Annotated in this window: 53 protein-coding genes and 4 pseudogenes (1 of these 57 cut by a window edge); 31 read left to right on the top strand and 26 right to left on the bottom strand. The window is 58.9% G+C overall.

Annotation, left to right across the window (positions count from 1 at the left end; translation table 11 throughout):
* The 7 genes from ACIQV9_RS18410 to ACIQV9_RS18380 all read right to left on the bottom strand — a co-directional run.
* Positions 1–62: the 5' end (the start) of a TusE/DsrC/DsvC family sulfur relay protein gene (locus tag ACIQV9_RS18410; RefSeq protein WP_403104271.1), read on the bottom strand. The gene continues 274 nt to the left of window position 1, outside the view; only the first 62 of its 336 coding nucleotides appear in the window; the start codon lies at positions 60–62; its stop codon lies beyond the left edge, outside the window.
* Positions 59–352, bottom strand: a complete 294-nt coding sequence (gene tusB / locus ACIQV9_RS18405; RefSeq protein WP_403104269.1) for a sulfurtransferase complex subunit TusB — start codon at positions 350–352, stop codon at positions 59–61. The genes ACIQV9_RS18410 and tusB overlap by 4 nt, the downstream gene beginning before the upstream one ends.
* Complete coding sequence (gene tusC, locus ACIQV9_RS18400; protein WP_403104266.1) at positions 352–714, bottom strand: sulfurtransferase complex subunit TusC; 363 nt, start codon at positions 712–714, stop codon at positions 352–354. Before tusC ends, tusB begins: the two co-directional genes overlap by 1 nt.
* Before the next feature lies 1 nt (position 715).
* The gene (gene tusD, locus ACIQV9_RS18395) at positions 716–1,108 is read right to left on the bottom strand and encodes a sulfurtransferase complex subunit TusD (protein WP_403104312.1); all 393 of its coding nucleotides are present in this window, start codon (positions 1,106–1,108) and stop codon (positions 716–718) included.
* Positions 1,109–1,287: 179 nt separating this feature from the next.
* Positions 1,288–1,992, bottom strand: a complete 705-nt coding sequence (locus ACIQV9_RS18390; protein WP_403104263.1) for a YoaK family protein — start codon at positions 1,990–1,992, stop codon at positions 1,288–1,290.
* 35 nt (positions 1,993–2,027) lie between these two features.
* Positions 2,028–2,357, bottom strand: coding sequence for a DUF6388 family protein (locus ACIQV9_RS18385; RefSeq protein WP_403104260.1), 330 nt, complete (start codon positions 2,355–2,357; stop codon positions 2,028–2,030).
* 21 nt (positions 2,358–2,378) lie between these two features.
* A complete protein-coding gene (locus ACIQV9_RS18380; protein ID WP_008154823.1) occupies positions 2,379–2,627 on the bottom strand; it encodes a hypothetical protein in 249 nt (82 codons plus the stop codon).
* A gap of 162 nt (positions 2,628–2,789) precedes the next feature.
* Here ACIQV9_RS18380 and ACIQV9_RS18375 point away from each other — a divergent pair, with 162 nt between their 5' ends.
* Positions 2,790–3,140, top strand: coding sequence for a hypothetical protein (locus ACIQV9_RS18375; protein WP_094468019.1), 351 nt, complete (start codon positions 2,790–2,792; stop codon positions 3,138–3,140).
* 130 nt (positions 3,141–3,270) lie between these two features.
* On the opposite strand, the gene ACIQV9_RS18370 is transcribed toward ACIQV9_RS18375, so the two are convergent.
* A complete protein-coding gene (locus tag ACIQV9_RS18370; RefSeq protein WP_403104257.1) occupies positions 3,271–3,696 on the bottom strand; it encodes a GNAT family N-acetyltransferase in 426 nt (141 codons plus the stop codon).
* 151 nt (positions 3,697–3,847) lie between these two features.
* Here ACIQV9_RS18370 and ACIQV9_RS18365 point away from each other — a divergent pair, with 151 nt between their 5' ends.
* From ACIQV9_RS18365 to ACIQV9_RS18350, 4 genes and pseudogenes are all read left to right on the top strand, one after another.
* On the top strand, positions 3,848–4,285 hold the full coding sequence (locus tag ACIQV9_RS18365; protein ID WP_403104255.1) for a hemerythrin domain-containing protein: 438 nt from the start codon (positions 3,848–3,850) through the stop codon (positions 4,283–4,285).
* Positions 4,286–4,506: 221 nt separating this feature from the next.
* Positions 4,507–5,142 carry a lytic polysaccharide monooxygenase auxiliary activity family 9 protein gene (locus ACIQV9_RS18360; RefSeq protein WP_403104253.1) on the top strand — a complete coding sequence of 212 codons (636 nt, stop codon included), beginning with the start codon at positions 4,507–4,509 and terminating at the stop codon, positions 5,140–5,142.
* A 41-nt stretch (positions 5,143–5,183) separates the two neighbouring features.
* Positions 5,184–6,185 (top strand): annotated as a pseudogene (locus ACIQV9_RS18355) (chitinase); the annotation flags it as partial.
* Positions 6,186–6,328: 143 nt separating this feature from the next.
* Complete coding sequence (locus ACIQV9_RS18350; protein WP_403104251.1) at positions 6,329–6,916, top strand: NUDIX domain-containing protein; 588 nt, start codon at positions 6,329–6,331, stop codon at positions 6,914–6,916.
* A gap of 184 nt (positions 6,917–7,100) precedes the next feature.
* On the opposite strand, the gene ACIQV9_RS18345 is transcribed toward ACIQV9_RS18350, so the two are convergent.
* Entirely contained in the window at positions 7,101–7,616 is a 516-nt protein-coding gene (locus ACIQV9_RS18345; protein ID WP_403104248.1) for a methylated-DNA--[protein]-cysteine S-methyltransferase, read from the bottom strand.
* A gap of 135 nt (positions 7,617–7,751) precedes the next feature.
* On the opposite strand from ACIQV9_RS18345, the gene ggt reads away from it, so the two are divergent.
* Both ggt and ACIQV9_RS18335 read left to right on the top strand, forming a co-directional pair.
* Entirely contained in the window at positions 7,752–9,479 is a 1,728-nt protein-coding gene (gene ggt / locus ACIQV9_RS18340) for a gamma-glutamyltransferase (RefSeq protein ID WP_403104245.1), read from the top strand.
* Positions 9,480–9,547: 68 nt separating this feature from the next.
* The gene (locus tag ACIQV9_RS18335) at positions 9,548–10,087 is read left to right on the top strand and encodes a cysteine hydrolase family protein (RefSeq protein WP_403104243.1); all 540 of its coding nucleotides are present in this window, start codon (positions 9,548–9,550) and stop codon (positions 10,085–10,087) included.
* Here the strand turns inward: ACIQV9_RS18335 and ACIQV9_RS18330 are convergent.
* Positions 10,077–10,976: a LysR family transcriptional regulator gene (locus ACIQV9_RS18330; RefSeq protein WP_403104240.1), complete on the bottom strand. Its 900-nt coding sequence runs from the start codon at positions 10,974–10,976 to the stop codon at positions 10,077–10,079. The two genes, ACIQV9_RS18335 and ACIQV9_RS18330, sit on opposite strands and share 11 nt — an antisense overlap.
* 148 nt (positions 10,977–11,124) lie before the next feature.
* On the opposite strand from ACIQV9_RS18330, the gene ACIQV9_RS18325 reads away from it, so the two are divergent.
* The 4 genes from ACIQV9_RS18325 (at position 11,125) to ACIQV9_RS18310 (ending at position 16,196) form a co-directional block, all read left to right on the top strand.
* Positions 11,125–12,624 carry a purine-cytosine permease family protein gene (locus ACIQV9_RS18325; protein ID WP_403104238.1) on the top strand — a complete coding sequence of 500 codons (1,500 nt, stop codon included), beginning with the start codon at positions 11,125–11,127 and terminating at the stop codon, positions 12,622–12,624.
* The gene (locus ACIQV9_RS18320; RefSeq protein ID WP_403104236.1) at positions 12,621–13,460 is read left to right on the top strand and encodes a nitrilase family protein; all 840 of its coding nucleotides are present in this window, start codon (positions 12,621–12,623) and stop codon (positions 13,458–13,460) included. The genes ACIQV9_RS18325 and ACIQV9_RS18320 overlap by 4 nt, the downstream gene beginning before the upstream one ends.
* Before the next feature lie 421 nt (positions 13,461–13,881).
* Complete coding sequence (locus ACIQV9_RS18315) at positions 13,882–15,492, top strand: RNA-directed DNA polymerase (protein WP_403104234.1); 1,611 nt, start codon at positions 13,882–13,884, stop codon at positions 15,490–15,492.
* Entirely contained in the window at positions 15,489–16,196 is a 708-nt protein-coding gene (locus ACIQV9_RS18310) for a hypothetical protein (RefSeq protein ID WP_403104232.1), read from the top strand. Before ACIQV9_RS18315 ends, ACIQV9_RS18310 begins: the two co-directional genes overlap by 4 nt.
* A 120-nt stretch (positions 16,197–16,316) precedes the next feature.
* Here the strand turns inward: ACIQV9_RS18310 and ACIQV9_RS18305 are convergent, their stop codons facing one another.
* Positions 16,317–17,039 (bottom strand): hypothetical protein, encoded by a 723-nt coding sequence (locus ACIQV9_RS18305; protein ID WP_403104229.1) that lies wholly within the window; start codon positions 17,037–17,039, stop codon positions 16,317–16,319.
* Between the two features lie 1,032 nt (positions 17,040–18,071).
* Between ACIQV9_RS18305 and ACIQV9_RS18300 the strand changes: the two genes are divergently transcribed.
* Entirely contained in the window at positions 18,072–18,431 is a 360-nt protein-coding gene (locus ACIQV9_RS18300) for a DUF6124 family protein (RefSeq protein ID WP_403104227.1), read from the top strand.
* 177 nt (positions 18,432–18,608) lie between these two features.
* Here the strand turns inward: ACIQV9_RS18300 and ACIQV9_RS18295 are convergent, their stop codons facing one another.
* The 4 genes from ACIQV9_RS18295 to ACIQV9_RS18280 all read right to left on the bottom strand — a co-directional run bounded on the left by ACIQV9_RS18295 (position 18,609) and on the right by ACIQV9_RS18280 (position 24,240).
* Positions 18,609–20,174: an amino acid permease gene (locus tag ACIQV9_RS18295; RefSeq protein ID WP_403104224.1), complete on the bottom strand. Its 1,566-nt coding sequence runs from the start codon at positions 20,172–20,174 to the stop codon at positions 18,609–18,611.
* A gap of 126 nt (positions 20,175–20,300) precedes the next feature.
* Positions 20,301–21,461, bottom strand: a complete 1,161-nt coding sequence (locus ACIQV9_RS18290) for an iron-containing alcohol dehydrogenase (RefSeq protein WP_403104221.1) — start codon at positions 21,459–21,461, stop codon at positions 20,301–20,303.
* A gap of 3 nt (positions 21,462–21,464) precedes the next feature.
* A complete protein-coding gene (locus ACIQV9_RS18285; protein WP_403104218.1) occupies positions 21,465–22,856 on the bottom strand; it encodes an aldehyde dehydrogenase family protein in 1,392 nt (463 codons plus the stop codon).
* A 10-nt stretch (positions 22,857–22,866) separates the two neighbouring features.
* Entirely contained in the window at positions 22,867–24,240 is a 1,374-nt protein-coding gene (locus tag ACIQV9_RS18280; RefSeq protein WP_403104214.1) for a glutamine synthetase family protein, read from the bottom strand.
* A 391-nt stretch (positions 24,241–24,631) separates the two neighbouring features.
* Here ACIQV9_RS18280 and ACIQV9_RS18275 point away from each other — a divergent pair, with 391 nt between their 5' ends.
* The 6 genes from ACIQV9_RS18275 to ACIQV9_RS18250 all read left to right on the top strand — a co-directional run bounded on the left by ACIQV9_RS18275 (position 24,632) and on the right by ACIQV9_RS18250 (position 32,832).
* On the top strand, positions 24,632–26,533 hold the full coding sequence (locus ACIQV9_RS18275) for a potassium transporter Kup (protein ID WP_403104212.1): 1,902 nt from the start codon (positions 24,632–24,634) through the stop codon (positions 26,531–26,533).
* A gap of 178 nt (positions 26,534–26,711) precedes the next feature.
* Positions 26,712–27,716, top strand: a complete 1,005-nt coding sequence (locus ACIQV9_RS18270; protein WP_403104210.1) for a helix-turn-helix transcriptional regulator — start codon at positions 26,712–26,714, stop codon at positions 27,714–27,716.
* A 329-nt stretch (positions 27,717–28,045) separates the two neighbouring features.
* Positions 28,046–29,908, top strand: coding sequence for an amidohydrolase (locus ACIQV9_RS18265; protein ID WP_403104207.1), 1,863 nt, complete (start codon positions 28,046–28,048; stop codon positions 29,906–29,908).
* Positions 29,909–30,141: 233 nt separating this feature from the next.
* Positions 30,142–31,539 (top strand): purine-cytosine permease family protein, encoded by a 1,398-nt coding sequence (locus tag ACIQV9_RS18260; RefSeq protein WP_403104205.1) that lies wholly within the window; start codon positions 30,142–30,144, stop codon positions 31,537–31,539.
* A 160-nt stretch (positions 31,540–31,699) separates the two neighbouring features.
* Positions 31,700–32,353 (top strand): peroxiredoxin, encoded by a 654-nt coding sequence (locus tag ACIQV9_RS18255; RefSeq protein WP_403104202.1) that lies wholly within the window; start codon positions 31,700–31,702, stop codon positions 32,351–32,353.
* A 20-nt stretch (positions 32,354–32,373) separates the two neighbouring features.
* Positions 32,374–32,832 carry a GNAT family N-acetyltransferase gene (locus ACIQV9_RS18250; RefSeq protein ID WP_403104199.1) on the top strand — a complete coding sequence of 153 codons (459 nt, stop codon included), beginning with the start codon at positions 32,374–32,376 and terminating at the stop codon, positions 32,830–32,832.
* Positions 32,833–33,085: 253 nt separating this feature from the next.
* Here ACIQV9_RS18250 and ACIQV9_RS18245 read toward each other — a convergent pair whose 3' ends face one another.
* The 5 genes and pseudogenes from ACIQV9_RS18245 to ACIQV9_RS18225 all read right to left on the bottom strand — a co-directional run bounded on the left by ACIQV9_RS18245 (position 33,086) and on the right by ACIQV9_RS18225 (position 37,650).
* Positions 33,086–34,570, bottom strand: a complete 1,485-nt coding sequence (locus tag ACIQV9_RS18245) for a M15 family metallopeptidase (protein WP_403104196.1) — start codon at positions 34,568–34,570, stop codon at positions 33,086–33,088.
* Positions 34,571–34,715: 145 nt separating this feature from the next.
* A pseudogene (locus ACIQV9_RS18240) lies at positions 34,716–34,874 on the bottom strand (NAD(P)/FAD-dependent oxidoreductase); the annotation flags it as partial.
* Positions 34,864–35,457, bottom strand: a pseudogene (locus ACIQV9_RS18235) (TIGR00730 family Rossman fold protein); the annotation flags it as partial. The pseudogenes ACIQV9_RS18240 and ACIQV9_RS18235, both read right to left, overlap by 11 nt.
* 101 nt (positions 35,458–35,558) lie before the next feature.
* Positions 35,559–36,971 (bottom strand): PLP-dependent aminotransferase family protein, encoded by a 1,413-nt coding sequence (locus ACIQV9_RS18230; protein WP_403104193.1) that lies wholly within the window; start codon positions 36,969–36,971, stop codon positions 35,559–35,561.
* Between the two features lie 73 nt (positions 36,972–37,044).
* Positions 37,045–37,650, bottom strand: a complete 606-nt coding sequence (locus ACIQV9_RS18225; protein ID WP_403104191.1) for an FMN-dependent NADH-azoreductase — start codon at positions 37,648–37,650, stop codon at positions 37,045–37,047.
* A gap of 214 nt (positions 37,651–37,864) precedes the next feature.
* On the opposite strand from ACIQV9_RS18225, the gene ACIQV9_RS18220 reads away from it, so the two are divergent.
* From ACIQV9_RS18220 to ACIQV9_RS18210, 3 genes are all read left to right on the top strand, one after another.
* Positions 37,865–38,320, top strand: a complete 456-nt coding sequence (locus ACIQV9_RS18220) for a carboxymuconolactone decarboxylase family protein (protein ID WP_403104188.1) — start codon at positions 37,865–37,867, stop codon at positions 38,318–38,320.
* A 65-nt stretch (positions 38,321–38,385) separates the two neighbouring features.
* Positions 38,386–38,706 (top strand): DMT family transporter, encoded by a 321-nt coding sequence (locus tag ACIQV9_RS18215; protein WP_403104185.1) that lies wholly within the window; start codon positions 38,386–38,388, stop codon positions 38,704–38,706.
* Between the two features lie 114 nt (positions 38,707–38,820).
* A complete protein-coding gene (locus tag ACIQV9_RS18210; RefSeq protein WP_403104182.1) occupies positions 38,821–39,156 on the top strand; it encodes a hypothetical protein in 336 nt (111 codons plus the stop codon).
* A 202-nt stretch (positions 39,157–39,358) separates the two neighbouring features.
* Here the strand turns inward: ACIQV9_RS18210 and ACIQV9_RS18205 are convergent, their stop codons facing one another.
* From ACIQV9_RS18205 to glcD, 4 genes are read right to left on the bottom strand one after another with little or no spacing between them, the layout of a single operon-like run.
* Positions 39,359–39,760 (bottom strand): heme-binding protein, encoded by a 402-nt coding sequence (locus ACIQV9_RS18205; protein WP_403104179.1) that lies wholly within the window; start codon positions 39,758–39,760, stop codon positions 39,359–39,361.
* On the bottom strand, positions 39,757–40,998 hold the full coding sequence (gene glcF / locus ACIQV9_RS18200) for a glycolate oxidase subunit GlcF (RefSeq protein WP_403104176.1): 1,242 nt from the start codon (positions 40,996–40,998) through the stop codon (positions 39,757–39,759). Before glcF ends, ACIQV9_RS18205 begins: the two co-directional genes overlap by 4 nt.
* 3 nt (positions 40,999–41,001) lie before the next feature.
* Positions 41,002–42,066, bottom strand: a complete 1,065-nt coding sequence (gene glcE / locus ACIQV9_RS18195) for a glycolate oxidase subunit GlcE (protein WP_403104173.1) — start codon at positions 42,064–42,066, stop codon at positions 41,002–41,004.
* On the bottom strand, positions 42,066–43,565 hold the full coding sequence (gene glcD / locus ACIQV9_RS18190; protein WP_403104170.1) for a glycolate oxidase subunit GlcD: 1,500 nt from the start codon (positions 43,563–43,565) through the stop codon (positions 42,066–42,068). Before glcD ends, glcE begins: the two co-directional genes overlap by 1 nt.
* Positions 43,566–43,800: 235 nt before the next feature.
* Here glcD and glcC point away from each other — a divergent pair, with 235 nt between their 5' ends.
* The 6 genes from glcC to ACIQV9_RS18160 all read left to right on the top strand — a co-directional run bounded on the left by glcC (position 43,801) and on the right by ACIQV9_RS18160 (position 50,167).
* Complete coding sequence (gene glcC / locus ACIQV9_RS18185) at positions 43,801–44,568, top strand: transcriptional regulator GlcC (RefSeq protein ID WP_403104167.1); 768 nt, start codon at positions 43,801–43,803, stop codon at positions 44,566–44,568.
* Positions 44,569–44,749: 181 nt separating this feature from the next.
* Complete coding sequence (locus ACIQV9_RS18180; protein WP_403104165.1) at positions 44,750–46,753, top strand: aminotransferase class I/II-fold pyridoxal phosphate-dependent enzyme; 2,004 nt, start codon at positions 44,750–44,752, stop codon at positions 46,751–46,753.
* Positions 46,754–46,781: 28 nt separating this feature from the next.
* A complete protein-coding gene (locus ACIQV9_RS18175) occupies positions 46,782–47,570 on the top strand; it encodes a transporter substrate-binding domain-containing protein (protein ID WP_403104162.1) in 789 nt (262 codons plus the stop codon).
* Positions 47,571–47,741: 171 nt separating this feature from the next.
* A complete protein-coding gene (locus ACIQV9_RS18170; RefSeq protein WP_403104159.1) occupies positions 47,742–48,455 on the top strand; it encodes an ABC transporter permease in 714 nt (237 codons plus the stop codon).
* A gap of 5 nt (positions 48,456–48,460) precedes the next feature.
* Positions 48,461–49,159, top strand: coding sequence for an ABC transporter permease (locus tag ACIQV9_RS18165; protein WP_219097633.1), 699 nt, complete (start codon positions 48,461–48,463; stop codon positions 49,157–49,159).
* Positions 49,160–50,167, top strand: coding sequence for a DMT family transporter (locus ACIQV9_RS18160; RefSeq protein WP_403104157.1), 1,008 nt, complete (start codon positions 49,160–49,162; stop codon positions 50,165–50,167). It abuts the gene before it with no gap.
* Here the strand turns inward: ACIQV9_RS18160 and ACIQV9_RS18155 are convergent.
* Positions 50,123–50,608, bottom strand: a pseudogene (locus ACIQV9_RS18155) (TetR family transcriptional regulator C-terminal domain-containing protein); the annotation flags it as partial. The gene ACIQV9_RS18160 and the pseudogene ACIQV9_RS18155 sit on opposite strands and share 45 nt — an antisense overlap.
* Positions 50,609–50,778: 170 nt before the next feature.
* Between ACIQV9_RS18155 and ACIQV9_RS18150 the strand changes: the two are divergent.
* Positions 50,779–51,795 (top strand): succinylglutamate desuccinylase/aspartoacylase family protein, encoded by a 1,017-nt coding sequence (locus tag ACIQV9_RS18150; protein ID WP_403104154.1) that lies wholly within the window; start codon positions 50,779–50,781, stop codon positions 51,793–51,795.
* Between the two features lie 52 nt (positions 51,796–51,847).
* Here ACIQV9_RS18150 and ACIQV9_RS18145 read toward each other — a convergent pair whose 3' ends face one another.
* Complete coding sequence (locus tag ACIQV9_RS18145; protein WP_403104151.1) at positions 51,848–52,003, bottom strand: hypothetical protein; 156 nt, start codon at positions 52,001–52,003, stop codon at positions 51,848–51,850.
* A gap of 162 nt (positions 52,004–52,165) precedes the next feature.
* On the opposite strand from ACIQV9_RS18145, the gene ACIQV9_RS18140 reads away from it, so the two are divergent.
* The 3 genes from ACIQV9_RS18140 (at position 52,166) to ACIQV9_RS18130 (ending at position 55,545) form a co-directional block, all read left to right on the top strand.
* Positions 52,166–52,546, top strand: coding sequence for a RidA family protein (locus ACIQV9_RS18140; RefSeq protein WP_109632739.1), 381 nt, complete (start codon positions 52,166–52,168; stop codon positions 52,544–52,546).
* A 184-nt stretch (positions 52,547–52,730) separates the two neighbouring features.
* The gene (locus ACIQV9_RS18135; protein WP_403104148.1) at positions 52,731–54,080 is read left to right on the top strand and encodes a gluconate:H+ symporter; all 1,350 of its coding nucleotides are present in this window, start codon (positions 52,731–52,733) and stop codon (positions 54,078–54,080) included.
* A gap of 139 nt (positions 54,081–54,219) precedes the next feature.
* Entirely contained in the window at positions 54,220–55,545 is a 1,326-nt protein-coding gene (locus tag ACIQV9_RS18130) for an OprD family porin (protein WP_403104145.1), read from the top strand.
* The last annotated feature ends 282 nt before the right edge of the window (positions 55,546–55,827 follow it).

Below are 55,827 nucleotides of genomic sequence, written 5' to 3'. Positions count from 1 at the left end.
TCGACCAGGAAACCGTCCTTGTCCAACTCGATGGCGCGTGCGCCGACGGTCAGGGAATTCATAGCCAACTGTTCACCTTGTCGTAGTGAATCGACAGCTCGACGAAGGCGGGGTAATCGATGGCTTTGGCCGCGTCAGGAATCGCCAGCGCACGAGCCTGGGCGTCTTCGGCCAGTACGAACAGTTTCAACGGGCGAGCATTCAGCGCGTTGAACGGCGCGGTGCCCGGTTGCAACGCATAGACGGCGTCGCCGGTCAGCAACAACGCATCGTTGGTGCCGATCACGCGCAGGCAACTGGTCAGGCGGTCATCGCCGAAAGGGGAATGAGACAACACATGCAAAGTCGACATCAGAGGGTGATCACCTGGTCGTAACGGTCAATAAGCGCAGTGATTTCCTGGGCGGCCAGTACCCGGGCTTCTTCAAGCGACCGACCGTTGAGGTCCAGGCCCCGTTCGGCAGCGCTGTCGCCACAGACAAACAGGTCGTCCACACCGAACATTGGCAACGCTTGCAGGTTGGCGCTCAGGTCTTTCTGTTGCAGCGCCTTGGCGTCCTGTTTCGCGGCGAGCTGCAACACCCCGTCATCGAGAAACAGCAGGCCGATCGGCAGGTCGAACGCGCCGCCGGCCAGTACGATGTCCAGCGCTTCCCGAGCGTTCGGCCCGGACCACGGGGCCTGACGGCTGATAATCAACAAGGATTTAGCCATCTCACGCGCCTCCGAAACAGATCAGGCGGTCAGCGTCTTGCACCGCATCATGCAACTGGCCGAGGCCGGACAGTTCCCACGGCGCGCCCACGGCAACGGCGTCACGCTGATAGCGCCCCGCTTCCTCTTCGTTCAACACGCCACGGCGAAGGGCGGCGGCGATGCACACGACGCCGTCCAGTTGATGCTCGGTGACAAAAGCACGCCATTGCTTGGGCAGGTCCTGCTCATCCTGGGGCGTGACCACGCTGCCGGAAGCGTTGTAGACGCCATCCTGATAGAAAAACAGCCGGACAATCTCATGCCCGCCGGCCAGCGCAGCCTGGGCAAACAGCAAGGCACGGCGCGAGGAGGGCGCATGGGCGGCGGAAAACAGCGCGATGGCGAACTTCATGACGGACTCGATCAGCAGAACTGCGGCCATGATAAAGCTTTATCGGCGGGGCGGCTAAATCGATGTTATCTGTCAGGGCCCCATCGCGGGCAAGCCCGCTCCCACAGGTTATGTGGTGAAGTACAGATCCCTGTGGGAGCGGGCTTGCCCGCGATGAGGCCCGACAGTCAATGCAAGACTTAACGAGGCATATACCCCAACTGCCACCGCCGCGGAATCTTCAGCGACAGCAACCCGATCGCCCCCGCCAGCAACCCGCTGACAAACAGCGCCTTGAGCCCCAGATGATGTTCCAGCACCGCGCCAAGCACCGCACCGGCAAACATCCCCGTCCAGGGAATCAACTGAACCCGCCAGCCATTACGCCGCTCACCGAGCATCCACCGCCCCAGCCCACGCCCGAAGCGCGACAGGGCGCCGGTGACGTAAGTGAGTCCGACCGGCAGGCCGTTCACTTCTTCCACCGCCGCGTTGAGCATGCCCATGGCGATGATGGCCGCCAGCAGCGCTGGCAATTGTTCGTCATAAGGCCAGGCTGCGGCGCCGCAGAGCAGCATCGCGATGCACATTAGCAAGGGTAGCGCCCGGCGGCCGCCGAGGCGGCTGACGACAATGCCCAAGGCGTTGCCGACGATGAACGTGGCGACGAGGATCAACAGACGCAAGGTCAGGCCGAAATCACCATCACTGATCGCAACGGCGAGGCGGGTGGTGTTGCCGCTCATGAAGGAGACAAAGTCACCGCTGGCCATGAACCCGATAGCGTCGGTCATGCCGGCGAGCACCGAGAGGGCGGCCACCAGCGCCATGCCGATGCGTCCGCGCCATTTCTGGATATGCAGATGGCCCGGACTGGCGCGAGAAGTCGAGAGGGATGGCAACATCGGTGGTAGTCGTCCTCAGGCAGCAACCGTCAGGGTCACTTGGTCAATCCATATAACTCGCAATACTCCAGCCAGTCCATGCCGGCCATCTCGGCCACTTCCTTGTGCACTTCCATGCGTTGGGCCTGATAGTCCTCGGCCGTCGCGGCGGTCAATTGCAAGGTCAGCTCCCAGGCAAACAGACCCAGGCGCTCGGCTTCGGCTTCGAAGGCCTCGTGCAAGCGCTCGTCGCGATATTGCGCCGCGGTCTCGCCCTTGGCCTGAGCCAGCAGCGGGTTGAGGTTGTCGAGCTCGACACGCAGTTCAGGGCGCTCATCGAGAAACTTCTTCAGCGCCTGCTCGTGTTGCTGTTCGGTTGCCGCCATGGTCGCTCCTTGAGGCTGGGGTTACGAAGATTGCTTCTTGCTGGCCTTGGCCGCAGCCGCCAGGCATTCGAGGGCAAACTGCTCGGGGTAGGTCATCTGGATCGGCGTGGTTTCGCCTTTGACGGTGCGTTCGCCGTCGAGGATGTAACGGATTCGTTTGTCGGTGACGCCAATTCGCTTGGCGATCCAGGACGGCGTCTGACCGATCTGGCTGATCAGCTTGTCAGCGTATTCGGCGGTCGGTTTGTAATACTCGGCGTTGGGGGTCATGACCTTTCCAGAAAAATGAGCCCGAAAAAACGGGCGATGCGACGTTAATGGCGCGACAGGGTGCGCGAATCGTCACTCGGTGTCGCGGTATAAATGAAGTAAAGCAGAACGATACGCCGTGCCACGGTGCTACAGTCCGCTTTTTCTTGATGAGCGAACACAATGCGAATTCTGATGGTGGCGCTGGCCGTGACGTTGCTGGCGGGATGCGCCGGCTCGGTGATGAACGATGCCCGCACCAAAGCCCCTTACAAAACCCTGAACTCGGACAAACCGGAAAAAGTCGTCGCCCAGTGCGTGCAGTTTTCCTGGCAGGACGAGGCAGTGTTCGGTGTCGATGCCGGCGCGTATTTGCAGCCGGGTGAGAAGGGTGGGTCCACCGTTTACACGCGTTCGGCGGAGTCCTTTGTCGACGTGACCACCGATGCGTCAGGCACCGTGTTGAGTTACTACGCGCAGCGTGACGACTTTGTGGCCAAGCGCCGCTTGGCGGCGCTCGCAACCTGCCTCTGATTAGAGGCGTTGCCCCACATCCCCTGTAGGAGCGAGCCTGCTCGCGATAGCGGTGGGTCAGTCGACATCAATGTTGGATGACAAACCGCTTTCGCGAGCAGGCTCACTCCTACAGGTTTTTGTACGTTGGTTAGCTAATCAGGCGCTTCTGGAAAAAGAAGCGCTTATGCCCCGGCGGATAGTCGACAATCTGCCCTAACTCGCTGTAGCCCAGTTTCTTGTAGAACTCCGGCGCCTGGAAGTCGAAGGTGTCGAGCCAGACCCCGATGCATTCCTTCTCCCGCGCCAGGTCTTCGGCCATCCGCATCAACTTCGAGCCTATGCCTTGTCCCCGGCCCTGTTCCGGCACCGACAGCAACTCGATGTACAACCACTTATAAAAAACCCGGCCATACAGACCGCCGAGAATCTCGTCGTGTTCGTCGCGGACCAGCAAGGCAATGGGCTCCGGCTTCGAGACGCCGGCCTTTGAGGCGTTATAGGCGCGCAAGGGCAGCAGGATCGCCTGCTCCTCGGCGTCGGTGGGGTTTTGCGACTGTTCGATACGCAGTTCCATCCGCTCAATCCTTATGGCCATGAGGGACAACACTCGCAAGCCTAACGCGAGCCCCGGCGGTTGTTCCAGCCCCTTGAGTGGAACCCTCGCTCGCGCCCGGATGTCTAGCCTAAACAGCGTCATTCCCGAACGCGGCCAATGAGGATCACCCGTGAATATTTTTGAAGCCCTGCGTGAAAGTCACGAGCGCCAGCGCACCTATGCCAAGGCGCTCATCAAGACCAGCGGCGACACGCCGGAACGGGCCGAGGCTTACAAACAGCTCAAATCCGAACTCCAGGCTCACGAAACCGCCGAAGAGCGCCATTTCTACATCCCGCTGATGGAGTTCGACAACGGTGTCGATCTCAGCCGCCACGCCATCTCCGAGCACCACGAGATGGACGAAATGATGGAAGAACTGGATGGGACGGACATGTCCAGTCCGGCCTGGCTGGCGACCGCCAAGAAGCTGTCCGACAAGGTTCATCACCACTTGAAAGAGGAAGAGCAGAAGTTCTTCCAGATGGCCGGCAAGCTGCTTGACGACAAGCAGAAAGAAGCCCTGGCCGGCCAATACGAAAAGGAATACAAGGCACAGCTTCCCTAGTTGGCACGATGCCCCGATTGCTGCCTGGCGTTGTAATCCTTTTGCTACACGGGACGTAGGACTTGGATCAGAGTACTGGTTTTATATCCAGTATTTGCGGGTGATCTGCCAAGGCAGACTCATCCGGCCCACGAAAGGGCTGATGGACAAAAAAAACAGCTCCGTTAGGTTGGAGGCCTCTCCTCAGGAAGGAGAGTTCTCAAATCAACGGAGTGAAAAAAATGAACCAACCACAGACTCAACCCGAGCTTCGACACGGTCGTGTCACATCCCCCTCCAGCCGCGGTGCGGTGGCCGTAGAGCTGGGGCTGCTGGGTAACTGGCAAGTCAACGAAATGGAAGGCGGCAAGAACTTCCCGTCGCTGACAGCGGGGCCCTTTGCGGCGCCATATCAAACCGACAGCGACAGTGTCACGCCACCTGCCGACGGCTACATCCTCAGCGGTGGCAAGACGGATGCCCGAGACTGCATCAACTTCACCAACGAGGAAATGAGCCTCAAGCTCGCCCGCCCATTCACCTGGCCTTTGTTGAATGTTGATCCAGGCCAGACCTTCAAGGTCACCTGGGAGTACACCGCACCCCACGTGACCCGTGGCTACAGCTGGTTCATCACCAAGGATGGCTGGAACCCGAAACAACGCATCAACCGTGCGCAACTGGAGCCGAAATCGTTCTTTGACGACTTCTACACCCAGGTCCCGTACTACAGCCATTCCGCCGAGATGAAGGCCAAGGTCAATCACGAAGTGAAATTGCCGGGCAACAAGAAAGGTCATCACGTGATCGTGCTGATGTGGATCGTGGCCAACACCGGCAACGCCTTCTACCAAGCGTTCGACGTGGACTTCAAGTAAGCCACGGCGTTAAACCCTCACACGTTCTGAAGGAATAGAACATGTCTACTTTCGACTTTACGCTACTGAAATCGCCACTTGCCGATGCGGCTTCGTTGATGCCGAGCATTGCTGGCAAAAAGATCCTCATGGGCTTCTGGCACAACTGGCCCGCCGGGCCGAGCGACGGTTACCAGCGTGGCCAGTTCGCCAACATCGCGCTGCAGGATGTGCCCAAGGATTACAACGTGGTGGCCGTGGCCTTCATGAAGGGCAACGGCATCCCGACCTTCAAGCCGTACAACCTGTCTGACGCCGAGTTCCGTCGCCAGGTCGGCGTGCTGAACAGCCAGGGCAGGGCGGTGCTGATTTCCCTCGGCGGTGCTGATGCGCACATCGAGCTGCACAAAGGCAACGAACAACCACTGGCCAACGAAATCATTCGTCTGGTGGAAACCTACGGCTTCGATGGGCTGGACATCGATCTTGAACAGAGTGCGATTGATTTCGCCGATAACAAGACCGTCCTGCCTGCCGCGCTGAAACTCGTCAAGGACCATTACGCCGGTGAAGGCAAACACTTCATCATCAGCATGGCGCCGGAGTTCCCGTACCTGACCACTGCCGGCAAGTACGTCGGCTACATCCAGGCCCTGGAAGGCTATTACGACTTCATCGCCCCGCAGTATTACAACCAGGGCGGTGACGGAATCTGGGTACCGGAAGCCAATAACGGCAATGGCGCCTGGATTGCGCAGAACAACGACGCACTGAAAGAGGATTTCCTGTTTTACCTGACGGAAAGTCTGGTGAGCGGTACTCGCGGGTTCACCAGGATCCCGGCGGACAAGTTTGTGATCGGCCTGCCCGCCAACGTCGATGCGGCGGCCACCGGTTACGTGATCAACCCGGCGGCAGTGGTGAATGCCTTCAAGCGTCTCGACGCCAAGGGGCTTTCGATCAAGGGCCTGATGACTTGGTCGGTGAACTGGGACAATGGTGTCAACAAAGACCAGGTGCCCTACAACTGGGAGTTCAGCCGTCGTTATGGGCCGTTGATCAACGGTAAGCGGCTCTCGTCCCACGAGGAAGGGCTTGCGGCGCCTGAAGTCGCCAGCCAGCCGTAAAAAGAAGCCCGGCAGAAATGCCGGGCTTTTTCTTTTTCGCCTACCATGGCGATCTTCTGACGAAAAAAGGATGCGTTGTGATGGCGAATACAGCCGAACGGGTCAACATCATCGAAACCCAGGTGTTGTCCCACGACTGGTACCTGCTGAAGAAAATCACCTTCGACTATTTGCGTAACAACGGCGACTGGCAGCGTCAGACGCGCGAGGTGTACGACCGGGGCAATGGCGCGGCCATTCTGTTGTTCAACCGCGAGAAAAGAACCGTCGTGCTGACGCGTCAGTTTCGGCTGCCGGTGTTCGTCAACGGCCATGATGGTTTGCTGATCGAGGTCGCGGCCGGATTGCTTGAGGGCGCTGATCCTGAAGAACGCATCCGCGCCGAAGCCGAAGAGGAAACCGGTTATCGCGTTCACCACGTGCAAAAGGTGTTCGAGGCCTACATGAGCCCAGGCTCGGTCACCGAAAAACTGCATTTCTTCATCGCCGAATATGATGCGGCGTCGAAAGTCAGCGAGGGCGGTGGGCTGGAAGAAGAAACCGAAGAGCTGGAAGTGCTGGAGTGGACCTTCGACGAGGCGCTCGAGGCGTTTTATCGCGGGGAGATCTGCGATGCGAAGACCGTCATGCTGTTGCAGTATGCGGCGATGAAAAATATCTTCGCCTGAACGACGCTTTCCCCTTGTGGCCGCTGTCCTGTGGCGAGGGGATTTATCCCCGTTCGGCTGCGAAGCAGTCGTGAATTCAGACGACGGGGTGCATCAGATAGACCGTGCGCTCAGGTTTTACGACTGCTTCGCAGCCGAACGGGGGCAAGCCCCCTCGCCACAAGGCAGCTGTTGTTTTGGTCAGTCAGAATAGTTCGCCCGTTCTGCTGGCCCCGGACCACTCGCAACCTTCCAGCGTCAACAACCGCTCCTTCGCCTCAAGCCCACCCGCAAACCCCGTTAACTTCCCCGATGCCCCAATCACCCGATGGCACGGCGCAACAATCGAGATCGGGTTCTTGCCATTCGCCGCGCCCACCGCCCGGACCGCGCTCGGATTGCCAATCTGCTCGGCAATCTCGCTGTAACTGCGTGTCTCGCCAAACGGAATGGTCAGCAACGCCTGCCACACCTTCTTCTGAAAGTCCGTCCCGGCAAAATCCAGCTCCAGTTCGAAGCGATTACGCGTGCCGGCAAAGTATTCCTGCAGCTGTAAAACGGCGCGTATGAGGATCGGATTGTCCGGGGCTTCGCTCATCGGTCCGAGCCTTACGCGGTTGGGCTTGTCGTTTTCCCAGAGGATGGCGGCCAGTCTTGAATCTTTCGCAACCAGCTTCAGCTCGCCGACCGGGGACGCCAGGGTGGTGAAGGTGTAAGTCATGCCGGCGAACTCCGCAGAAGGGCTGAACAGAGGCCAAGCATACTGCCTCGACGAGGAGGCGCAATACGCAATCCCAGCCATACTGCCTACTGCTCTTGAAGCGTTTTCCTACTTAAAAGAAGAAGAGACCGACTCATGAAGTTCGAACCTTTTGCCAAATCGCTGATTGCGACCTCATTGGCGCTCAGCTGCCTCAGTGCCTACGCGGCCTCCGTGGCGCCGGTTGCGGCCGAAAACGGTATGGTCGTCACGGCCCAGCATCTGGCCTCCCATGTGGGCGTCGATGTGCTCAAAAACGGTGGCAATGCCGTCGATGCAGCCGTCGCGGTGGGTTATGCGCTGGCGGTGGTTTATCCCGCCGCGGGTAACCTGGGTGGCGGTGGTTTCATGACCGTTCAGTTGGCGGACGGGCGCAAGACTTTTCTCGATTTCCGCGAAAAAGCCCCCTTGGCCGCCACCGCCAACATGTACCTCGACAAAGAGGGCAATGTTGTCCCGGAGCTGAGCACCCGTGGTCACTTGGCGGTCGGCGTGCCAGGCACCGTGTCCGGCATGGAACTGGCGCTGAAGAAATACGGGACCAAACCCCGCAAGGAAGTGATCGCCCCAGCGATCAAACTTGCCGAAGACGGTTTTGTGCTGGAGCAGGGCGATGTCGAATTGCTGGAATACGCCACCGACGTCTTCAAGAAAGACATAAAGGATTCCGGCTCGATCTTCCTGAGCAATGGCGAGCCGATGCAGGTCGGGCAAAAACTGGTGCAGAAGGATCTGGCCAAAACCCTGCGGGAAATTTCCGAGAAGGGCGAAGACGGTTTCTACAAAGGTTGGGTGGCCGACGCCATCGTCACCTCCAGCCAGGCCAACAAGGGCATCATCACCCAGGCCGACCTCGACAAATACAAGACCCGTGAACTGGCACCGATCGAGTGCGACTACCGTGGTTATCACGTGGTCTCGGCACCGCCGCCAAGCTCCGGTGGTGTGGTGATCTGCGAGATCATGAACATCCTCGAAGGCTACCCGATGAAAGACCTGGGCTACCACTCGGCCCAGGGCATGCATTACCAGATCGAAGCGATGCGCCATGCTTATGTGGACCGCAACAGCTACCTCGGCGACCCGGACTTCGTGAAAAATCCGATCGCCCACCTGCTGGATAAAAACTACGCGACCAAAATCCGCGCAGCGATTGATCCGCAAAAGGCCGCCGTATCCAGCGAACTCAAACCCGGCGTAGCCCCCCATGAAGGCAGCAACACCACGCATTACTCCATCGTCGATAAATGGGGCAACGCGGTGTCGGTGACCTACACCCTCAACGACTGGTTCGGCGCCGGTGTGATGGCCAGCAAAACCGGGGTCATCCTCAACGACGAAATGGACGACTTCACCTCGAAAATCGGCGTGCCCAACATGTACGGCCTGGTGCAAGGCGAAGCCAACGCCATCGCGCCCGGCAAGGCACCGCTGTCGTCCATGAGCCCGACCATCGTCACCAAGGACGGCAAAGTGGTCATGGTCGTCGGCACGCCCGGCGGCAGTCGCATTATCACCGCGACCTTGCTGACCATCCTCAACGTGATCGACTACGGCATGAACATCCAGGAAGCGGTCGATGCACCGCGTTTCCACCAGCAATGGCTGCCGGAAGAAACCAACCTGGAAACCTTCACCACCAGTGCGGACACGGTGAAGATGCTCGAAAGCTGGGGTCACAAGTTTGCCGGGCCACAGGATGCCAACCATGTGGCGGCGATCCTGGTGGGCGCGCCTTCGCTGGAAGGCAAACCGGTGGGCAAGAACCGCTTCTATGGTGCGAACGACCCACGTCGTAATACCGGGTTGTCGCTCGGTTATTGAGGGTTGTTTTTCAAAGGGGACAGATCTATTTTCTGTCCCCTGATCCATTGACTTGCAAGGAAGTAACCATGACTACAGCACTGCTGATTATCGACGTCCAGCAAGCCCTGTGTGCTGGCGAGTACGAATGCTTTGACATCAAACGCGTCATCGAGAACATCAACGGCCTGAGCGCCAAGGCCCGAGAGGCCAGTATCCCGGTCATCCTCATCCAGCACGAAGAAAAGGGCGACCTGCTACAACATGGTTCTGAAGGCTGGCAGCTGGCCGAAAGCCTCAAGACTTCACCAGAAGACCTTCGCGTGCGAAAAACCACGCGAGACTCGTTCTACCAGACCCACTTGCAATCCCAGTTGCAAGATTTGGGCACCGACCGCCTGATCATCTGCGGCCTGCAAACCGACTATTGCGTCAACGCCACCGTCCGCCAGGCCCTGAACCTGGGCTATGACGTGGTGCTCGCCGCCGACGCGCATTCCACCGTCGACAACGGCAACCTCGCCGCCGAAGACATCATCGCCGAGCACAACGCAGACCTGTCGCACTTGACGGGCCCCGTGGCCCGGATCGACGTCATCCCGGCCAGCGAAATAGCGATTAAGAACTGAAAATATCGATCAGCTCGTTCAGGAACGCACTCACCAGATCCCGCTGACGCGCTGAATGCCGGACCGCCGCATGAAAGCCGACCTCATAGCGCAGCAGCTCGGGATTCAGCGGATGCAACTGCCCCAGCTGTTCATGCTTCGCCGCATAGTGCTGCGGCAAAAAGCCCAGGTGCTGGCCCGACAGAATGAGTAGCGCAGCGCCGTCCATGCTGTCGGTGAGTACAGTCAGGCGTTCGATCGAGGTGGGCGCAGGCATTTCCGGCAAGGGGTGGCTGGGCCATACCCAGTCATAATCGCGGACGTCATCCCGGGTCAGCTCGCCCACGTGCTCAAACAGCGGGTGAGCGGGGGCGCAATAGGCGATCTGGGTTTCCTGGAACAAGGGAAAGTAATCGATGTTGGGCAAGCGGTGCCAGAAGTAACCGATCGCCAAATCGATATGGCTGTTGATGATTTTCTCTTCCAGCAGCGATGACGACAGTTCCGTGAAGTGGAAATACAGGCCTTCATGTCGGGCCCTTAAACGCGCAATGGCGAGGGCGATTTTCTTGTTGGCAACGGGATCGATTTGACCGAGCAAACCGATATTGATGTTGCCCGACACTTTACGGTTGATGTGCTGGACCTCCACCCGAAAGCCTTCGGCCGCCGCCAGCAATCGGCGGGCCGCCTCGACAAACTGGCCGCCCTTGGGCGTCACCGAAAATCCGCCGCGCCCGCGCTCGCACAGGCGAAATCCCACCCGCGCTTCCAGCGTCGCCAATTGCGCACTGATGGTGGGCTGAGTGGTGTTGAGCGCGGTTTGCGCGGCCGAGATACCGCCCGCCTCAACGACGGTCAGAAAGACCCGGATCAAACGCAGATCCAGTTCCGATACAGTGCCCAGCATGGGTGTCCCTCAATGTTCACTCACATAGACGCAGATCTATGTGAACAGTGTGCCTGCGATATTTTACAGCCCTGCCTCAGGCCCTACATTGCAATGAAACCGGCGCTCTGCCCATAAAAACAACAATCAACTGCATAGGAACAATCGTATGTCAGGGTCTCCTCATTCTGCGCACGCCCTCGAGGCGAGTGGCGGGTTGGCCATCGAAGGCCACTCGATCGATTACATTCCGGAAAACGAACGTCACGCCAAGCTCAGCAGCCAGGGCCCTTTCTGGTTTTTGGGCAACTTCCACTTCTTCACCATCTCCATCGGTTTTGTCGGCCCAAGCCTCGGCTTGTCGGCGCTGTGGACGATGCTTGCCGGTGCGCTCGGCATCATGTTTGGCACCATTTTCATGGCCTTCCACGGTTCGCAAGGCCCCGAAATGGGGCTCCCGCAAATGATCCAGTCGCGCGCCCAGTTCGGATATCGCGGAGTGATCCTGGCCTTGATGGCGACGATGTTTGTGTTCGTCGGCTTCAACGTGGTGAACATCTCGCTGATCATGAACGGCCTCGAACACGTCTTCGGCATCGACCCGACCATTGTCGCCATCGTTGTGGTGCTGATCGGCGCGCTGCTGTCGATTTACGGCCACGACCTGATGCACAAAGCCTTCAAATGGGCGTTGCTGGCGACCTTGCCGCTGTATGCGCTGGTCACCATCGCCCTGATGTTCGGCGCCGGCCAAGAGGGCGTCGCACCAGCGACCGATCTGGGCTTCAGTTGGGTCGCGTTCGCCACGCTGTTTGCCATCGGCGCGAGCTACAACATTTCCTACGCGCCCTATGTCTCCGACTATTCCCGTTACCTGCCGAAAAACACCAGCCGGCCAAAACTGATCGCCGCCATCTTCATCGGCGCATCGTTGTCGGGCGGCTGGATGATCGGCCTCGGCGCCTGGCTCGCGCAGCAGTTGAAAGCGGCGGATGCGCTGGTGGCGCTGAACCAGGTCGGATCGTCGATGATCCCGGGCCTGGGCAACGTGCTGGTCATCGTCTCGGTGTTGGGCTTCCTGCCGATCATCGCGCTCAACACCTACAGCGCCATGCTGACGTTATTGACGGGCGTCGACTCGATCAAAAAGATCACGCCGACACCCCGCGCCCGGGTGACGTCCATCTCCGCGATCAGCCTCATCCTGTTGACCTGCGTGCTGTCGATCAAAGGCGACGGCATCGCGCTGTTGAACACCTTTCTTGTGTTGCTGTTGTACTTCCTCGTGCCCTGGACCGCAGTCAATCTGGTCGACTACTTTTTCGTGCGCAAAGGCCGCTACGCGATCCCGCACTTCTTCACGCCGAAGGGCATTTACGGCGCCTGGCAATTTCGAGGGATCGTCTCGTACCTGATCGGTTTTGCCGCGATGGTGCCGTTCTTCTACATCTTCGATGCCGCCGCCGGTAAAGAAGTGTTCGTCGGCCCGCTGGCGCGCATGCTCGAAGGTGTGGACATCGCCTGGCTGGTGGGCCTGGTGGTGTCGGGCCTGACGTACTACCTTCTCAGCCGTTCGATCGACCTTGAATACGAACGCCGGATCATCGACTCAATTACCGAGAGCGACATTGTTTCCATGGCTCATCAGCCAGTGGAGGAGGGACGTTGAACAACGCAAAAAATACCGTGGTCGCCTGCTGCCAGGTGGCACCGAAAATAGGCGACCTCGCTTACAACCGGACCCTGACAGAACGGGCGATTCGCTCGGCGGCGTTGCAGGGGGCTCAAGTGGTGGTACTGCCCGAACTGGTGCAGAGCGGCTACCTGTTTGCTGACCGTGACGAAGCGTTGTCCTTGTCCGAAACAGCCGACGGGCCAACCCTGCGCCTGTGGACGGCGCTGGCGAAAGAATTGAACCTCGTTGTCGTGGGCGGATTCTGCGAGCGATTGCAAGGCGATGAACTGGCCAACAGCGCGGCGATGATCGATGCCCAGGGCCTGCGCGCCGTGTATCGCAAGGCACACCTGTGGGACGCGGAAAGCGAAATCTTCAGCCCCGGCAACGACGCGCCGCCGGTGGTCGAGACGGTGCACGGGCGGATCGGCATGCTGATTTGCTACGACCTGGAGTTTCCTGAATGGGTGCGCCTGCCGGCGCTGGCCGGCGCGGAGTTGCTCTGCGCTCCCGTCAACTGGCCCGATGGGCCGAGGCCTCCGACCGAGCGCCCGGCCGAGGTGGTGCGGGTTCAGGCTAATGCTTCGGTGAACCGGATGTTCATTGCCGCGTGTGATCGGCATGGGCATGAACGCGGGGTTGGTTGGGTGCAGGGTTCGGTGATTGTTGATGCGGATGGTTACCCATTGGCCGGGCCGGCGGAGCAGGGGGGGGAGCAGATTTTGTTGGCGACACTTAACCTTGCTGAGGCGCGGAATAAGCGGATTAGTGCGCGTAATGATTTGTATCGGGATCGGCGGTTGGGGTTGTATGGGTGTGTTGAGGAGTGAGGCGGTAGGTCGATTCTGTTTCGGTTACTAGATGCCGTGGTTGGGGGGCTGCCTGACCGCCAAACTGCTTCTGGCCGATTTTCTGCCTGTTACGAAGGACAGAAAACGGCCAATAGTGGACGTTCAGCCCGGTGGTTGATTACGGCTCAAACTGGTGGGTCACAGTGTCTGTTAACACTGATATCTTCAATCCTGCATGTAGGAACACATCAATCGCTTGGCATTTACAATTAAGTAATTGGAATAATACCCCATCCTATGCTAAGAACATAAGACAGGCTCTTGTACCAAGCCAAAGGCAAAAGCGCTAACTTTTCCACTGCGAGAAAGGAGTTTTTATTGAAAACGCGGCGCTCAAGTCTAAGAATCGCAAAGTATTCAATCCACATTATTATTTAACAACAAACTCATGGAGAAGAGTGTGCCAATAATTAAGAAAGATACTTTTAGGTTGGCGGTTAAGAATGTTGCCAAATTTGGCGATACCGATATATTTCCTTACCCCATAGAAAATCACATATTTAATGACAAAGCAGATGGTGTTATCGCCGTTCTGGAAAGCATCGATAAGGATTTTGATGTGGCGGTAAAAAACATCCCCATCCTGACATCAAAAAACTTGTCAGTGGTCGGATATAGTGGATTCAGATGGGGCACACAGATCGATCCAATTTGGAACGTATATTTGCTTGCTTTAGTGCTAACGATAGCAGAGCAGATCGAGAGCAAAAGATTAAGCTCGGACATAGTTTTTTCTTATAGATTTAAACCAGACACGACGACAGGCTCCTTATTTGATAAAGAAATTGGCTGGCAGAGCTTTCAACATGCATCGATCGCGCATGCCCAAAATAATAGTTATGTACTTCGATGCGACATATCTGACTTCTACCCAAGAATATATCATCATCGCTTAGAAAATGCCCTTAAGAAGGCTACTAGCAATGGAGATATAATTAATCGTATTATGACGATACTACAATCTATATCTGATAATGTTTCATATGGCTTGCCAGTAGGTGGAGCTGCTGCAAGGATCCTCAGTGAGATTTTGCTAAATCGGGTTGATCGGCTTCTTGTAAGTGAATCCATTACTTTTTGTCGTTTTGTAGATGATTTTGTTATCTTTGCAAAAAACAAGGAAGAAGCATACTCTGCGCTGATTTCACTAAATGACTTGCTCTTGACTAATGAAGGTTTGTCACTGCAAAAAACAAAAACTAGGATCATGACATCAAAAGAATTCTTGTCAACCTCTGAATTTTCTGCGCCCGAGGAACACGAAGCTGAGCGCGATTCGGAAGAGCGAGCGTTTAGACGTCTCCGCGTCTACTTCGATCCATACTCTCAAACCGCTGAAAGCGATTACGAGAAACTCAAGGCTGAACTATCAAAGTTTGACATTGTCGGGATGCTTGGTCGGGAGCTCTCTAAGAGTCGTATTGATGAAGGGCTGTCCAGGAGACTGATATCCGCGCTAAAGCATTTGAAACCAGCAGTACAAAATGATGCTGTTAAATCTCTTATAAATAGTCTGGATCTTTTGTACCCCATATATCCAGCGGTAATGCTTTTGTGTCGCGGCCTAATTGACACTCTAGACTCGAGCGTAAAGAATGAGCTTTTTTTGAAGCTAAGGGGTCTTGTTTCTTCTGGGTCTTACATAATACAAGTACCAACAAATTTATCCTATACGTTAAGAGTTCTATCTGCTGACTTTTCCGAAGAGTCAGAAAGACTGCTGTCTTTGCTTTACAAGCAACCTCTAAGCATGATGATAAAGAAGGATATCATACTCATGATGGCGCATAGAGGCGCAGATCACTGGGTGTCAAACTGTCGAAAGAGTTATGCTACGTTAACGGTTTGGGAACGTAGAGCCATGTTGATAAGCTCTTATATACTTGAAGATGAGGGGCGACATTGGCGCGACTCTGTAAAGCATGAATTGAATGACTTTGAAAAGCTTATACTGACTTGGGCTGCAGATGCAAAGCAGAAAAACCCTCAGGGCTGGAGGGTGCCAGTATGATATCTGAACAGAAATTCTCTTCCAGCTTCACATCGCTATGGCACGAAATCATCCCTCTTGCCGATACTTACTGGCGCCGAGAAAACTTAAGGATTGTTCGTCAGGTTTTACCGATAGACAATGTAGCGCCTATAAGCTTGAGAGGATTTCTGAATGAACTTGCATTTGAAACTTTCAGCCGTGCCAGACTTGAGGGCTTGCTACCTAGGAGCGAAGTCATACTATCAGTCGCGGAAGACTGTATCGAAAGCGTTGCCAAATACATACTAAGAATCACAGGCGACGAAAATTCTATTGCATTGCATCTTGATAACACATGCAAGCAAGAGGTGTTTGGGATGGCTCGTAACTTAATGCTATCGTTCCCAGACAATAATAGCTTCCATATTAGGCCAAGCTTTTCTGGCTGTGGAGTGGTATCTGCATGCGAGGGTGACCTAATATATAAAGACTGTCTTTATGAAATTAAAGCCGGAGACAGAGGTTTCAGGGTTAGTGATATTAAGCAGCTATTAATATATTCCAGCTTGGCATTTACGAAGGGAGAATTAAATTTCTCTAAAGTCGGCTTATTCAATCCTCGGAACGGATATTACTGGGAGCGTACTTTAGACAGATTATGCATAGAGCTCAGCGGCATGCGTGAAAGTGATGTGCTTTCGAGTATTGCGGGCAGTATGACTCAATTAGCGATTTCTAGATAAATAATCGTTAAATACGGGGGGGGCTTTCGGAAAGAAATCGCCCCGCCCCCGGATTGTTAGTAACTTGAAATTATTTATATCTCCAGTAGCTTTTATTCAAATCTTACAGTGCCAGAAAAATTACTTTGTAAAAGCCAAAGCTTGGCCAAGAGCTTTAGTTATGCCCCCCTTCAACTCTTCGGCAGTATCAAAAAAAACGATTCTTTTTGATTGAAGGTCAAATGGCACGTCATTTCCTTGCTCACATATAAGAATGACCGGTTTGTTTAGGGCGTGTGCGATTCCTAATTCGTAAAATACATTAGGATTTCTGCCAGTTATGTTGGCAACGACAACTCTAGCGCTGACAATTGCTTTCAGTATTTGATTAAATATATCCCCGCCTGAGGCTTTTTCATCACCCCTTTGAACCTCAAGCCCTAGCGCATTAGCAGCCTCAACTACCACAGTATAATCCGCGTAATAATCAGAGTGAAATGGTGTAAGCATGAAGACAAGATTGCTGCTATCGGTAATATTCTCAACGTCAACTCCATGCGAGATCAGAAATGACGACGGCTGCTGCATATATCTCGATTTGCTGTAAATATTTCGGTCATCCTCTTGCCCTGATAGCACAAGGTGATTTACTTCACGCCAGCGAAGCTCGGATGACGCAAAATTTTTATTTAATTCAAGAGATTGCCGCTCCATGTGGGAGCGAAAATCGTCCATTTTTATGATTTCAATCTCAAGCAGGCGCTCCTTGAACTTCAAATAATGCCTGAATCCTAGGACTATCAAAAAACCAAAAACATTCATAGTTATGAATATGTACAAAGGGATTCTAAAATCTTCCCACATAAGTTTTCCTCACTTCACATGTTGTAGTGCGAGATAAAACATGACGGAACTTATGGATAAGTTCATTGGGAAGGCCCAATAATAATGAGCACCCAATTTCGTCAATACAGAACCATCACAAACGCGCCATAGCACAGTGGAAATTATGCTGAATATTAAATAAATTAGCAGAAACACAACGAGTATTTGGGCGCCATGCTCTGGTTCCATGACGGCCTTCACAAATAAGCTAACTATGAGAAAAGAGACGTCCAGCGGAAGAGAAGCAACGGCCTTTAAATAATCTACTCTATCAGGTTTGTGGAAAATATATAGGCGGAAGACTTGCTTGAGCACTATCAGTATTACAGCTGCGAGTATGGGCCACGACCAACAAATTTCCATCCACCTCCCTCCGAATTTAGAGCTAATCCATCATGGCGCTCTACGAAATAGAGGCAGGATGCTACTACTCTTCGGCTATTGGTGTCGATCAATGGTTAGGTATACGAATTGATCGCGCCCTTCCAGTGACCAGAGGCAGTGCTAAGGGCGGACGTCCGCTTTTGGCCGATAGCAGACTGATTCAAGAGACTATATTGCTGACACAATTGTGTCGGTCACCCTTGAAAATACGCCAGAAGCTTCGTAGGTGTTTTCGAAGCTTTCACCGCCTGTAGGAAACGCGCATCAGCTTTTTCAACAACTCTTGAGGGCGCATGTTTAAACACCCTGAACGTTACGTCCTGAAAGCTACAAAACCTTGCGCCGTTGCCTACGACTGCACCAGAATCCGCCGGCTTGTGCGCTTTTGGGCCGCTCGGTAACTTGGTTCGTGTCACTGCCCTTCAGTGATCGGGTTTAGCAGCCCGTCGTGACGAAGCGTATCTGCATCCAGACAGTCGGGTCATTTCATGCCTGCACTTTATGGTAGCTGTGCGCAGGGCGCCCTCGGGCGCGCCGGATTTCGTCTCCGCCGGTCTGCTAACCTGCACACAGCTGCCACCTTACGTTTAGCAGCGTTCGGTGATGGCTCCATATGGAGACAGAAATATGTTTAAGGCCACACCAAACCCACCAGACACCGATCCAGTTTCCCCCTACGAACCCGATTCAAAAAAACTCAACGACGCCGCCGAACGCGCTCTCGACTTCCACTTCCCATCAAACGCCGACATCAAAGCCACCCCGCGTACCTCCAGCAAGCTGTTCTCCGTGGACCCAGACGCCACGGCCGAAACCCTGGCGGTTTTTCTGGTCGAGACGCTGGCGTCGGTGGATGTGATGGTCCATCAGTTGGTGGATCATTTGGAGGGGGAGTCGCGTTATGCCTTGTTGGGCATTTCAAACAGCATCATGGTTGCGGAGATTACGGCGAACCGGGTGTTGGATAGGGTTGAGCCGTCTAAGTAGTCGCTGTTATTTGGCGAGGGGGCTTGCTTCTGCTGGATAGCGGAGCGGGCCTAACAGATGGGCCTGCTGCGCAGGCCAGCGGGAGCGAGCTCCCTCGCCACAGGTTGTTTGTTGTTTGTTCTATTTGTGTTCGTAAAAACGGGACGCTTGGCGTCCCGTTTTTTTATGCCGGTGGTGTCAGCCTCCGGCGCGTTTGTTTAGCGCCTCTTCCGCTGCAGCAATTTCAGCCTGACGCTTGATGATCACGTCGCCTATCGGCGGCCCCTGGAAACGTCGGGCTTCGAAACCGAACCAGACAATCGCCGTCAGCACCAGAAAGCCGATGGTGATGTACAGCGCCCAATCGTTCGGTGGCTGGATGCCGATGATGAATATGATCACCATCGAGAGGACTGAGAGCAGGGCGAACACGGTGTACCAGAAGCGCCCCATGTTCCACGGCCCCATGGTCGGCCACTTCGACGTCCCGTAGGCAAACAGGCCGAGCACGATGGGAATGATGAAAGAGAAGAACAGGAAGATCACCGTGCAGGAGACCACGATCGTATAGACCGGCGTTTCACCGACCGAGATCACCGACGATCCCCAGACAAACAACACCGCGAGGGTGGCGCCGGTCCAGATGGCCGCCACCGGGCTGCGCAGGGTCGGTGAGACTGAGGCCAGCGCTTTGGAGAAGGGCAGGCCGCCGTCACGGGAGAAGGCGAAGATCATGCGTGACACCGAGGTTACGGTCGCCAGTCCGCAAAGGAATTGCGAGATGAAAATGGCCACGTACAGCGCCGTTTTTACTGTCGGGTTCACTTGCGTGTCCATCGCCCAGAAGAACACGGCCCAGCCATGCTTCGCCGCTTCGTCCATGCTCGGCAGCATCAGCACAAACGAGCAGAGCATGACCCAGCCGAACAGCAACGACCAGACCACCGACATCACCATGCCACGCGGCACGGACATGGCGGCATTGCGGGTTTCTTCGGAGGTGTGCGCGGAGGCGTCATAACCGGTGATGGTGTAGATCGGCAAGAGCAGGCCGAGCATGAAGATCCAGCCGTTCGACACCTGTGGCCAGACGCTGCCGCCCGCTTCGCCGGAGTAGTTGCCGAAGGTCCATAACCGGGCGAACTCATAACTGGGTGCCGAGATCAGGCAGACGATGGTCAGCGCCAGTGCCGTGGCGAAGATCAGGTAGCCCGAGAAGTCGGTGAGCTTCGCGGTCAGGCCGATGCCCAGGTGGTTACACAAGGCTTGCAGGCCGGTGAGGATCGCCAGGAAAATCATCCGCGTCGTGATGGTGTCTTCCATGCCCAGTGCCGGTCCGAAGGCGCCGAAAAAGAAGTAGTAGGTGCCGACGTTGATCGCGCCGAGCACGGTCACCAGACCCAGCAGGTTGAACCAGGCCGTCAGCCACCCGGTGAAGCGGTTACCGAGAATCGACCCCCAGTGATAGAGGCCGCCAGCGGTGGGGTAGGCTGAGGAGATCTGCGCCATGGCCATGGCGAAGACCCCGGAGATCAGGCACCCGATTGGCCAGCCGATGCCGATGGCCGCGCCGCCCGCGCCCGAGGTGCCTTGGGCGAGTGAGTTGATGCCACCCGAGAGGATGCAGATGATCGAAAAGGAAATGGCAAAGTTGGAGAAAACGCCCATGCGTCGCGAGAGCTGCTGGGCGTAGCCCATGCTGTGCAGCACCTTGACGTCATCGTCGTGCGGCGCGCTTGTGCCGGGCTGACTTGCTGGATTCATGTTGTGTGCCCCTTCAGGTTTTGATACGCATCCATCCGGGTCCCGGATGGGCTGGCTTTCAACCCCTTGTCGTACTGCTCCTTTTCCAACCGGTGCAACCTGTCCATGCATGGACAGACAACTGCTCTAAATACGGCCGTGATACGCCGCCGCGAAAATGTTTGCCGCGCCTTCCCGGGTCAATGGCAGCGGGTTGCCGCCGGCAGAGGGGTCGACGATTGCCATGTCCGCAATCAGATCAGCTTGCCGATCATCCACGCCCAGGTCCTCCAGCGTGTGCGGCACGCCGATGTCTTTGCGCAGCTTCAGGATGAAGGCCAGGAAGCTGTCGAAGCCGGGCGATGGCAGACGCAGATAAGCGGCCAGGCGCGTGATGCGTTCTTCGATGGCCGGGCGATTGAATTGCAAGACGTAGGGCATGAAGGTGGCGTTGGTCATGCCGTGATGGGTGTCGTACAGCGCGCCGACCGGGTGCGAAAGGGCATGCATGCCGCCCAGGCCTTTCTGGAATGCGGTGGCGCCCATCGCGGCGGCGGCGAGCATTTGCGCACGCGCGTCAAGGTCGGAAGGGGTGTGGACGGCCCGCACCAGGGCGTTGGCCACCAGGCGCATGCCTTCCACTGCGATGCCATCGGCCATGGGGTGAAAACCGGGTGCGCAGTAGGCTTCCAGGCAGTGCGCCAAGGCATCCATGCCCGTGCCGGCGGTGACTTTTGCCGGCATGCCAACGGTCAGGGCCGGGTCGCTGATGACCACGCGGGGCATCATTTTCGGGTGGAAGATGATGCGTTTGGTGTGGGTGCGCTCGTCGATGATCACCGCCGCGCGGCCGACTTCCGAACCCGTGCCTGCGGTCGTCGGCACCGCGATGACCGGGGCGATCTGGCTTTCATCGGCGCGTGTCCAGTAGTCGCCGATGTCTTCGAAATCCCAGACTGGCCGGGTCTGGCCGCTCATGAAGGCAATGAGCTTGCCCATGTCCAGGCCACTGCCACCACCGAAGGCGACCACGCCATCGTGTTTGCCGGTGCGCCAGGCATCGAGCCCGCCGGCGAGGTTGGCTTCGACCGGATTGGGTTTCAGGTCGCAGAACAGCGCGACGCCAAGGCCGGCAGCACGCAAGGAGTCCAGCGCCGCCGTGGTGATCGGGGCGCGCGCGAGGCCGCTGTCGGTGACCAGCAACGGTCGATGGATACCCTGGCTGCGACAGACCTCGGCCAGCTCGCTGATGCGGCCGACACCGAAGCGAATGCTCGTGGGGTAGTTCCAGTTCCCGGTCAGGCTCATGGCTCAGATCTCGTGGCGCAAATGGAAGGATTTTGCTCGGGTTAGATGCTCGTAACCCAGGCGCGACAGCGTCACGCCGCGCCCGCTGTTCTTCACCCCGGTCCAGGCCAGGGCCGGGTCGAGGTAATCGCAGCGGTTCATGAACACGGTGCCGGTGTCGATCTCATTGCCCAGGAATTCGGCGGCGGAAAGGTCCTGGGTCCAGATGGAAGCGCTGAGCCCGAACTCGCTGTCGTTCATCAAGGCAATGGCTTCGTCATCGCCGGTCACCGGCATGATGCCGACCACCGGACCAAAGCTTTCTTCGCGCATCACCGACATTTGATGATTGACGTCGACCAGCACCTGCGGCGCGAGGTAGGCGCTGCCCGGCGCATCGGCGGGAAAGGCCTTCGGATCGATCAGGGCCTTTGCGCCCTTGGCCAGCGCATCGGCGATCTGCCCGCGCACGAATTCAGCGGCGCCCGGGTTCACCAGCGGGCCGAGGGTGGTGGCTTCATCCAGTGGATTTCCCAGCATGTATTGATTCGTCAGTGCGACGAAACGCTCGACAAACGCCGGGTAGATTTTTTCATCGACATAGATTCGCTCCACGGCGCAGCAGCTTTGCCCGGAGTTGAAGAAGCTGCCGTCCACCAGGTTTTCCACCGCGTGGTCGAGGTTGGCGTCCGCGCGGACGTAGGCCGGGTCTTTGCCGCCGAGTTCCAGGCCCAGGCCGAGGAAACGGCCCGTGGCGGCGGTTTCCATGGCCTTGCCGGCGTTGACCGAACCGGTGAAGTTCACCTGGTGCACGCGGCCGGAGGCGATGATTTCGCCGGTCTGGTGATGATCGAGCAGCAGGTTCTGGAACAGGCCGTCGGGCAGATGGGCGCGGCGAAACGCCTCGGCGAACCGTTCACCCACCAGCAGTGTTTGCGAGGCGTGTTTGAGGAGGACGCTGTTGCCGGCCATCAGCGCTGGAATGATCGTATTCACGGCCGTCAGATAAGGGTAATTCCACGGTGCGATGACCAGCACCGTACCGAGCGGCTCACGTTTGATATGCCGTCGAAAACCGGCGACAGGTGTAGGCTCAACGGCTGCCAACGCTTCAGGCGCAATAGCAATCATGTGCCGGGCGCGCTCTTCGAAGCCGCGCAGTTCTCCCGCGCCAAAGCGCACTGGGCGGCCCATTTGCCAGGCCAGTTCCGGGACGATCTCGTCCTTCATGGCCAGCATCGCGTCCACCGCAGCAGTGCAAAACGCGGCGCGTTCGCTGAGTGGCCAGTGCTTCCATTGGGCCTGGGCGGTTGCGGCCGCCGTCAGGGCCTGTTCGAGTTGAGTCTCATCGGCACAGCGACGTTCGACATAGACCCGGCCATCGACCGGTGAGATGAGTTGAATCGTTGCAGTCATGATGGCGGTCTCAATAGCGCTCGAAACCGCGCTGCAATTCCCAGTCGGTGATGCGCCGGTCGTACTCTTTCTGCTCCCATTCGGCGGTGTGCACGTAGTGGTCGATCACTTCATCACCGAACGCTTCGCGCAGCATCGTCGACCCTTGGAGTGCGGCGCAGGCTTCGCGCAAGGTCTTCGACACTTCAGGCAAGTGTTCGTCGACGTAGGCATCGCCTTCAAAGGGCGGGGTGAGGGTGAGCTTTTCGTCGATACCGGCCAGGCCCGCGGCGATCAACGCGGCGAAGGCCAGATAAGGGTTGAGGTCGGCGCCGCCGATGCGGCATTCGATGCGGATGGATTTGCTGCTTTCTGCGCACAGACGAAAGCCGGCGGTGCGATTGTCCCGGCTCCAGACCGCCCGGGTCGGCGCAAAGGTGCCGGCCTGAAAGCGTTTATAGGAATTGATATAGGGCGCGAGAAAGCAGGTGATGTCGTTGGCATATTTGAGCTGCCCGGCCACCCAGGCGCGCATGAGTTTCGACATGCCGAACTCAGCCTTGGCGTCGAAAAAAAGCGGCTTCTTCGCGTTTTTGTCCCACAGCGAATTGTGGATATGGCTGCTGGAGCCGGCGGCGTCATAGCGCCACTTGGCCATGAACGTGATCGCCTTGCCTTGCAGCTGCGCGATCTCTTTGCAAGCGTGCTTGATGATGACGTGGTGGTCGGCCATGGTCAGCGCGTCGGCGTAACGAATGTTGATCTCTTCCTGCCCCGGGCCCCATTCACCCTTGGAGTTTTCCACGGGAATGCCGGAGGCTTGCAGATGCTTGCGAATCGCCCGCAGCACTGGTTCCTCGCGGGTGGTCTGGAGGATGTTGTAATCCTCGATGTAGTGGCCGGCGGTTTTTGGCTTGTGGTAGTTGCGCTCGTGGATGGCCTCGTAGCTTTCGTCGAACAGATAGAACTCAAGTTCCGAGGCGAACATGCCGGTGTAGCCGCGTTCGCGCAGTCGCTCGATCTGTTTTTTCAGAATTGCCCGCGGGCTGTGCGGCAGGTCGCGTCGATGGTGATGATCGAGCACATCACACAGCACCAGCGCCGTGCATTCGAGCCAGGGCACCCTTCGCAACGTCGACATGTCAGGCTTGAGGACAAAGTCGCCATAGCCTTTGCTCCAACTGGCGGCGGCGTAACCCGGCACGGGTTCCATGTCGATGTCGTCGGCCAGCAGGTAGTTGCAGCAGTGGGTTTCTTCATGGCCGCTGTCGATGAAAAACTCGACCTGGAATCGCTTGCCGACCAGTCGGCCCTGCATATCGACCATGCAAACAAGAACAGTATCAATCTCGCCGGAGGCGGCAGCACGCTTGAGTTGATCAAAACTGAGGAGGGGCTCGGTCATCACGTAGTCCTGCGTGAAATGGTTGGGCCTGTCTGAAATAGCTGTTGCAGACGCTCTCCAGAACAACCCGAAACCTGCAGACGCGAGCATCGTGTGCAATTAGCTGCTCTAAGCTTAGCTGAATGTTGCTGAGCGCAAGTTTTCTCGCGAGGAGGCAAAAATGGCGAAGAAGAGAGCCCGACACGTACCGACGTCTCGAACTGCAGCCCCCGGATTACCGGGCTGCCGTAAAAGTTTTTACGCTTTCTTTACGAACGGTGTTTTTGCCCGCAACGATACTGGGCGCGATTTTTTTGATCGTCCATGCGCCTTGTTTTTCCAATGGCGCTGGCAAACTGTATTGCCCAAGGATGGGATGCACTTCCTCCCCGCAATTTGAGAGAAGCGACCCTTGAGTGAGACAGCAACCGTTGCACACGAAGACTCCCCATCCAAAACCTCTGGAGTGGGCTTGCTCGTCGCCGCTGTCGGGGTGGTTTACGGGGACATTGGCACCAGCCCCCTCTACACGCTCAAAGAAGTATTTTCCGGCCACTACGGCGTCCAGGTAAACCACGACGGCGTTCTCGGTATTCTGTCGTTGATCTTTTGGTCACTGATCTGGGTCGTCTCGATCAAATACGTACTGTTCATCCTGCGTGCCAACAACCAGGGTGAAGGCGGCATTATGGCGTTGACGGCCTTGGCCCGTCGTGCGGCCGCACCTTATCCGCACATGAGCAAGGTCCTGGTGTTGCTCGGCCTGTTCGGTGCGGCACTTTTTTACGGGGACAGCATGATCACCCCCGCCATCTCGGTGCTCTCTGCGGTTGAAGGACTTCAGCTGGCGTTTGACGGGATAGAGCACTGGGTCGTGCCCTTGTCAGTGATCGTGTTGGTGGCGCTGTTCTTGATACAGAAACATGGCACGGCTCGAATCGGCATCCTGTTCGGCCCTGTCATGGTGCTGTGGTTTGTGGTGTTGGGCGCACTCGGTGTCTACGGTATTTTGCAGCGCCCCGAAGTCCTGCAAGCGCTTAACCCCGCTTGGGCCGTGCAATTTTTCGTGGTTCATCCGGGCATGGGTGTAGCGATTTTGGGCGCTGTCGTGTTGGCACTGACCGGTGCTGAAGCGCTGTATGCCGACATGGGCCACTTTGGTCGCAAACCGATTTCCCGTGCCTGGTTCATTCTGGTGTTGCCAGGGTTGGTACTCAATTATTTTGGCCAGGGTGCGCTGATCCTGGAGAACCCGGAGGCTGTGCGCAATCCGTTCTATCTGCTCGCGCCGAGCTGGGCGCTGCTGCCGATGGTCGCGCTGTCCACACTGGCGACCATCATCGCTTCTCAAGCCGTGATTTCTGGCGCTTTCTCCCTGACGCGCCAGGCCATCCAGTTAGGGTACGTCCCTCGGATGTTTATCCAGCACACCTCCAGCCAGGAACAGGGGCAGATTTACATCGGCACGGTCAACTGGGCGCTGATGGTCGGTGTTGTGCTGCTGGTGATCGGCTTCGAGTCGTCCAGTGCCTTGGCCGCTGCCTATGGGGTCGCGGTGACGGGCACCATGTTGATCACCACCATTCTGTCTTCGGCGGTCGTGCTGCTCCTCTGGAAAACGCCGCGCTGGCTGGCCATCCCGATGCTGCTCGGCTTTCTGCTGGTCGACGGCCTGTACTTCGCCGCCAATGCGCCGAAGATTTTTCAGGGCGGTGCGTTTCCGGTGATCGCCGGCATTGGCCTGTTCATCTTGATGACCACCTGGAAGCGCGGGCGAAAAATCATCGTCGAGCGGCTGGACGAGACCGCACTGCCTCTGCCGTTGTTCATCAGCAGTATCCGTTCGCAACCTCCACATCGCGTGCAAGGTACAGCGGTTTTTCTGACGGCCAGGGCCGATGCTGTCCCGCATGCGCTCTTGCATAACTTGCTGCATAACCAGGTTTTGCACGAGCAGGTGGTATTGCTCACTGTAGTGTCCGAAGACAGCCCTCGGGTAAGTGCTGATCGACGCTTTGAGGTTGAAGCTTATGGCGAAGGGTTCTTCCGGGTCAGTCTGCACTTCGGTTTCATGGAGGAGCCCGATGTACCTATGGCCTTAAGTCTTTGTCACTTGAATGAGCTGGATTTCAGCCCGATGCGCACCACCTATTTCCTCAGCCGGGAGACGGTGATCCCCACCAAGCGCATGGGTATGGCGCGCTGGCGAGAAAGTCTGTTCGCGTTCCTGCTGAAGAATGCCAACAGCAACCTGAAATATTTCAGATTGCCACTAAACAGGGTGATTGAACTGGGGACTCAGGTGGAGATGTAGGGCCAAACAAGGAAGCGAGCCGGGTCAGTTCACTCACAGAGTTTCTGTGTGTGAACTGAGGGTTGATTGAGGCGACTATTGGCAAACAGCTGTACAACCTGAGCCGCTCGCTGGACGCCATGACTCGGCCTATGCCATCGTCGAAAAAATACGTCGTACAGCGAACAGGATCAGGACGATGGAGGAGGGTGACGAGGTCGGCGCAACGCCGTCGATGGCAACGCTGAAAGCGTTCAATCGTTGCGTGCTCGACCTGGGGCGGCTTGCCCGGGATCGCGGCGCCTCGCAGTTCATCGCTGAAGGCCTGCAAGCGTTCAGCCAACTGGTGCCCTTTGCGTCGGCGTGGTGGGGCGAGATGTCCGCGTCAGCCGGCAACGCACCGCCTAAGAGCTGGATGCACGGGCGCATCAACCTGCCCGAATCGTTTGCCGCCGAATGGCACATGAGCGCGGGCCGCGACAAATTCTCCCATGACACGTTGAGTCAACCCGGTGCGGTCGTGCGCGACAGCGGGTTTACCGACCCCGATGAAGCCGTGGACGCCTTCGCTCGGCGCCACGACCTCTACCACCCGATGTGCATCACCTTCGAGTTGCCCGAGAGCGGCCTGATGTTCTTCGTCTGCCTCTACCGTGGCATGGAGGCTGCGACGTTCAACGACAGCGAGGCCGCGTTGTTTTCGGCTTTCTGCGACCACCTGTTGCAGCTGTGGCGGTTCCAGGTGCAAGACATGATCCGCATCGACACCGGCAACGGCGCGACCGACTTCGGCGTGGCGCGCATGGACGGCAGTCTGCTGTACATCGGCGCAAGCCTGTGCGCCGCCATTCAGCGTGAGTTGCCCGGGTGGAGCGGTTCGATGCTACCGGCCGAGGTGATTACGCAACTGCAAAAAGCGCCGTGTGTAATGCGTCTGGGCCGCTGTGCGCTGACACTGAGTCCGAACGCGGAGCATGTGATTCTGTCGCTCGAAGCGCAGTCACGCGCGGCAGTGCTCGCACCACGGGAGCGGACGGCGGCGATGCTGTTTGCCGCCGGTCATTCCTATAAAGAAATTGCAAAGATCCTGACCTTGAGCCCGGCGACAGTGCGCACTTATCTGCGCAACTGTTACTTGCAGCTTGGCGTGAAAAGCAAGGTAGAACTGGGTTCCGTCCTGCGAGACGCCACGCGCCGCGATTAACTCCCCCAATCTTCCTAACTAAATGCTCATCCCCTGTGGGAGCGAGCTTGTGGCGAGGGGATTTATCCCCGTTGGGCTGCGAAGCGGCCCGGGCATTTCAAAGTTAAACCGCGTCTACGACTGCTTCGCAGCCGAACGGGGATAAATCCCCTCGCCACAAGGCCCGCTCCTACCAGAGGAAATTGTTGCTGGGCTATTTGTGTTGCCCCTCCTCATTTGTGGAGGTCCCGCAGGCGGCCGCGCTCTATAGGGTATGCCCTGCATATCAGGGGCTTGCACGGCAGTCTGCCCGGGCCACTTCAAAAACTATAAGAACAGAGGTGAGGCAGTTGAAATTTTCCAGGCTGTTTATCGCGGTTGCGACCACTACGGCACTTTCTTCCATGGCGCTGGTGGGGTGTCAGACCCAGGGCTCGACGCCCGCTGACATGGTGATGCGCAACGGCTACGTCTACACCGTCGATGGCCAGAACTCCGTGCAGCAGGCGATTGCCGTGACGGGCGGGAAGATCGTCTATGTCGGCAGCGACGAAGGGGTTTCCTCGTATATCGGCAAGCAGACCCAACTGATCGATCTGGCCGGACGCATGCTGATGCCGGGCTTCATCGATGCGCACATGCACCCGGGGGACGGTGGCCGCGCCATGACCTTGTGCGACCTGAAATACCAGACAATGACGCGCAAAGTGTTCCAGGAAACCATTCAAGCGTGTCTGGACGCCGACAAGGACAAGGGCCCCGATGTCTGGCTTGAAGTGGGCAGCTGGGACCGCATGGGCATGGACGGACTCGACGGCGACCCGGACAAATCGACGCTGGACGCACTCAAGACCCAGCGCCCGATTCAGGTCCGTTCCACCGACTTCCATACCGTGCTGACCAACTCCCGCGGCCTGGCAGTGGCCGGCATCAAGAAACACACCGCCAATCCGAGCGATGGCAAATACGTGCGCGACAGCGCCGGCAACCCGACCGGTATCTGCGAAGACGGCGCGGCCGATGCCATGGCCGCCGTGGTGCCGCCCGCCACCGATGCAGAGAAACTCAACCAGACCCGGGCCGCGCTCGACGCGATGCGCCAACAAGGCATCACCAGTTTCTTCGATGCCTTGTCAGGGCCGGAAAGTGGCAAGGCGTTCACCCGCCTGCAGCAGTCGGGCGAGCTGACGGCCCGGGCGTTGCTGGCGATCAAACTGGACCCGGCCGCCGCCGCGGCAGACCCGACAAAAACCATCGCCGACGCCAAGGCATTGGCCACGACTTACGACCAGGGCGAAGCCCAACCCGCGCCGGGCGTGAGCATGCGCCACGTCAAATTGTTCATGGACGGCATCATCAATGCGCCGGCGGACACGGGCGCAATGCTGACACCGTACCTGCGCAATGCCGGAACCGATGCAGCACCGAAATGGACACCCGGCACCAACGTCGGTGAGCTGTACTTCCCGCCGCAAGTGCTCAAGCCGCTGCTGTTGCAAGCCGTGCAGGCCGGCCTCGACCCGCACCTTCACGCCACCGGGGACCGTGCGGTGCGTGACTCACTGAACAGCATCGAATACGTGCGCCAGCAATTGCCCGGCAATGGTTTTCGCCCGGCCATCACGCACAATGAGTCCGTGGACCCTGCCGACTATCCACGCTTCAAGGCACTCGACGTGACCGCCAACATGTCCTTCCAGTGGGCCCAGCAGGCGCCGTCCACGGTCGATGGCACCAACGATCATCTGGGCGCCCAGCGTTTTGCCCGCATGGAGCCATCGGGCAGCATCGCTCGTGCCGGCGGCCGCGTGGCGTATGGCAGCGACTGGCCCGTCGACCCGCTCGACGAGTTCCTCGCTCTGAAGATCGGTGTCACCCGCTCAGGCGACCCGCAAAATCCCCACAGCTACGGCCCCAAGTACGCCGGCAGGCTGAATGCCGACCCGGCGCTGTCACGCACGGACGTGCTGCGCACCATCACCATCAACGCTGCCGAGCAGCTGAAACTGGACGCTGTTGTGGGCTCGGTGGAAGTGGGCAAATTCGCCGACCTGATCGTCCTCGACAAGAACTTCATGCAGGTGCCTGAGGATGAATTAGCGCGCAATAACGTGCTGCTGACCATGGTTGGCGGCAAGGTCGTGTGGGCGAAGGCGCCGTTTGTGGGGCTTCAACCGCAACCGGCCCAAGTCGCCATGACTAAACAACAGTAAGAACAACTGCCTGCCCAATCCCTGTAGGAGTGAGCCTTTGTGGCGAGGGGGCTTGTCGGAATGCCGCATCACCCCGTTGGACTGCGCAGCAGTCCCTTTTTTGGGGCCGCTTCGCGACCCAACGGGGTGATGCGGCATTCCGACAAGCCCCTCGCCACAAAGGCTCCCTCCCACATGGGGATCGCGTTTAACCGCCGGACATTGCCGTCTACCAATAACAAGAGAACACCGTAATGACCCCACAACGAAGTCCCCTGATCGAGACCCGTTCGATCGATTACATCCCCGAGGCCGAGCGTCATGGCAGCCTCTACAGCCAGTTCACCCTGTGGCTAGGCGCCAACCTGCAAATCACGGCCATCGTCACCGGCGCGCTCGCCGTGGTGCTGGGCGGTGACGTGTTCTGGTCACTCATCGGCTTACTGATCGGCCAGGTGCTCGGCGGTGCGGTCGTTGCCTTGCACGCTGCTCAGGGGCCCAAACTCGGGCTGCCGCAAATGATCTCCAGTCGTGTGCAGTTCGGGGTCTATGGGGCGGCCATCCCGATTGTCCTGGTGTGCCTGATGTACCTCGGCTTCAGCGCCACCGGCGCGGTACTGTCGGGGCAGGCCATTGCCCAGTTGATTCATGTCAGCGACAGCGCCGGCATCCTGATTTTCGCCGCCTGCATCGCGTTTCTGACGATCTTCGGCTATCGGGTCATCCACTTGGTCGGACGGGTGGCCAGCGTGCTGGGCATCATTGCCTTCGCCTACCTGTTTACCCGGCTGATGACGCTCAACGATATCGGTCTGTTGCTGGAAAACCGTCATTTCGGCTGGAGCACGTTCCTGCTGGCCGTGTCGCTGTCCGCGTCCTGGCAAATCGCCTTTGGCCCTTATGTGGCCGACTACTCACGCTACTTGCCGAGCAAAACCTCGTCCTGGAAGACCTTCACGGCCGTGGGCCTGGGCACGGTGCTTGGCGCCCAGGCGTCCATGGTACTGGGCGTGTTCGCCGCAGCCTTGGCTGGCGCGAATTTCCGCGGTCATGAGGTGGCGACCATCGTCGGCCTGGGCAGTACCGGGGTGATGGCTTCGCTGCTGTACCTGAGCGTGGTGTTCGGCAAGGTCACGGTGTCGACGCTCAATGCTTATGGAAGCTTCATGTGCGTGGCGACGATCATCAGTGGTTTCCGCAGCCGTCTCGAGATCACCGCCCGGCAGCGCATGGTGTTTGTGCTGGTGATTGTCGCGGCCTCCACCACGTTGGCGCTGCTCGGGCAGTATTCGTTCCTCAACTCGTTCAAGTACTTCATCCTGTTTCTGCTGACCTTCTTCACGCCGTGGAGCGCGATCAACCTGGTGGATTACTACTTCATGAACAAAGAGCGCTACGACATTGCGGCGCTGTCCGATCCGGCGGGTCGTTATGGTCGCTGGAACGTGCGCGGGATCAGCGTGTATGTCGTGGGTGTGTTGATCCAGTTGCCTTTCGTCGACACGCATTTCTACTCCGGACCGATGGTCGCGCAGCTCGGCGGTGTGGATATTTCCTGGATCGTCGGGCTGGTGGTGCCGGGCATTCTCTACTACCTGCTGGCGAGGACATCAGCGCTGGCGGTGTTGCCTGAGCACCGTTCGGAGGCTTGAATCAAGGACTTACAAAGTGAGTGCTCCGGTCACCGGCAGGTCTTGGAGCGTCTCCTATACTGATCCGCGTTGACAGGTTCAACACAGATCCCGAACGCCGTTGGAACAGCCACTCGCGTTCCGACGGCTTCCCTACGAACTCACAGTCAGGAGAACGATCATGACCATCCGCATTGGCGACGAAGCACCGGACTTTACCGTCGAAAGCACCGAGGGCACGCTGCATTTCCATGAGTGGATCGGCGACAAGTGGGCGATTCTGTTCTCGCATCCCAAGGACTTCACCCCGGTGTGCACCACTGAGCTCGGTTACATGGCAGGGCTCAAGCCGGAGTTCGACAAACGCAACACCAAGGTGGTCGGGCTCAGCGTCGACCCCGTCAGTAATCACGCAAGTTGGGCCAAAGACATCGAAGAAACCCAGGGGCATGCGGTCAACTACCCCATGATCGGCGATGAAAACCTGGTGGTGGCCAAGCTCTACGACATGATCCATCCAAATGCCAGCGGCGGCGCACGCACTGCCGTGGACAATGCCACGGTGCGTTCCGTGTTCATCATCGGGCCGGACAAAAAGGTCAAGGCGATGCTCATCTACCCGATGAGTGCCGGGCGTAACTTTGATGAGGTATTGCGTCTGCTCGATGCGCTGCAATTGAACGCCAAGCACACCGTTGCCACGCCGGTGAACTGGCGTCCGGGTGAGGACGTGATCATTCCGACTTCCGTCTCTGACGAGGACGCGAAGAAGAAGTACCCGGATGGTTTCAAGACGGTGAAACCTTATTTGCGCACGGTGGCGCAACCCAAGTAACCCCTACGGAGACCCCTGGCATGGCCGTCCAAGTCTTGCGCGTCGACGCAACGCACATCGACACAATCGCCAGCCTCTTCGACGCTTATCGAGGCTTCTACGGCCAGCCCTCGAACCTGCTGCAATCCCGGGATTTCATCGCTGAACGCATCGCCCGGGATGAGTCCGTGATCTTTTTCGCATCGGACCCTTCCGGTGATGCTCTGGGTTTCGTCCAGTTGTACCCGACGTTTTCCTCCATCGACGCCCACCGGACCTGGCTGCTCAGCGACCTGTTCACCGCCCCCGAGGCCCGAGGGCAGGGCGTGGGGAGGATGCTGATGAACGCTGCCCGAGCCTTTGCGCTGTCGACCGGCGCCAAGGGCATGGTGTTGGAAACCGCCACTGATAATTTCGGCGCTCAGCGGTTGTATGAGTCGTTGGGTTACGTGCGCGACCCGGGTTACTACACCTACTGCCTCGATTTGAAGCAGGGCTGACCAAGGCCCGGCGAACACCATTAAAGACCAACGTTCATGCAACAGCTGCCCTGTGGCGAGGGGATTTATCCCCGTTCGGCTGCGAAGCAGTCGTGAATTCAGACAACGCGGTGCATCAGATAGACCGTGCGCTCAGTTTTTACGACTGCTGCGCAGCCGAACGGGGATAAATCCCCTCGCCACAGGGCAGGTACAGGGCCCCCTGATTACCCCGCTTGAACGTGGTTATCCAGCACTCGATTCACCTGTTCCATCAACGCAGCGGCAACTTCCACCGCTCGCGCCATTGCTCATATTCCCCCTCAGGCATCTGCACCAACACCGGAGACTCACGCGGATCCAGCCACTCGAACAACCGTGAAATATCCCCCTGATCCATCGCCGTACACCCCAACGTAGGTGAGGCAGGCCCGCGCCAGATATGGAAAAAGATGCACGAACCTGAACCCGGTGACGCCGGCGTGTTGTGTTCGATAAAGATCCCTTTGCGATACCCAGCCTCTTTGCGCATCTGCTCGGAACTGTTCCAGTCCTTGGCTATCGCCGCGCCGTCGACCAGTTCGTTGTAGCGTTGGGATTCGCTGTCATCCACGCACTCGGTGGTCGATGTCAGCGAGAGGTAAGGCAGCTTTGTGTCAGCCGTCGTGTCGTAGCCAAACGCAGTCCCGAGTTTGAAGATCCCGGCAGGTGCTTTCCCATCGCCTTCACGTTTGACCGGTCCTTCATTGGGCTCAATGTTGCCCAACCCCTTACCCCAAGCCATTCCGTTCTTGCCAACCACCACCGCAAACTCGTCACCGACTTTTCGAAAGCTTCCTTCAACACGTTCATAGCGCTGGGCGATGCCCTGAATGTCATCCCAGTTTTTTGTGGTGACCACAATCAATTGGCGACTGGTGCCCAGCACTTCGTTGGCACTCAGTGGCGTAATGGGAAAATCCATCACGTTCTTCGGCGCTCCCTCTCCACCGAAAGTGAAGTGCCACCACTCTTTCGAATACCCGGAAAATCCCTCTTTTTCCATGGCGCTGCTGAGGTGCTGACGGTTTTCCTTTGCGGTCGCGTTGATGGCCGGGTTGGCGGTATGCGCGCGTTCATCGAAGCAATCGTACCCGGTGCCCATGTCGAGTGCGCCGTCGTGCCAACGCTGGGCATAAGGCGCAGTGCAATCGACTTGCACGGCCGAGGGTGACCAAGTGGCGGCGGGCAGTGCCTTGGGGCCAGTCAGTGTCAGGTCCACGGTTGAGCCTCTGGAGTGATTCGACACCCGCGCCACGTAACCCAGCCGCCAGAAGTCCTGCTTGTCCACGCGTGGATAGAACTCGGCCTTGCGCGGGTCTCCCGGCTCAGTCGCGAAGCGGCCCATGTCGGCCACCGCACGGCTGGGTCGATAGCAATCGAACACTTTCAAGCCATAGCCTTGCTTTTGAAGTGCCTGTTGCACCCGGGCGAGGGCCTGGGCGGTGTCCAGCGACAGCATGCACTCGGCAGCGGCGTAACCGTCGAGCGAGTGTCCGGTGAAGTTGTGGGCGCTGGCGTAGCGGATGTCCTGCTCGATGGTTGGATCAATCGTGCGCAGGTAGACCATGTTTTCGGGTCTGGGCTCGGCACTGGCGATGCCTGGAACGATAACGCTCAGCAACAGCAGCGATCGCAGCCACGAACGGGCTGGCAGGCGGTGGCGCTGAACCGGGAATGGTGGCGAGGAGGGCATACGAACCTTCAGGTTTAAGCGCATGAAGTTTTTGTCCGGAGAACACTTCAAACGGATCTTAAACCATGACTGCCAGTGTCTGGCTGATTCAAGTCTGGCAGTAGGCTTTACGGTGCAAAAACGAAGACGCCCGCGATGTTGTCGCGGGCGCCAGGTTCAGGTTGGGTCTTCAGGCCACCGGCATCATCGGGTCAGCCGCTGCCGGAGCGGTCGCCCGATCAGCGGCCGTCGGTTAGATCCACTGGGTGTTGATCTGCGTCTTGAGGTCCTTGGCCTGGTCCTTGACCAGGTCGAGGCAGGTCACGTACTTCGGCTGACGGTAGGGAGTTGATCCATTTCGTCACCGTCGGTGCTTGCCACTGCTCAAGCGCATCGATCAGCGCCGACGGATCGGTGTTGAAGATCAGCATCTCGCTGTGTTCACTCTTCATGAAACCTTCGCTCACCGCGTGGTTGAGCAGGCCGCGCACCGGGTTGAAAAAGTCGCCGATGTTCAGGCAGGCAACGCCTTTGTGATGTTCACCCAGTTGGGTCAGTGTCGCGACTTCAAACAATTCTTCAAACGTCCCCAGTCCACCGGGCAGTGCAATGAATGCATCCGCCAAGTCACTCATGCGGGTTTTGCGGCTGCGCATGTCTGGCGTCACTTCATGGCGGGTCAGCCCTGGATGCAGATGCCCAAGGTCGAAAAGCAGGCGCGTAATGATGCCGACGACTTCACCGCCCTCGGCGAGGACTGTATCGGCCATGACCCCCATCAAGCCCTTGTCGGTGCCGCCATAGACCAGTTGCAGGCCGCGTTTGGCGATTTCCCGACCCAACGCTTGGGCACCTTCAAGGTAATCGGGGTTAAAGCCGTAGTTGGAACCAGAGAACACGGCAATGCTGCGAAGTGGGGAAGGTGTCGGCATCGAATGTTTACCGCAGAGAGGGAGGGCGCCTCATCCTGCGTTTTCCTGGCCGGGCGCAAAAGAGCCAAGAACGGGCGATTGGAATGGGCCATCCGATGCGTTTACAACAATTCGAGAATGCGTTTGCCCAGTTGTTCGGCGCTGTCCTGCGACTGAATGTTGGCGAATCCGAGCAGCAGCGCGGAGCTTGTCGGGCCGCAGATGCTCCAGTCCGACAGGGCTTCTGCGTAAATCCCCGCGTGTTGCAGACGCTCGACCAGCGAGCGGTCGGACTGGGGTTGCGTCAGTCGCAGAATCAGGTGCATGCCACCCGGCTGGGCATCGATGCGGATGTGTTCGCCCAAGGCTTTCTTGAGCCCGCGCACGGTGTCCTCCCGGCGTTCGCCGTAGAGCTTTCGCATGCGCTGGATATGCCGGGCAAAATGACCCTCGGTCACAAACGTGGCGACGATCGCCTGGGTAAGTTCCGGGCAGCCGTCGAGGAACGTCTCGCTGACGTGTTCGAATTGTTCGACCTGGGCTTCAGGAACCACCACGTAGGCCAGGCGGATGCCAGGAAACAGCACCTTGCTGAACGTGCCGCAATAAAGCACGCGACCTTCGCGATCGAGGCTTTTGAGCGCGGGCAGCGGTCGGCTGATGTAGCGGTACTCGCCGTCGTAATCGTCTTCGACAATCCAGGCGTGTTCCCGGCTCGCCCACTCCAGCAGCTCCAGGCGGCGCGGCAACGACAACGACACGCACAGCGGGCTTTGATGGGCCGGGGTGACGACGGCGGCCCGCGCGCCTGTGTTCAGGCCTTGCGCGACCTGCATGCCGTCCTGGTCGACCGGAACGGGGGCCACTTCGATTTGCAGATGCTCCAGCAACTGCCGGGTGGGCAGGTAACCAGGGTCTTCAACCAGCACGCGGTCCCCCGGTTTGAGGAGCGCGTGCGTGATCAGCGACAATGAGTTTCGGTACCCGGAAGTGATGAACACCTGGGCCGGCGAGCAGGTAATGCCCCGTGCGACTTGCAGGTAAGTGGCGATCGCGATGCGTAACGATTCCAGGCCATAGACCGATGGATTGGCCATGTCCTGGATCTGCGTGGCGCGAACGCATCGGGCGCCGATTTGCGCCCAGATCTTCCTGGGGAACGCGTCAAGCGCGGGCAGGGCCATTTGAAAGGGCAACACCTGCGCCTTGTGCCTGATCGAGTTGCTGGCGGCTGAACCAAAGGTTCGTTCCGTGGGGGATGAGGACACCCTGGCGTTGATGCCCGGCGCCACAACCGTGCCCGCCTGACCGCGCGCCTGAATGTAACCCTCGGCAGTCAAGAGTGAATACGCGGTATCGATGGTGCCCCGGGCCAACCCGAGTTCTTTGGCCAGTGCCCGGGCTGCGGGAATCCGGTCTCCGGGTGCGAGCAAACCGTCAGCAATCGCACCACGGAATCGCCAGTAGATCTGCCGATAGATGGGCTCGTTGGAGGTGGGGTCCAGCGGTGAAAAGTTGTGGATCTGATTGGCCATGGCCGCGCCGGCACCCTGCTTGTTTTGGTCCGAGAAGATTCAGCATGATGGCATTGGCCGCATGGGGCGATCATCAGACCGAAGAAAAATACGCGTGCAGTGCTTGATCCGTCTTGTTCCTGGCCTCGGCGACTGCCTCCGGACCCAGGGCCGTTCCTTCAACAGAGAAAAACGTTAGTGCATGCAGTCCGATCATGCCCAGAACGGCTTTCAGATACGGCGTCAGGAAGTCCGGCTGACGTGGGTTGATCCCTGAAAACCGGCCGCCCGAGGCCACCGCGACAAAGACCTGGCGATCACGCAGCAGGCTGGTTTTGCCCTGCGCGCCCACGTTGAAGGTCCGACGAACGCGGGCGATATGATCGATCCAGACTTTCAGGGCCGCCGGTACGGTGAAGTTGTGCATGGGCGTTCCGATCACCACGACATCTGCACTTTGCAGTTCTTCAATCAGCTCATCCGAGCGGGCGATAGAACCTTCCTGAGTGACATCGGCCGACGACTGTTGGGACTCTGCGTAATGCTCATCTACCTGGGTGATGGCATCACCGCTCACGACCCGGTTGATGACCGTTGCCGTCGGATCGCTCCTCAGTAAAAAACCAATGATGTTGCTGGAAAGTCTGTGGCTCTCGGAACGTTGGCCGCGAGGGCTGCACGTGACGTGGAGGATTTTCATGATTCACCCGTTTATAAGATTGCCTGTTGGGGGAATCATTCTAGGAAACCCATGACCTAGACCAAAGATCCATGAAACGGCTTTTCAGCTGGGCCATGTGAAATGGTCAGCATTGGGAATATGGCCCAGTACACAACACTATTCTTGGACCTTATCAAATAGACCAAGCCGCCGCACGATGGCGTCCTCATCCAGCCAATACAAGGACTTCATCATGAGTCATCGCATCGACTACGCCAAAGCTTCTCCTGAGGGTTACAAGGCATTCGGCGGCGTGTACGTCTGCCTGCAAAACAGCGGCCTGTCCCACGAACTGATTGATCTTGTTTATCTACGGGTCTCGCAAATCAACGGCTGTGCCTTTTGCATCGACATGCATTCGCGTGACCTGCTCAAACTCGGCGTCAGCGTCGACAAACTGGTACTCGTCCCCGTATGGCACGACGCAGGTGAAGTGTTCAGCCACCGTGAGCGCATCGCGTTGAGTTGGGCGGAAACAGTCACCCGCGTCGCTGAAACCGGCGTACCCGATGCCGACTATGAAGCCGCGGCTGCCGAGTTCGGCGATAAGGAACTGGCGGACCTGACGTATGCCATCGGTTTGATGAACGCCTTTAACCGATTCGGCGTGTCCTTCCGTTCGAAACCGGCGGCTGCCAACAAGGCTTGAACCCATCGTTCAACCGATCTCGCCTGGCCATAGCGCCTGGCGAGCTCACCCACGGAGCTGACACCATGGCATGGGCATTACTGGGTATCGCCGGCATTCTCGAAATCGCATTTGCCTTCTACATGAAAGGGTCTGAAGGTTTCACACGACTAATCCCCGGGCTGATGGCAGCGGGGACCGGTTTATCGAGTGTCTTTCTGCTTTCACTTTCACTGAAGTCATTGCCCGTGGGCACGGCTTACGCGGTCTGGACTGGGATCGGCGCGGCGGGTACCGCGATTCTGGGGATGGCGGTGCTGGGCGATGCGACGACGGCGCTGAGAATTGCGTGCATCGCGCTGATTCTGGCCGGCGTGATCGGACTCAGGCTGGTCTCGGGAAGTTGAGGCGGGAGAGGGGTGTCACCCGATCAAAAACAAAGGTGTAAAAGAGGCATTTTGCTGGCCCCGAAGCGTCCAGGTTGTCGCCAAAATCACTTCATTTTCAGGTGGTTAGGCGGAATGCAATTGCGAAGTGTATTTATCACGATGATCTCGTTTGCCCTGGCCTGCGTTGCAGCCTCTGCCCATGCCAAGGAGCTGGCTTCCAATGACCGGTATATGTGCAGCTGGGGGGCGGGCACCGCGGCGAGGGCCCAGGAACTCAAGCTGGCCGGCGTCTCCCTGTATGCCGCCCGGCAGAAGATACAGGCTTACAAATTCAGCAAGGCGTGGATGCGCATGATGGCGATGGGCATCACCGAGCAGACCTACGACAGCAAGTCTCGGTACAAACCGGCGGATGTCCGGCAGAGTTTTTATGAAGAGTGCGTGCGGTATAAGTTGGCGCGTAAGTGAAAGCCTAATGTCGGTCAACTACGCAATGGTGCGGCAAACACAAAACCTGTGGCGAGGGGGCTTGCCCCCGTTGGGTTGCGAAGCAGCCCCCTCCGATCTGTCAGTTACAAAGAGTTGCCTGGTTTACGACTGCTTCGCAGCCGAACGGGGTCAAGCCCCCTCGCCACAGGATTTCACCAGGCTCAAGCTCTACGTTTACGCCTTAATTCAGGCACTGCGCCCCAGCCTTGGCCACTTGCGCATCCTGCTCGGCCTTGACCCCGGACACACCCACCGCGCCGATCACCTGGCCATCGACAATAATCGGCACGCCACCCTCAAGTGACGTCAGCAACGGCGCCGACAAAAACGCGGACCGTCCTCCGTTGACCATCTCTTCATACCCTTTCGATTCACGCCGGCCAAGGGCCGAGGTGCGAGCCTTTTCGGTGGCGATGTAGGCGCCGATCGGCGCGCAACCGTCGAGGCGCTCCAGGGCCAGAGGATGGCCGCCGTCGTCGACAATCACGATGGTCACGGCCCATTGATTGCTCTGTGCTTCGCTGCGTGCGGCATCGAGAATCCGGCTGACTTCGGTCTGGCTCAGTACGGCTTTGCTTTTCATGGGAATACTCCAGGGCTCGATGAGGGCAACGCGGCTTCGACCAGTTCGATCCAGTGCCGGACCGGGGTTCGGCCCGCACCGTCGAGGTGGGACTGGCAGCCGATATTGGCCGTGACAATGACTTCGGGGTGACCGCTTTCCAGTGCGTTGAGTTTGTTGTCGCGCAGTTGCCGGGACAGCTCCGGTTGGGTCAGCGAATAGGTGCCCGCCGAGCCGCAACACAGATGACCGTCGGGAACGAACGTCAGGTTGAAACCCAGCCTCGTCAGCAGCGCTTCAACCGCACCGCCGAGTTTCTGTGCGTGCTGCAAGGTGCAGGGGCAATGGAAGGCCAGGCGCTGGTCGCTGTGAATGCCGAGCGTGTCCAGCGGCTCCTCGCGCAACACTTCAACCAGATCCTTGGCCAGTTCGCTGACCTTTCTGGCCTTCTCGGCATACGCCGGATCGGTGCTGAGCAGGTGGCCGTAGTCTTTGATGAAGGCACCGCAACCGCTGGCGGTTTGCACAATGGCTTCGGCACCTTGTTCAATGCTCGGCCACCACGCATCAATATTGTGGCGGGCGCGATCAAGGCCGGCCGCCTGCGCGTCCAGGTGATAATCGACTGCGCCGCAGCAACCGGCCTCGCGCGCCGGCGCCACACTGATCCCCAGTCTATCCAGGACGCGCGCGGTGGCCGCATTGGTGTTCGGCGACAGACTCGGCTGCACGCAACCTTCGAGCATCAGCACCTGCCGGGCGTGGCGGGCGACCGGGCGTTGTCTGGCCGGATACACGTGGCGAGGCAACTTGGCTTGCAGCGTGTTGGGCAGCAGGGCACGGAACACCTGACCGCTGCTGACCAGCGCTTTGAACAGCCCCGGATTGGGCACGATGCTGCGCAAGCCTTCGCGCAACAAGCGCTGGTCGAGTGAGCGCGGCACGGCCGCATCGACCACCGCGCGGCCGATGTCGAGCAAGTTGTGATAATCGACGCCCGAGGGGCAAGTGGTTTCGCAGTTACGGCAGGACAGGCAGCGATCCAGGTGCTGCTGGGTTTTCTGAGTGACTTCGTTGCCTTCCAGCACCTGTTTGATCAGGTAGATGCGCCCACGCGGCCCGTCCAGCTCATCGCCGAGCAGTTGATAGGTCGGGCAGGTGGCGTTGCAGAAACCGCAGTGCACGCACGTGCGCAGGATGCTTTCGGCTTCTTCGGCGCGGGGCAGTTGGCGGGCCTGTTCGCTCAAGGTGGTCTGCATGGGTCAAAGCTCCGCGTACAGGCGACCGGGGTTGAAGAGGCCCCGTGGATCGAGTTGGTCCTTCAAGTTGCGGTGGTAGCGCATCAGTGCTGGGGGCAGCGGTTGGAACGGGCTGTCGATCAGGCCGTGGCTGTAGCAGGTCACATGCCCGCCGACTTCCGCGACGATCGAGCGAATGAACGCTGCCAGCGCGTCGGATTTGAGCCAGCGCTGGGCGCCGCCCCAGTCGATCATTTGCAGGCCGGGCAGGGAAAGCCGAGGCGTGTTGTGCGGGACGGACAGGCGCCAGAGCGGCTGGTCTTCATCAAAAAAACTCAACCGATGTTCATTCAGATCCGCCCAGTACGAAGCTTCCAGTACCTCGCCACCCAAGCGCTCATGCGCCGCCGCCACCGAGCCTTCGCCTCCTTCAAGGCGCAAGTGCAGGCGCTGACCGTCATGGCACGCGGCGCTGATCGGCAGCGGTTGCTGCCCCCATTCGGCTAGGCGCAGCAAGGCGCGATCGCTGTCCATTTCCAGGCTGATGCTTAACGCTTGCCGAGGTTTGGGCAGCACTTTCAGCGAGACTTCGGTGATCACGCCAAGCGAGCCATAACTGCCGGCCATCAAGCGCGACAAGTCGTAGCCGGCGACGTTCTTCATGACTTCGCCGCCGAAGCGCAAATGCTTGCCATGGCCGGTGATGACCCGTGTCCCGAGGACAAAGTCCCTGACCGAGCCTGACCACGGACGTCGCGGTCCGGACAGCCCACTGGCAATCATCCCGCCCACGGTGGCGCCTTCACCGAAGGAGGGCGGTTCGCACGGCAGCATCTGCTGCGCCGCGTCCAACACTTCGGCCAGTTCTGCCAAAGGCGTGCCGCAGCGTGCGGTGATCACCAGTTCGGTCGGGTCGTAGCTGACGATGCCGCGGTGGCTGCGCGTGTCGAGCACTTCGCCCGCCGCGATACGGCCCAGGAACGCTTTGCTGTTGGAGCCCTGGATGCGTAGCGGCGTGGCGTTTTGCAGGGCCTGGTTAACCTGGTCCAGTAGCGCGCCACTGTCATCGATGTCGTGTTCGCTGCGCATCAGAAACGCTCCAGTTCAGGGAAGGGCAACTGACCCATGTGAACGTGCATCGCGCCGAACTCGGCGCAGCGATGCAGCGTCGGAATGTTCTTGCCTGGATTGAGCAGACCGCCCGGATCGAACGCGGCTTTGACGGCATGAAACAGGGTCAGCTCATCGCTGTTGAACTGCGCGCACATTTGATTGATTTTCTCGCGGCCGACCCCGTGTTCACCGGTGATGCTGCCGCCGACTTTCACGCACAATTCGAGGATCTTGCCACCCAGGGCTTCGGCGCGATCCAGTTCGCCGGGCTGGTTGGCATCGAACAGAATCAGCGGGTGCATGTTGCCGTCACCGGCATGGAAAACGTTGGCCACCCGTAGGTCGTACTCGGCCGACAGCGCGGCAATCGCCTGTAGCACGCCGGGCAGCTCGCGGCGCGGGATGGTCCCGTCCATGCAGTAATAATCCGGCGAGAGGCGGCCCACCGCCGGGAACGCATTCTTGCGCCCGGCCCAGAAGCGCACGCGTTCGGCTTCATCTTTAGCCTGGCGGACTTCGGTGGCGCCGGCCTGTTCCAGCACCTGGCGCACGCGGTCGCAGTCATCGTGAACGTCGGCTTCAACACCATCGAGTTCGCACAGCAGAATGGCTTCGGCGTCGACCGGATAACCGGCGTGAATAAAATCTTCGGCGGCGCGAATGGCCAGGTTGTCCATCATTTCCAGACCGCCCGGAATGATGCCGGCGGCAATAATGTCGCCCACGGCGCGACCGGCCTTTTCGACGGAGTCGAATGCCGCGAGCAGCACTTTGGCCGTCTGCGGTTTGGGCAGCAGTTTGACCGTGACTTCGGTGATCACCCCCAGCATGCCTTCGGAACCGGTAAACAACGCCAGCAGATCGAAACCGGGCGAGTCGAGTGCTTCGGAGCCCAGGGTCAGGTGTTCGCCATCGACGGTGAGGATGTCGACCTTGAGCAAGTTGTGCACGGTCAGACCGTACTTCAGGCAATGCACGCCCCCGGCGTTTTCGGCCACGTTGCCGCCGATGGAACAGGCGATCTGCGAGGAAGGGTCCGGCGCGTAGTACAAGCCGAACGGCGCGGCGGCCTGGGAAATCGCCAGGTTGCGCACGCCCGGTTGAACCCGCGCCGTGCGCGCGGCGGGGTCGATGTGCAAGATGTTGTTGAAACGCGCCATCACCAGGAGCACGCCTTTTTCGAGCGGTAGTGCACCGCCGGATAAACCGGTGCCGGCGCCGCGAGCAACCACCGGCACATGAAACTCATGGCAGAGTTTAAGCACGCCCTGGACTTCGTCGATATGACGCGGCAGCACCACCAGCATCGGCGTGGTGCGGTAAGCGGAAAGTCCGTCGCATTCATACGGTTTGAGTTCTTCACGCTGATGCAGGACTTCCAGGTCTGGCAGGCGAGCGCGCAGTGCCTGGAGCAGGGCCGCTCTGTCGACATCAGGCAGAACGCCGTCGACGCGTTCATCGTAGAGGATGTTCATAGGCGGTTCACGACCCTCCGTTTGTTTTTATTAGAGGTCTGTTTGCGGTGAAAGCTCACTTGCATCATTGGCCTGACGCGTCTTACTGTCCATGCGTTGTTTCACTGGTCGAACCAGTTCCTTTGAAGTTGTTCCTGTGTTTATGGGAAAAATAATCGTCTAAACATGCAGTTAGGTTTGTATTTGAACGTTTAGGGTTTTGCCGACGACGCTGGTCATACCAGTTGGAGGTTCGATGGAGAGGGCGAAAGTGACCCGTAATCCGCAAGTCGCAGACGTGGTCAGTGAACGCATAGAACGCCTGATAGTCGACGGTGTTCTCAAGACCGGGCAGTTGCTGCCCTCGGAACGGCGCCTGACCGAAAAGCTCGGCGTCTCGCGCACAGCGTTGCGTGAGGGCCTGAAGTTGTTGCGCGCCCGGGGGATTATCAAGACGGAGCAGGGCAAGGGATCCTTTGTCGCTGATCTGTCGGGCCACAGTGCCGCATCGCCGCTGATGCATCTGTTCAGCTCACAACCACGCACGCTTTACGATCTGTTCGAGGTGCGCAGCCTGCTGGAGGGAGAGTCTGCTCGTCTGGCCGCATTGCGCGGGACCGAGGCGGATTTTGTCCTCATCACCCGCAGCTATGAAGCGCTGCTCGATGCCCACACGCGGTCGATGGAAGCGAGCGAACACGCCCGGCTCGATCATGCCTTTCACCTGGCGATCTGCGAGGCCTCGCACAACCCGGTGCTGGTGCAAACCTTGCGCTCGCTGACCGACTTGCTGCTCAACACCGTGTTCGCCTCGGTCAACAACCTCTACCACCGCGCACCGCAAAAGCGCCAGATCGACCGTCAGCACGCCCGGCTCTACAACGCCGTGACCGGCCGCATGCCGGAGCAGGCGCGCAAGGCGGCCATCGCGCACATCCAGAGCATCTGCGAGAACCTCAGGGAAATCGAAAGCGAGGAGCAGCGTCTGGTCCGGGCCACGCTACGGCTCGAAGGGTGGGCGTAAAGGTTGCCGATCCTGTACTGCTGAAAAGCGGCACGACTGTCGTAAAAACGACCTGTTTACGCTGAACGCGAACCCTGGTCATTTTTCTGTTGAACGAGTGTTCAGCTTCGACTATGTTCGTTCCACCTCCCCCGGCTGGTTGCGCGGGCTTGCGTTTCTTCTTTTCGAACGAGGCACTGGCATGCGGTTTTCACCCTTTGTTGAGCGGATTTCAGGCGACGGTGTTGCCGCCTGGGATATTCACAATGCGGCCTTTGAAGCCCAGCGCCGTGGTGAGGATGTGATCATTCTCAGCGTCGGCGACCCGGATTTCCCCACTCCCGATTTCATCACCGATGCCGCGATTCATGCGCTGCGCGAGGGTGACACCCACTACACCGAAATCGCCGGTCGCCAGGCTTTGCGTGAAGCCATCGCCGCTCGGTACAGCTTGCTGTTCGACCGTGAGGTGACGGCGCCAAACGTCATCATTTCGGCGGGCGCACAGAACGCGCTGTTCATCACCTCGATGTGCCTGCTCAATACCGGCGACGAAGTGATCGCCCTGGACCCGATGTACGTGACCTACGAGGCGACGCTAAAGGCGTCCGGCGCCACCTTGGTACGCGTGCCGTGCTCCGCGGATTCAGGTTTCCGGCTCGATGCCGCCGTGCTGGCCAAAGCCATCACCCCGCGCACCCGGGCGCTGTTCTTCTCCAATCCGAATAACCCGACCGGTGTGGTGCTCAACCGCGAAGAACTGCAAGCCATCGCCGACCTCGCCATCCAGCATGACCTGTGGGTTGTGGTGGACGAAGTCTACGAGAGCCTGACGTTTGAACGCGAACACCTCAGCCTGGCAGCGTTGCCGGGCATGGCCGAGCGCTGCGTGGTGATTGGCAGTCTGTCGAAATCCCATGCCATGACCGGCTGGCGCACCGGCTGGATCGTCGCTGATGAAGCCCTTGTGGCTCACGCCGAAACCCTGGTGTTGAGCATGCTTTACGGCTTGCCGGGCTTTGTCATGGAGGCCGCTCTCAAGGCGGTTCTGGCCCATGAAGACGTGACCCACGGCATGCGCGACATCTATCGCCGTCGTCGCGATCTGGTGGTGACCAGCCTGTCGGATTGCCCGGGTATTTCAGTGCTCACCCCCGATGCCGGCATGTTCGTGCTGGTGGACGTGCGGGACACCGGCCTGACTTCTCTGGAGTTCGCCTGGCGTCTGCTGCGCGAGGCGCGCGTATCGGTGCTGGATGCGGCGGCGTTCGGTGAACCTGCGCAAGGCTTTGTGCGGCTCTCGTTCACCCTGGGTGAAGAACGACTGGCCCAGGCTTGCCAGCGTATTCGCGACTTTGTCCTGGTGTTGAAAGGCGAAGCGCCGCGGCCGGTGATCAGCCGTGTCACTTGCGAAGCGATTGCTGAACCGGTCAAGGCCAAGACCATGATCGAGGTCGATGGCCTGCACAAACGCTTCGGCAATATCGAGGTCCTCAAAGGTGTTTCCTTGACGGCCCGCGAAGGCGATGTGATCTCGCTGATCGGTGCCAGCGGCTCGGGCAAAAGTACCTTGCTGCGCTGCATCAACATGCTCGAAGTGCCGGACCAGGGACGCATTCTGGTGGACGGCGAAAGCATTCACCTGAACTTCGACCATCCCGGCGCGCCGCTGGTGAAGGACGCCAAGCAACTGGTGCGCATCCGTTCGAGCCTGGGCATGGTGTTCCAGAACTTCAACCTCTGGCCCCATCGCACGGTGCTGGAAAACCTCATCGAGGCGCCGACCCAGGTCCTGCGCGAAAGCCGTGCGGAGGCCACTGATCGGGCCGAAGCCTTGCTCGAACGCGTAGGGCTTGCGGCCAAACGCAACGAATACCCGGCGTTTCTCTCCGGGGGACAGCAACAACGGGTGGCCATCGCCCGGGCCCTGGCCATGCGGCCCAAGGTCATGCTGTTCGATGAACCCACCTCGGCACTCGACCCGGAACTGGTCGGCGAAGTGCTGCGGGTGATCCGCTCCCTCGCGGAAGAAGGCCGGACCATGATCCTGGTGACCCATGAAATGGCTTTCGCCCGTGATGTCTCTTCCAAAGTCGCCTATTTGCACCAGGGGCTGATCGAGGAAACCGGTTCGCCGGACGAAGTGTTCGTACACCCACGCAGCGAGCGTTGCCGGCAATTCGTCAACGCTCATCAGACTCGCTAATAACATCATAAAAAGACGGGGCAAAATCATGGGAAATCGACGTTTGGCAAACTGGATGACGGGCGTGGCTTGCGTGTTTCTGGCAGGAATGAGCGCGGCCCAGGCACAGCCGATCAGGTTCGCGGTCGCAGCCGAACCCTATCCGCCGTACACCGAGAAGCAGGCCAACGGTGAATGGAAAGGCTTTGAAGTCGACCTGATCAAAAAGCTGTGCAGCGAAATGAAAGCCGAGTGCGAGATCAAGGAAGTGGCGTGGGACGGGATCATTCCGTCGTTGCTGGCGAAGAAGATCGACGTGATTTTCTCGTCGATGTCGGTGACTGAAGAACGCGAAAAACAGATCGCCTTCAGCAAGGCGTATTACGACTCCGTGATTGCGATTGTCGGGTCGAAGGGCACGTCGGTGAAAAAGTATCCGGATGACCTCAAGGGCAAGATCATCGGTGTGCAGAACTCGACGGTGAGCGCCAGCTACCTCAAGCAGTACTACGAAAAAATCGCTGACGTGAAGTATTACGACACCCAGGACTCGGCCAACGCCGACCTGATTGCCGGGCGCATCGACCTGATGATGGCGGACGGCACGGCCATGGCGGCTTTCGTCCAGACCCCGGATGCCCGCAACAGCAACCTCGAGTACCTGGGCGCCGTGCCGTATGACCCGATCTTCGGCAAAGGCGTGGGCGCCGGCCTGCGCAAGGATGACACTGAGCTCAAGGCCAAACTCGACCAGGCGATCCAGACCTTGCTGGCGAGCAAAGACTATGACGACCTGTCCCAACACTACTTCGGTACCAGCGTGAAACCAGCCTTCTGACGGCCACGCGCAAAACAACTCCATGGAATGAAATTTTCCTGAGGAAACACCCATCCCCGTAGGAGCGAGGCTTGCCCGCGAAGGGGCCCATGAAGTTGCCAAAAGCTTCGCGGGCAAGCCTCGCTCCTACAGAGGGCGGTGGTGCATCAAGACCACCGATTGGAGACTGAAATGCCAGCCATGTTCGAATTGATCAACTTCAGCGAAACAGGATGGGGCAGTGCGCTGTTGAAGGGTCTTTGGATGACCCTGCAAATATCGGCCGGGGCCTTTGTGGTCGGGCTGTTCATCGGTCTGGTGGTGGCCTGCCTGAAGCTCGGCGCGCCAAAGCCAATTGCGGCGCTGATGCGCGGTTACACGACTTTGTTCCGGGCGATTCCGGAGTTGCTGCTGATCCTGTTGCTGTACTACGTCGGCTCCATGCTCCTCAACTCGCTGATGACGCAGATGGGCTACGACGTCGTCAATGTCAGCGGTCCGTTGGCCGCCATCGTGGTGCTGGGGCTGGTGCAGGGCGCCTACGCTTCGGAGATTTTCCGCGCGGCGATCCAGGCGATTCCCTTCGGCCAGATCGAAGCGGCGAGGGCCTTCGGTCTGAGCGGTTTCGGCCTGTTCCGGCGCGTCACGCTGCCGATCATGGCGCCGTATGCGATGGCCGGGATGGCCAACCTGTGGATCAACCTGATCAAGGACAGCGCATTGATCAGCGTGGTCGGCACCAACGAGCTGTTGTACACCGCCAAGCAAGGGGCGGGTTCGACGCGTCATTACTTGTTGTTCTACCTCACGGCCGCGGCGCTGTATTACGCGGTGACGTTGGTGTCCAACTACCTGTCTGGACGGCTCGAGCGGCGTATTCGTCGCTGGATGCCTTTGGCTGAGTGAATGAAATGATTCCAGCGTGGATAGTTGAATACGCGGCGCTCTTGGGCCGGGGACTGCAAACGACCATCACCATCCTGTTGATTTCCAGTGTGTTCGGTTTCGCGCTGGCGGTGCTGGTGGCGCTGGCTCGGATCTCGAAAAACAAGGTGATCGCCAAGGCCAGCCTGTTCTACACCAGCGTGTTGCGTGGTACGCCGTTGCTGATCCAGATCTACATCTTCTACTACGGGCTCGGCAGCGTGTTTGCGCAGTTCCCGCTGATACGCGGCAGTTTTCTCTGGCCGTATTTGCGCGACGGTTACTGGTACATCGTGTTCGCGCTGGTGTTGTCGGTGGGCGCGTATGTCGGCGAAGTGATTCGCGGCGGGCTGTTGGCGGTGCCCAAGGGCGAGATGGAAGCGGCCTCGGCGTTTGGCATGACACCGCGCCAATCGCTGTTGCGGGTGCGCTTGCCTCGGGCGCTGCGGTTGCTGTTGCCGACCTTGGCCGGGGAGACCGTGATGCTGCTGAAGTCCACGGCGCTGGCCTCGACGATTGCGATTGTCGATCTGCTGGGCGCCGCCAACGTGGTGCGGGCGCAAACCCTGCAGGTCTATGAGCCGCTGTTGCTGGTGGCCGGGGTCTACGTCTGCCTGACGTTCCTGATCGAAGCACTGTTTGCCTTTGCCGAACGGCGCGGGACGCCCGTGCGCAGGTCGGTGTAAATGAGCACGTCACAAGTCGTCGACCGGTCGCTGCAGGGCATTGGCCTGTGCACCTTGGGGTACGCGTTCCTGGCGTTGCAGGACGCGGTCATCAAGTGGCTGGTGGCCGATTACTCGGTGGTCACCATCCTGTTCTGGCGCAGCCTGGTGGTGGTCGTTGCCTGCCTGTTGGCGGGGCGCCTGCGCCTGGTCCAGCGGGCCTGGCGTTCGCCGAGCCGACGCTTGCTGGTGGTGCGCGGTTTGCTGTCGATTGTGGCCTGGCTGCTGTATTACACGGCCGCACGAGACCTGTCTTTGGCGGAGATGACCACCCTGTATTTTTCCGCGCCGATCATGGTCACGGTGCTGGCGGCGGTGATTCTCAAGGAGCGGGCCAGCGGCTGGCAGTGGTTTTCCCTGATCCTCGGGTTTGTCGGGGTGATCATCGCCTGCCGCCCGAGCAACATCGCCGATCCGTGGCCCATTGTGCTGACACTGCTGGCGGCGATGTGCTGGGCTTTCACTTACATCCAGTTGCGCCAGGTGGATGACCAGACCTCGGTGCTGGAGCAGATGCTGATCACCAATGTGGTGTTTGTGCTGTGCATGACGGTCGCGCTGCCCTGGACGTTCACCCCGGCGCCGACACCGGCGTGGCTGGGAATGCTGGTTGCCGGTCTGGTGGGCGGTATCGGTCAGTTCCTGCTGTTTGCCAGTTTTCAGCGGGCCACCGCCACCTTGCTGGCGCCGTTCGAGTACACCGGGTTGATCTGGGCGTTCCTGCTGTCGAGTCTGATCTGGGGCACGCTGATGGATGTGTCGCTGATGATCGGTGCCGGTCTGATCGCGGTCAGCGGCACCCTGGCGATGATCTTCGGTCGCCACCCCTCACAGAACGTCGTCGGTGCTGAATGCTCCGTGACGCAGCCCCTTTATCCAGCAACGACAGATATGGAGGCCGTTGGCGGGGCTGAAGGTTTCGGGGTTGAGGCACCACTCGATCCAGAGTCCGTCGAGCATCGCCGATAAACCGATGGCGGCCAGGCGCGTGTCGTGGATCACGAAACCTTCGCTGGCAGCCATGTCATCGAGCAACTGGCGCAGCAGTTCGAGGTAGGCGCGGTAGCTTTTTTCGTGGGACTGGCTGACGTGTTCGGAGTGCCGAATCAGGCTCCAGAACACCACCCAGGCGCCCAACAGCTGCGGGTCCATGACCCGAGGCGAAAAAGAGCCGCTGAGGAACGCGTCCATCTTTTCGGCGGGCGTGCCGGCCTGCTGGATTTCCTGGAGCAGGGCGGTGGTCAGTTCGCTGGCGATCTTCTGATAAGTGTCGGCGATCAGCGCATCGATGCTGCCGAAATGGTGATTGAGCAGGCCGACGGACACCCCGGCCTCCGTGGCAATGCGGCGCACGGAAATGCCGGCATGCCCGTCACGGACCAGGCAACGCAAGGTGGCGGCCACCAGCATTTCGCGACGCTCATCGGGTTCTGCGCGACGGTTTTTAGGAGGGGTGGTTGTCACAAGGGAATCCTTGGGTGCGGTGCCTGGCTGGCGAGCTTAGTTGAACGTGCGTTCAATCTCCAGTGTCGGCAGCGATGCATCGGTTTTTAACGGTCAAGACGGGGGAGGACAAGCAGATGGCGCAGGATATTTCGTTCGGTGTTCGCAACAACAACGGCGACGCGGTGCAAGTCGGCGCCTGGCGCTTCGAGGGCGACGGCAGCGGGCCGAAGGTGCATTTGCAGGCGGGGGTGCATGCTGACGAAATCGCCGGGATGCTGGTGCTGCATCTGTTGATGCAACGGCTTCAAGTCGTCGAGGCCAAGGGCCGGCTAAAGGGCCGCGTGACGGTGGTGCCGCAAGCCAATCCCCTGGGCATCGGGCAGTTTCGCCAGGGGCGGATTCTCGGTCGCTTTCACGACGCGACCGGGCATAACTTCAACCGCGGGTTCGACCAATCGGCGGCGATGGAGCGACCTTCGACCATCGTTCAGGAGTGGCAAAAAAGCCTGGTACAACTGGCTTCAACCGCAGAGGTGATGCTCGACTTGCACACCGATGACGAAGCCTTGCCGTACCTCTACGTGCACCGCAGTTTCTGGCCCCGTGGTCGTGAATTGGCGGCGGCGATGAAGATGGACGTGGCGATCATCTGGGATGACGGCGGCGACGGCTCCTTCGAAGAAACCATCATTGCGCCGTGGCTGCGCGAGGGCGTCACCGACCAACGCATGGCCGCGACCCTGGAGTTGCGCGGGCAGAGCGATGTCAGCGATCAGCTGGCCGAGCAGGACGCTGCGGGACTGTACAGCTGGCTGTGCAGTTGCGGGGTCATCGACGAGGCGTTGTCACCCGGTGACTGGCCCGTCGAGGTGATGGAAATGGGGCAGATGGAGACCCTCCTCGCACCGCAACCCGGGGTGTTGATCTTTGAAAAGGAACTGGGCGATTTCGTCGAAGAAGGGCAGCGCTTTGCGCGGATCCTGCGACGGCCCGGTGATCCGTCTTCCGAAGTGGTGTTGGTGGCCGAGCAAGCGGGGCGGATGGTCACACGTTACAGGGACCGGATGGTGTCGCAGGGCATGGTGGTGGCGAAATTTACCGGGAATCGGATTTCGCGCAACTGGAGTGGCGGGTTGCTGGACCCGAACTAGGTGCAGAGCATGCGGCCATCCCCGCTGAACACACGCGGGGATGGTTTTCACGCTAGTTCCCATCCGCGACTTTGCGTTCTATCTCGTCTATTTTCCGTTGGAGCGCGTCGGCTTCCTCCTCTTCGGGAAGCGTTGCTGGATCGACTTCTTCAGCTTCCCTGTCTTTCCGATCCCGTTCGATGTCACTGACACTGTCATCGTTGTTCATCGTGCATACCTCCGTTGACCTACACATTGGATGCAGCGCCAGGGAGGGAGTTCGAGATTTTTTCCTGGGTTCAGGCACACACGCAATCCAGCCTCCGGCCTGTAAACTGTCCGCGCAAAAGGCATCGACCGCCTCTTTACCACCTCAAGCACGAGATCCCCCATGGCAAACCAAGACATCGCGTTTACTCCTGATCCTGACGCGGATTCCATCTCCTCCGACGTCACCGGCTTCGGCGGCATTCTGGTCTCCACGCAGATTCCCACCCGCGCCGACGGCAGCCTGGAACTGGGCGACATCACCCTGCAAAGCGAATGCACGTTGCAGGCGCTGAAGGTTGCGCTAGAAGGCGCCGGCAGCTCCATGGACCGGGTTCTGCACCTGACCATCTACCTCACCGACATGGCCGACCGCGCGGCGTTCAACGAAGTGTACAAGCGCTTCTTCGCCAAACCGTGGCCGGTTCGTGCCGCCGTCGGTGTGGCTGCTCTGGCGGTCGAAGGCATGCGCGTGGAAGTCACCGCGATGGCCGCCAAAGCCTGACGTTTTGGGTCAGGTGTGATGAAAATCCGCCTGACCCAGTTTCAAAAACACCGACGCTTCATGCCTCTGCGCGACAACCCTTATCCCTCTACGAAAATTAGTTTCGCCTCGTTTGAAAATCACGCCTCGAAATGTTTTATGAGTTTCACAATCCATTCGACGTGACCCTTTCGAGGAGTACCGCATGACCCTGTCCTTCGGCTATTGGCTGCTGGTGTATGCCGCCATTGCCATCATTGCCCTGATCATTCTGATCGCCCGTTACCGACTCAATCCGTTCATTGTCATCACTCTCGTTTCCATCGGCCTCGCGCTGCTGGCGGGCATGCCGCCGTCTGGCGTAGTCGGCGCTTACGAAGCGGGGGTCGGTAAGACCCTGGGGCATATCGCGCTGGTGGTGGCGCTGGGCACGATGCTCGGCAAGATGATGGCCGAGTCCGGCGGCGCCGAGCAGGTGGCGCGGACCTTGATCGACCGGTTCGGCGAGAAGAACGCGCACTGGGCGATGGTCTGCATCGCCTTTCTGGTCGGGCTGCCGCTGTTCTTCGAGGTCGGTTTTGTGTTGCTGGTGCCGATTGCCTTCACCGTTGCGCGGCGCGTTGGCGTGTCGATTCTGATGGTCGGCTTGCCGATGGTCGCCGGCCTGTCGGTGGTGCATGCGCTGGTGCCGCCGCACCCGGCGGCAATGCTCGCGGTGCAGGTGTATGGGGCGTCGGTGGGGCAGACCTTGCTCTACGCGATTCTGATCGGCATACCGACCGCGATTATCGCCGGTCCGCTGTACGCCAAATTCATTGTGCCGCGCATTCAACTGCCGGCAGAAAACCCGCTGGAACGGCAGTTCCTCGACCGCGAACCGCGCGACAGCCTGCCGGGGTTCGGCATCACCATGGCAACCATTCTGTTGCCGGTGGTCTTGATGCTGATCGGTGGCTGGGCCAACCTGATTTCCACGCCGGGCAGCGGTTTCAACCAGTTTCTGTTGTTCATCGGCAACTCGGTGATTGCGCTGCTGCTGGCAACTTTGCTGAGCTTCTGGACCCTCGGCATCGCCCAGGGCTTCAACCGCGAATCGATCCTCAAGTTCACCAACGAATGCCTGGCGCCGACGGCCAGCATCACCTTGCTGGTCGGCGCCGGCGGTGGCTTGAACCGGATCCTGGTGGATGCCGGGGTGACCAACCAGATCGTCAGCCTGGCCGACGAATTTCACCTGTCACCGCTGATCATGGGCTGGCTGTTTGCGGCATTGATGCGCATCGCCACCGGGTCCGCCACGGTCGCGATGACCACCGCCTCGGGCATCGTCGCGCCGGTGGCCATTGGTCTGGGCTATCCGCACCCGGAGTTGCTGGTGCTGGCGACCGGCGCCGGGTCGGTTATCTTTTCCCACGTCAACGACGGCGGCTTCTGGTTGATCAAGGAATACTTCAACATGACCGTTGCCCAGACCTTCAAGACCTGGACCGTGCTCGAGACCATCATTTCGGTGGTGGCTTTCGCGCTGACTGTGGGTCTTTCTTACCTGATTTAAACCGAACACTCCGATCGCTTTCCTCAAGGTTCATGGTCACCCATTGAGCGCGTCTTCGTGCGCGCCTCAGTTGGGTTCCAAGAGCGGAGGACGGTCGCCAAGCACTCAAAAAAACAAAAAAATCACCCTGGAGCACCGTATGTTCAAGCGAGCAATCCCCACCGCACTCTTGTTGGCCACTGGTTCCCTGTGCGCACAGGCAGCCGACTCTGCCGCCCACGGTTTTCTGGAAGACAGCAAGGCCAGCCTGTCGATGCGCACCTTGTATTTCAACAGCGACAACCGCGACGGCGCGGCCGAGCCTTCGAAAACCGAGGAGGCGGCGCAGGGTTTTGTGCTGCGCTACGAGTCCGGGTTTACCCAAGGCACGGTCGGTTTCGGGGTCGATGCCCAGGCGCTGCTCGGCGTTACGCTGGACAGCGGCACCGGGCGCCACAACGGCAGCGGCATGATCCCGACCGATGGCGACGGTGCGGCGGATGCCTGGAGCAGCTTCGGCCCGACGGCGAAGATGCGCATTTCAAAAACCGAATTTCGCTACGGAACCCTGCTGCCGAAATTGCCGATCCTGATCTCGAACGATGCCCGGGTATTGCCGCAGTCGTTCACCGGTGCACAGATCACTTCGAGCGACATCGATGGCCTGATGTTGACCAGTGGTGTGCTTGAACACGCGGTCGGTCGGGCCTCGACTGACCGCACCGGTTTGTCGGTGGCGGGCAGCACCCAGGACAGCAACAAGTTCTACTTCGCCGGGGGTGACTACAACGTCACCAAGGACCTGAAGGCGCAGTATTACTTCGCGCAGATGGAAGACTTCTACAACCAGAACTTCTTCGGTTTGACGCATGTGCTGCCGATCGATGGCAAAAGCTCCTTCACCACTGACCTGCGTTATTTCCGCACAACGTCGACGGGGGCCAACGGTTCCGCGGCAGGCAGGGCGCAAGGTTATCGGGTGTCGGGTTACACCAAGGACAACAACGGTGAGATCGACAACAACACATGGGTGGCGATGGTCACCTATGCGAACAATGGTCATGCGGTGTCGCTGGGGCATCAGCGGGTGGGTGACGGCAGCAACTTTGTTCAGCCGAACCAGGGCAGCCTGATTGATAAGGGGGCGGGTGGTGGTAGCGTTTATTTGCCTACGGATCGCATGATCCAGAGCTTTGCCCGTGCGGGCGAGGAGACCAATTTTGGTCAGTACAGTTATGATTTCGCGCCGTTGGGGGTGCCGGGGTTGAAGGCTACGATCGTGTATCTGAAGGGGACGGGGATCAAGGCGCAAAACGCGGGGGATCAGTCTGAGTGGGAGCGTGATATGACGCTTGATTACGTGCTGCAATCGGGGGCGCTCAAGGGGCTTGGGTTCAGTTTGCGTAATGGCAAGTCGAACACCGATGCGGGGCGGAATGTGGATCAGAATCGGTTCATCGTTAACTACACGTTGTCGCTGTTGTGACGCTTTTGGGGGCATATCCGTTTCTGCGGTTACGGCGGCTATTGGTTCCGCCCTTACGGCGGGTCACTTTGGAAGAGCGCCAAAGTAACCAAAACGCTTTCGCCCCTGACGTACGGTGCCTCGCCTAGGCTCGGCATGCCCTCGCTCCGGTCCTGCTCCGTGGGCCCGCCGCCATCGGCCATTCATGGCCGGGGGCGGCTACCGCGGCATCCCTGCCGCGGTGCCCACTGCGCAGAACCTCCGCTCGGCCTTCCGACGGGGCAGATCAGGATCAAAATCAAA

Origin of the sequence: Pseudomonas sp. NPDC099000, from assembly GCF_044759925.1 — a bacterium.
GTDB lineage: Bacteria > Pseudomonadota > Gammaproteobacteria > Pseudomonadales > Pseudomonadaceae > Aquipseudomonas.
The sequence above is the reverse complement of the archived record's forward strand: the minus strand, read 5'-3'. Positions and strand labels throughout refer to the sequence as shown.

Coding starts and splice junctions, on each gene's coding strand:
- tusB (WP_403104269.1), bottom strand. CDS start 352: ATGTCGACTTTGCATGTGTTGTCTCATTCCCCTTTCGGCGATGACCGC.
- tusC (WP_403104266.1), bottom strand. CDS start 714: ATGGCTAAATCCTTGTTGATTATCAGCCGTCAGGCCCCGTGGTCCGGG.
- tusD (WP_403104312.1), bottom strand. CDS start 1,108: ATGAAGTTCGCCATCGCGCTGTTTTCCGCCGCCCATGCGCCCTCCTCG.
- ACIQV9_RS18390 (WP_403104263.1), bottom strand. CDS start 1,992: ATGTTGCCATCCCTCTCGACTTCTCGCGCCAGTCCGGGCCATCTGCAT.
- ACIQV9_RS18385 (WP_403104260.1), bottom strand. CDS start 2,357: ATGGCGGCAACCGAACAGCAACACGAGCAGGCGCTGAAGAAGTTTCTC.
- ACIQV9_RS18380 (WP_008154823.1), bottom strand. CDS start 2,627: ATGACCCCCAACGCCGAGTATTACAAACCGACCGCCGAATACGCTGAC.
- ACIQV9_RS18375 (WP_094468019.1), top strand. CDS start 2,790: ATGCGAATTCTGATGGTGGCGCTGGCCGTGACGTTGCTGGCGGGATGC.
- ACIQV9_RS18370 (WP_403104257.1), bottom strand. CDS start 3,696: ATGGAACTGCGTATCGAACAGTCGCAAAACCCCACCGACGCCGAGGAG.
- ACIQV9_RS18360 (WP_403104253.1), top strand. CDS start 4,507: ATGAACCAACCACAGACTCAACCCGAGCTTCGACACGGTCGTGTCACA.
- ACIQV9_RS18350 (WP_403104251.1), top strand. CDS start 6,329: ATGGCGAATACAGCCGAACGGGTCAACATCATCGAAACCCAGGTGTTG.
- ACIQV9_RS18345 (WP_403104248.1), bottom strand. CDS start 7,616: ATGACTTACACCTTCACCACCCTGGCGTCCCCGGTCGGCGAGCTGAAG.
- ggt (WP_403104245.1), top strand. CDS start 7,752: ATGAAGTTCGAACCTTTTGCCAAATCGCTGATTGCGACCTCATTGGCG.
- ACIQV9_RS18335 (WP_403104243.1), top strand. CDS start 9,548: ATGACTACAGCACTGCTGATTATCGACGTCCAGCAAGCCCTGTGTGCT.
- ACIQV9_RS18330 (WP_403104240.1), bottom strand. CDS start 10,976: ATGCTGGGCACTGTATCGGAACTGGATCTGCGTTTGATCCGGGTCTTT.
- ACIQV9_RS18325 (WP_403104238.1), top strand. CDS start 11,125: ATGTCAGGGTCTCCTCATTCTGCGCACGCCCTCGAGGCGAGTGGCGGG.
- ACIQV9_RS18310 (WP_403104232.1), top strand. CDS start 15,489: ATGATATCTGAACAGAAATTCTCTTCCAGCTTCACATCGCTATGGCAC.
- ACIQV9_RS18305 (WP_403104229.1), bottom strand. CDS start 17,039: ATGTGGGAAGATTTTAGAATCCCTTTGTACATATTCATAACTATGAAT.
- ACIQV9_RS18300 (WP_403104227.1), top strand. CDS start 18,072: ATGTTTAAGGCCACACCAAACCCACCAGACACCGATCCAGTTTCCCCC.
- ACIQV9_RS18295 (WP_403104224.1), bottom strand. CDS start 20,174: ATGAATCCAGCAAGTCAGCCCGGCACAAGCGCGCCGCACGACGATGAC.
- ACIQV9_RS18290 (WP_403104221.1), bottom strand. CDS start 21,461: ATGAGCCTGACCGGGAACTGGAACTACCCCACGAGCATTCGCTTCGGT.
- ACIQV9_RS18285 (WP_403104218.1), bottom strand. CDS start 22,856: ATGACTGCAACGATTCAACTCATCTCACCGGTCGATGGCCGGGTCTAT.
- ACIQV9_RS18280 (WP_403104214.1), bottom strand. CDS start 24,240: ATGACCGAGCCCCTCCTCAGTTTTGATCAACTCAAGCGTGCTGCCGCC.
- ACIQV9_RS18270 (WP_403104210.1), top strand. CDS start 26,712: ATGGAGGAGGGTGACGAGGTCGGCGCAACGCCGTCGATGGCAACGCTG.
- ACIQV9_RS18260 (WP_403104205.1), top strand. CDS start 30,142: ATGACCCCACAACGAAGTCCCCTGATCGAGACCCGTTCGATCGATTAC.
- ACIQV9_RS18255 (WP_403104202.1), top strand. CDS start 31,700: ATGACCATCCGCATTGGCGACGAAGCACCGGACTTTACCGTCGAAAGC.
- ACIQV9_RS18250 (WP_403104199.1), top strand. CDS start 32,374: ATGGCCGTCCAAGTCTTGCGCGTCGACGCAACGCACATCGACACAATC.
- ACIQV9_RS18245 (WP_403104196.1), bottom strand. CDS start 34,570: ATGCGCTTAAACCTGAAGGTTCGTATGCCCTCCTCGCCACCATTCCCG.
- ACIQV9_RS18230 (WP_403104193.1), bottom strand. CDS start 36,971: ATGGCCAATCAGATCCACAACTTTTCACCGCTGGACCCCACCTCCAAC.
- ACIQV9_RS18225 (WP_403104191.1), bottom strand. CDS start 37,650: ATGAAAATCCTCCACGTCACGTGCAGCCCTCGCGGCCAACGTTCCGAG.
- ACIQV9_RS18220 (WP_403104188.1), top strand. CDS start 37,865: ATGAGTCATCGCATCGACTACGCCAAAGCTTCTCCTGAGGGTTACAAG.
- ACIQV9_RS18215 (WP_403104185.1), top strand. CDS start 38,386: ATGGCATGGGCATTACTGGGTATCGCCGGCATTCTCGAAATCGCATTT.
- ACIQV9_RS18210 (WP_403104182.1), top strand. CDS start 38,821: ATGCAATTGCGAAGTGTATTTATCACGATGATCTCGTTTGCCCTGGCC.
- ACIQV9_RS18205 (WP_403104179.1), bottom strand. CDS start 39,760: ATGAAAAGCAAAGCCGTACTGAGCCAGACCGAAGTCAGCCGGATTCTC.
- glcF (WP_403104176.1), bottom strand. CDS start 40,998: ATGCAGACCACCTTGAGCGAACAGGCCCGCCAACTGCCCCGCGCCGAA.
- glcE (WP_403104173.1), bottom strand. CDS start 42,066: ATGCGCAGCGAACACGACATCGATGACAGTGGCGCGCTACTGGACCAG.
- glcD (WP_403104170.1), bottom strand. CDS start 43,565: ATGAACATCCTCTACGATGAACGCGTCGACGGCGTTCTGCCTGATGTC.
- glcC (WP_403104167.1), top strand. CDS start 43,801: ATGGAGAGGGCGAAAGTGACCCGTAATCCGCAAGTCGCAGACGTGGTC.
- ACIQV9_RS18180 (WP_403104165.1), top strand. CDS start 44,750: ATGCGGTTTTCACCCTTTGTTGAGCGGATTTCAGGCGACGGTGTTGCC.
- ACIQV9_RS18175 (WP_403104162.1), top strand. CDS start 46,782: ATGGGAAATCGACGTTTGGCAAACTGGATGACGGGCGTGGCTTGCGTG.
- ACIQV9_RS18170 (WP_403104159.1), top strand. CDS start 47,742: ATGCCAGCCATGTTCGAATTGATCAACTTCAGCGAAACAGGATGGGGC.
- ACIQV9_RS18165 (WP_219097633.1), top strand. CDS start 48,461: ATGATTCCAGCGTGGATAGTTGAATACGCGGCGCTCTTGGGCCGGGGA.
- ACIQV9_RS18160 (WP_403104157.1), top strand. CDS start 49,160: ATGAGCACGTCACAAGTCGTCGACCGGTCGCTGCAGGGCATTGGCCTG.
- ACIQV9_RS18150 (WP_403104154.1), top strand. CDS start 50,779: ATGGCGCAGGATATTTCGTTCGGTGTTCGCAACAACAACGGCGACGCG.
- ACIQV9_RS18145 (WP_403104151.1), bottom strand. CDS start 52,003: ATGAACAACGATGACAGTGTCAGTGACATCGAACGGGATCGGAAAGAC.
- ACIQV9_RS18140 (WP_109632739.1), top strand. CDS start 52,166: ATGGCAAACCAAGACATCGCGTTTACTCCTGATCCTGACGCGGATTCC.
- ACIQV9_RS18135 (WP_403104148.1), top strand. CDS start 52,731: ATGACCCTGTCCTTCGGCTATTGGCTGCTGGTGTATGCCGCCATTGCC.
- ACIQV9_RS18130 (WP_403104145.1), top strand. CDS start 54,220: ATGTTCAAGCGAGCAATCCCCACCGCACTCTTGTTGGCCACTGGTTCC.